The organism is Puerhibacterium sp. TATVAM-FAB25, assembly GCF_046535855.1.
GTDB classification, from domain to species: domain Bacteria; phylum Actinomycetota; class Actinomycetes; order Actinomycetales; family Cellulomonadaceae; genus Puerhibacterium; species Puerhibacterium variabilis_A.
The window spans coordinates 57,129-113,212 of sequence record NZ_JAXUAK010000012.1 but is presented as its reverse complement, the minus strand read 5'-3'; the positions used below and the strand labels follow the sequence as shown (position 1 = coordinate 113,212).

At 76.6% G+C, this 56,084-nt stretch carries 47 protein-coding genes, 1 tRNA gene and 2 pseudogenes (1 of these 50 only partly in view); 29 read left to right on the top strand and 21 right to left on the bottom strand.

The window, feature by feature from the left end; all coding sequences use genetic code 11:
- Nucleotides 1-95 precede the first annotated feature (95 nt).
- Together U5M74_RS12135 and U5M74_RS12130 are read left to right on the top strand one after the other, a co-directional pair.
- Nucleotides 96-1,052: a multidrug transporter gene (locus tag U5M74_RS12135; protein WP_410909198.1), complete on the top strand. Its 957-nt coding sequence runs from the start codon at nucleotides 96-98 to the stop codon at nucleotides 1,050-1,052.
- A 180-nt stretch (nucleotides 1,053-1,232) separates the two neighbouring features.
- Nucleotides 1,233-2,423, top strand: a complete 1,191-nt coding sequence (locus tag U5M74_RS12130; protein WP_410909197.1) for a glycosyltransferase — start codon at nucleotides 1,233-1,235, stop codon at nucleotides 2,421-2,423.
- Nucleotides 2,424-2,466: 43 nt separating this feature from the next.
- Here U5M74_RS12130 and U5M74_RS12125 read toward each other — a convergent pair whose 3' ends face one another.
- Entirely contained in the window at nucleotides 2,467-3,285 is an 819-nt protein-coding gene (locus tag U5M74_RS12125) for an RDD family protein (RefSeq protein WP_410909196.1), read from the bottom strand.
- Nucleotides 3,286-3,375: 90 nt separating this feature from the next.
- On the opposite strand from U5M74_RS12125, the gene U5M74_RS12120 reads away from it, so the two are divergent.
- Nucleotides 3,376-4,365: a stage II sporulation protein M gene (locus U5M74_RS12120; protein WP_410909195.1), complete on the top strand. Its 990-nt coding sequence runs from the start codon at nucleotides 3,376-3,378 to the stop codon at nucleotides 4,363-4,365.
- A gap of 39 nt (nucleotides 4,366-4,404) precedes the next feature.
- Here the strand turns inward: U5M74_RS12120 and U5M74_RS12115 are convergent, their stop codons facing one another.
- From U5M74_RS12115 to U5M74_RS12095, 5 genes are all read right to left on the bottom strand, one after another.
- Nucleotides 4,405-5,781, bottom strand: coding sequence for a DUF58 domain-containing protein (locus U5M74_RS12115; protein WP_410909194.1), 1,377 nt, complete (start codon nucleotides 5,779-5,781; stop codon nucleotides 4,405-4,407).
- Nucleotides 5,782-5,920: 139 nt separating this feature from the next.
- Nucleotides 5,921-6,868 carry an AAA family ATPase gene (locus tag U5M74_RS12110; RefSeq protein WP_410909205.1) on the bottom strand — a complete coding sequence of 316 codons (948 nt, stop codon included), beginning with the start codon at nucleotides 6,866-6,868 and terminating at the stop codon, nucleotides 5,921-5,923.
- A gap of 170 nt (nucleotides 6,869-7,038) precedes the next feature.
- Entirely contained in the window at nucleotides 7,039-8,400 is a 1,362-nt protein-coding gene (locus U5M74_RS12105) for a DUF4350 domain-containing protein (protein ID WP_410909193.1), read from the bottom strand.
- Nucleotides 8,397-9,110 carry a DUF4129 domain-containing protein gene (locus tag U5M74_RS12100; protein WP_410909192.1) on the bottom strand — a complete coding sequence of 238 codons (714 nt, stop codon included), beginning with the start codon at nucleotides 9,108-9,110 and terminating at the stop codon, nucleotides 8,397-8,399. The genes U5M74_RS12105 and U5M74_RS12100 overlap by 4 nt, the downstream gene beginning before the upstream one ends.
- On the bottom strand, nucleotides 9,107-10,351 hold the full coding sequence (locus tag U5M74_RS12095; RefSeq protein WP_410909191.1) for a glycerophosphoryl diester phosphodiesterase membrane domain-containing protein: 1,245 nt from the start codon (nucleotides 10,349-10,351) through the stop codon (nucleotides 9,107-9,109). The genes U5M74_RS12100 and U5M74_RS12095 overlap by 4 nt, the downstream gene beginning before the upstream one ends.
- 105 nt (nucleotides 10,352-10,456) lie before the next feature.
- On the opposite strand from U5M74_RS12095, the gene mtrA reads away from it, so the two are divergent.
- The 9 genes and pseudogenes from mtrA (at nucleotide 10,457) to U5M74_RS12050 (ending at nucleotide 22,850) form a co-directional block, all read left to right on the top strand.
- Entirely contained in the window at nucleotides 10,457-11,137 is a 681-nt protein-coding gene (mtrA, locus tag U5M74_RS12090) for an MtrAB system response regulator MtrA (protein ID WP_069984522.1), read from the top strand.
- A 104-nt stretch (nucleotides 11,138-11,241) separates the two neighbouring features.
- Complete coding sequence (mtrB, locus tag U5M74_RS12085) at nucleotides 11,242-12,972, top strand: MtrAB system histidine kinase MtrB (protein ID WP_410909204.1); 1,731 nt, start codon at nucleotides 11,242-11,244, stop codon at nucleotides 12,970-12,972.
- Nucleotides 12,969-14,690, top strand: a complete 1,722-nt coding sequence (locus U5M74_RS12080; RefSeq protein WP_410909190.1) for an LpqB family beta-propeller domain-containing protein — start codon at nucleotides 12,969-12,971, stop codon at nucleotides 14,688-14,690. Before mtrB ends, U5M74_RS12080 begins: the two co-directional genes overlap by 4 nt.
- A 99-nt stretch (nucleotides 14,691-14,789) precedes the next feature.
- Complete coding sequence (locus U5M74_RS12075) at nucleotides 14,790-15,617, top strand: ComF family protein (RefSeq protein ID WP_410909189.1); 828 nt, start codon at nucleotides 14,790-14,792, stop codon at nucleotides 15,615-15,617.
- Between the two features lie 253 nt (nucleotides 15,618-15,870).
- A complete protein-coding gene (hpf, locus tag U5M74_RS12070) occupies nucleotides 15,871-16,515 on the top strand; it encodes a ribosome hibernation-promoting factor, HPF/YfiA family (RefSeq protein ID WP_410909188.1) in 645 nt (214 codons plus the stop codon).
- A gap of 88 nt (nucleotides 16,516-16,603) precedes the next feature.
- Nucleotides 16,604-17,920 carry a winged helix-turn-helix domain-containing protein gene (locus U5M74_RS12065; protein ID WP_410909203.1) on the top strand — a complete coding sequence of 439 codons (1,317 nt, stop codon included), beginning with the start codon at nucleotides 16,604-16,606 and terminating at the stop codon, nucleotides 17,918-17,920.
- Nucleotides 17,921-18,051: 131 nt separating this feature from the next.
- Entirely contained in the window at nucleotides 18,052-19,656 is a 1,605-nt protein-coding gene (locus U5M74_RS12060) for a cation:proton antiporter (RefSeq protein WP_410909187.1), read from the top strand.
- A 113-nt stretch (nucleotides 19,657-19,769) separates the two neighbouring features.
- Nucleotides 19,770-22,265: pseudogene (secA, locus tag U5M74_RS12055) on the top strand (preprotein translocase subunit SecA); the annotation flags it as partial.
- A gap of 375 nt (nucleotides 22,266-22,640) precedes the next feature.
- On the top strand, nucleotides 22,641-22,850 hold the full coding sequence (locus U5M74_RS12050; RefSeq protein WP_410909202.1) for an SEC-C metal-binding domain-containing protein: 210 nt from the start codon (nucleotides 22,641-22,643) through the stop codon (nucleotides 22,848-22,850).
- Between the two features lie 165 nt (nucleotides 22,851-23,015).
- Here the strand turns inward: U5M74_RS12050 and U5M74_RS12045 are convergent, their stop codons facing one another.
- Both U5M74_RS12045 and U5M74_RS12040 read right to left on the bottom strand, forming a co-directional pair.
- Complete coding sequence (locus U5M74_RS12045; RefSeq protein WP_410909186.1) at nucleotides 23,016-23,456, bottom strand: Rv3235 family protein; 441 nt, start codon at nucleotides 23,454-23,456, stop codon at nucleotides 23,016-23,018.
- A 363-nt stretch (nucleotides 23,457-23,819) separates the two neighbouring features.
- A complete protein-coding gene (locus U5M74_RS12040; protein WP_410909185.1) occupies nucleotides 23,820-24,695 on the bottom strand; it encodes a LysM peptidoglycan-binding domain-containing protein in 876 nt (291 codons plus the stop codon).
- A gap of 173 nt (nucleotides 24,696-24,868) precedes the next feature.
- Between U5M74_RS12040 and U5M74_RS12035 the strand changes: the two genes are divergently transcribed.
- The gene (locus tag U5M74_RS12035; protein ID WP_410909184.1) at nucleotides 24,869-25,408 is read left to right on the top strand and encodes a hypothetical protein; all 540 of its coding nucleotides are present in this window, start codon (nucleotides 24,869-24,871) and stop codon (nucleotides 25,406-25,408) included.
- 47 nt (nucleotides 25,409-25,455) lie between these two features.
- Here U5M74_RS12035 and U5M74_RS12030 read toward each other — a convergent pair whose 3' ends face one another.
- Nucleotides 25,456-25,665: a helix-turn-helix domain-containing protein gene (locus U5M74_RS12030; protein WP_410909183.1), complete on the bottom strand. Its 210-nt coding sequence runs from the start codon at nucleotides 25,663-25,665 to the stop codon at nucleotides 25,456-25,458.
- Between the two features lie 155 nt (nucleotides 25,666-25,820).
- Here U5M74_RS12030 and U5M74_RS12025 point away from each other — a divergent pair, with 155 nt between their 5' ends.
- The 3 genes from U5M74_RS12025 to U5M74_RS12015 all read left to right on the top strand — a co-directional run bounded on the left by U5M74_RS12025 (nucleotide 25,821) and on the right by U5M74_RS12015 (nucleotide 28,690).
- Nucleotides 25,821-26,471, top strand: a complete 651-nt coding sequence (locus U5M74_RS12025; RefSeq protein WP_410909182.1) for a hypothetical protein — start codon at nucleotides 25,821-25,823, stop codon at nucleotides 26,469-26,471.
- A complete protein-coding gene (locus U5M74_RS12020) occupies nucleotides 26,471-27,811 on the top strand; it encodes a CpaE family protein (RefSeq protein WP_410909181.1) in 1,341 nt (446 codons plus the stop codon). Before U5M74_RS12025 ends, U5M74_RS12020 begins: the two co-directional genes overlap by 1 nt.
- Nucleotides 27,812-28,123: 312 nt before the next feature.
- Entirely contained in the window at nucleotides 28,124-28,690 is a 567-nt protein-coding gene (locus tag U5M74_RS12015) for a DUF6912 family protein (RefSeq protein WP_410909180.1), read from the top strand.
- A 51-nt stretch (nucleotides 28,691-28,741) separates the two neighbouring features.
- On the opposite strand, the gene hisN is transcribed toward U5M74_RS12015, so the two are convergent.
- The 4 genes from hisN to U5M74_RS11995 all read right to left on the bottom strand — a co-directional run bounded on the left by hisN (nucleotide 28,742) and on the right by U5M74_RS11995 (nucleotide 32,666).
- Nucleotides 28,742-29,536, bottom strand: coding sequence for a histidinol-phosphatase (gene hisN / locus U5M74_RS12010; RefSeq protein WP_069983237.1), 795 nt, complete (start codon nucleotides 29,534-29,536; stop codon nucleotides 28,742-28,744).
- Between the two features lie 3 nt (nucleotides 29,537-29,539).
- Entirely contained in the window at nucleotides 29,540-30,667 is a 1,128-nt protein-coding gene (locus U5M74_RS12005; RefSeq protein WP_410909179.1) for a ribosome small subunit-dependent GTPase A, read from the bottom strand.
- A complete protein-coding gene (aroA, locus tag U5M74_RS12000; protein ID WP_410909178.1) occupies nucleotides 30,667-32,031 on the bottom strand; it encodes a 3-phosphoshikimate 1-carboxyvinyltransferase in 1,365 nt (454 codons plus the stop codon). The genes U5M74_RS12005 and aroA overlap by 1 nt, the downstream gene beginning before the upstream one ends.
- A gap of 131 nt (nucleotides 32,032-32,162) precedes the next feature.
- Nucleotides 32,163-32,666, bottom strand: coding sequence for a DoxX family protein (locus tag U5M74_RS11995; protein ID WP_410909177.1), 504 nt, complete (start codon nucleotides 32,664-32,666; stop codon nucleotides 32,163-32,165).
- 126 nt (nucleotides 32,667-32,792) lie between these two features.
- Here U5M74_RS11995 and U5M74_RS11990 point away from each other — a divergent pair, with 126 nt between their 5' ends.
- Nucleotides 32,793-33,737, top strand: a complete 945-nt coding sequence (locus U5M74_RS11990) for a sigma-70 family RNA polymerase sigma factor (protein ID WP_410909176.1) — start codon at nucleotides 32,793-32,795, stop codon at nucleotides 33,735-33,737.
- Nucleotides 33,734-34,036 (top strand): mycothiol system anti-sigma-R factor, encoded by a 303-nt coding sequence (rsrA, locus tag U5M74_RS11985; RefSeq protein ID WP_253181325.1) that lies wholly within the window; start codon nucleotides 33,734-33,736, stop codon nucleotides 34,034-34,036. The genes U5M74_RS11990 and rsrA overlap by 4 nt, the downstream gene beginning before the upstream one ends.
- 98 nt (nucleotides 34,037-34,134) lie before the next feature.
- Here rsrA and U5M74_RS11980 read toward each other — a convergent pair whose 3' ends face one another.
- On the bottom strand, nucleotides 34,135-34,209 hold the full coding sequence (locus tag U5M74_RS11980; RefSeq protein WP_099052597.1) for a 50S ribosomal protein bL37: 75 nt from the start codon (nucleotides 34,207-34,209) through the stop codon (nucleotides 34,135-34,137).
- A 146-nt stretch (nucleotides 34,210-34,355) separates the two neighbouring features.
- On the opposite strand from U5M74_RS11980, the gene U5M74_RS11975 reads away from it, so the two are divergent.
- Both U5M74_RS11975 and U5M74_RS11970 read left to right on the top strand, forming a co-directional pair.
- Nucleotides 34,356-35,216 (top strand): DUF4097 family beta strand repeat-containing protein, encoded by an 861-nt coding sequence (locus tag U5M74_RS11975; RefSeq protein ID WP_410909175.1) that lies wholly within the window; start codon nucleotides 34,356-34,358, stop codon nucleotides 35,214-35,216.
- Nucleotides 35,188-35,472 (top strand): annotated as a pseudogene (locus tag U5M74_RS11970) (DinB family protein); the annotation flags it as partial. The gene U5M74_RS11975 and the pseudogene U5M74_RS11970, both read left to right, overlap by 29 nt.
- Here U5M74_RS11970 and U5M74_RS11965 read toward each other — a convergent pair.
- Both U5M74_RS11965 and U5M74_RS11960 read right to left on the bottom strand, forming a co-directional pair.
- On the bottom strand, nucleotides 35,397-35,996 hold the full coding sequence (locus U5M74_RS11965) for a GDSL-type esterase/lipase family protein (protein ID WP_410909174.1): 600 nt from the start codon (nucleotides 35,994-35,996) through the stop codon (nucleotides 35,397-35,399). The pseudogene U5M74_RS11970 and the gene U5M74_RS11965 overlap by 76 nt on opposite strands.
- Before the next feature lie 138 nt (nucleotides 35,997-36,134).
- Nucleotides 36,135-37,088, bottom strand: coding sequence for an aldose 1-epimerase family protein (locus U5M74_RS11960; RefSeq protein WP_410909173.1), 954 nt, complete (start codon nucleotides 37,086-37,088; stop codon nucleotides 36,135-36,137).
- 73 nt (nucleotides 37,089-37,161) lie between these two features.
- Between U5M74_RS11960 and U5M74_RS11955 the strand changes: the two genes are divergently transcribed.
- Complete coding sequence (locus U5M74_RS11955; protein ID WP_410909172.1) at nucleotides 37,162-38,160, top strand: aldo/keto reductase; 999 nt, start codon at nucleotides 37,162-37,164, stop codon at nucleotides 38,158-38,160.
- Between the two features lie 101 nt (nucleotides 38,161-38,261).
- On the opposite strand, the gene U5M74_RS11950 is transcribed toward U5M74_RS11955, so the two are convergent.
- The 3 genes from U5M74_RS11950 to U5M74_RS11940 all read right to left on the bottom strand — a co-directional run bounded on the left by U5M74_RS11950 (nucleotide 38,262) and on the right by U5M74_RS11940 (nucleotide 44,308).
- Nucleotides 38,262-42,104: a multifunctional oxoglutarate decarboxylase/oxoglutarate dehydrogenase thiamine pyrophosphate-binding subunit/dihydrolipoyllysine-residue succinyltransferase subunit gene (locus U5M74_RS11950; protein ID WP_410909171.1), complete on the bottom strand. Its 3,843-nt coding sequence runs from the start codon at nucleotides 42,102-42,104 to the stop codon at nucleotides 38,262-38,264.
- A 302-nt stretch (nucleotides 42,105-42,406) separates the two neighbouring features.
- On the bottom strand, nucleotides 42,407-43,546 hold the full coding sequence (locus U5M74_RS11945) for a sensor histidine kinase (RefSeq protein WP_410909170.1): 1,140 nt from the start codon (nucleotides 43,544-43,546) through the stop codon (nucleotides 42,407-42,409).
- Nucleotides 43,547-43,549: 3 nt separating this feature from the next.
- Nucleotides 43,550-44,308 carry a response regulator transcription factor gene (locus U5M74_RS11940; protein WP_410909169.1) on the bottom strand — a complete coding sequence of 253 codons (759 nt, stop codon included), beginning with the start codon at nucleotides 44,306-44,308 and terminating at the stop codon, nucleotides 43,550-43,552.
- A gap of 251 nt (nucleotides 44,309-44,559) precedes the next feature.
- Here U5M74_RS11940 and U5M74_RS11935 point away from each other — a divergent pair, with 251 nt between their 5' ends.
- From U5M74_RS11935 to U5M74_RS11925, 3 genes are all read left to right on the top strand, one after another.
- On the top strand, nucleotides 44,560-45,924 hold the full coding sequence (locus U5M74_RS11935) for a hemolysin family protein (protein WP_410909168.1): 1,365 nt from the start codon (nucleotides 44,560-44,562) through the stop codon (nucleotides 45,922-45,924).
- The gene (locus tag U5M74_RS11930) at nucleotides 45,921-46,964 is read left to right on the top strand and encodes a hemolysin family protein (protein WP_410909167.1); all 1,044 of its coding nucleotides are present in this window, start codon (nucleotides 45,921-45,923) and stop codon (nucleotides 46,962-46,964) included. Before U5M74_RS11935 ends, U5M74_RS11930 begins: the two co-directional genes overlap by 4 nt.
- 307 nt (nucleotides 46,965-47,271) lie before the next feature.
- Complete coding sequence (locus U5M74_RS11925; protein ID WP_410909166.1) at nucleotides 47,272-48,546, top strand: D-alanyl-D-alanine carboxypeptidase family protein; 1,275 nt, start codon at nucleotides 47,272-47,274, stop codon at nucleotides 48,544-48,546.
- A 79-nt stretch (nucleotides 48,547-48,625) separates the two neighbouring features.
- Here U5M74_RS11925 and U5M74_RS11920 read toward each other — a convergent pair whose 3' ends face one another.
- Nucleotides 48,626-49,264, bottom strand: a complete 639-nt coding sequence (locus U5M74_RS11920; RefSeq protein ID WP_410909165.1) for a CYTH domain-containing protein — start codon at nucleotides 49,262-49,264, stop codon at nucleotides 48,626-48,628.
- Between the two features lie 200 nt (nucleotides 49,265-49,464).
- On the opposite strand from U5M74_RS11920, the gene U5M74_RS11915 reads away from it, so the two are divergent.
- Nucleotides 49,465-51,066, top strand: coding sequence for an MFS transporter (locus U5M74_RS11915; protein ID WP_410909164.1), 1,602 nt, complete (start codon nucleotides 49,465-49,467; stop codon nucleotides 51,064-51,066).
- A 73-nt stretch (nucleotides 51,067-51,139) separates the two neighbouring features.
- Here the strand turns inward: U5M74_RS11915 and U5M74_RS11910 are convergent.
- Nucleotides 51,140-51,212: transfer RNA gene (locus tag U5M74_RS11910), tRNA-Arg, on the bottom strand.
- A gap of 183 nt (nucleotides 51,213-51,395) precedes the next feature.
- Here U5M74_RS11910 and argS point away from each other — a divergent pair.
- The 4 genes from argS to thrC form a co-directional block, all read left to right on the top strand.
- Nucleotides 51,396-53,063: an arginine--tRNA ligase gene (gene argS, locus U5M74_RS11905; RefSeq protein ID WP_410909163.1), complete on the top strand. Its 1,668-nt coding sequence runs from the start codon at nucleotides 51,396-51,398 to the stop codon at nucleotides 53,061-53,063.
- Nucleotides 53,060-54,484: a diaminopimelate decarboxylase gene (gene lysA / locus U5M74_RS11900; protein ID WP_410909162.1), complete on the top strand. Its 1,425-nt coding sequence runs from the start codon at nucleotides 53,060-53,062 to the stop codon at nucleotides 54,482-54,484. Before argS ends, lysA begins: the two co-directional genes overlap by 4 nt.
- Nucleotides 54,485-54,583: 99 nt before the next feature.
- Nucleotides 54,584-55,924, top strand: a complete 1,341-nt coding sequence (locus tag U5M74_RS11895; RefSeq protein WP_410909161.1) for a homoserine dehydrogenase — start codon at nucleotides 54,584-54,586, stop codon at nucleotides 55,922-55,924.
- A gap of 1 nt (nucleotide 55,925) precedes the next feature.
- Nucleotides 55,926-56,084, top strand: the beginning of a protein-coding gene (gene thrC / locus U5M74_RS11890; RefSeq protein ID WP_069983784.1) for a threonine synthase. The gene runs 939 nt beyond the window's last position; the window shows 159 of its 1,098 coding nt (coding positions 1-159); it begins with the start codon at nucleotides 55,926-55,928; its stop codon lies off the right edge, out of view.

Sequence of the window (56,084 nt, the reverse complement as noted above, 5' to 3'; positions counted from 1 at the left end):
CCCCCCCCCCCCCCCCCCCCCCCCCCCCCCCCCCCCCCCCCCCCCCCCCCCCCCCCCTGCCCCCCCCCCACCCGCCACCCGCGCTCGTAGCAGGCGTGACGGGTGTTCCGACGGGTGCTCTTCCGAGCTGGGTGCGCCCCCACCCCGCCGGGGCGGGGCCGGTCGCCGTCGCGCGCGCCGGCGGGGCCACCGGCGCGGCCGGCGCGCGCGCCGGCGGTGCGGGCCGCCCGGTCCTGCGTCGGGTCGCGCGGGCGGTGCGCCACCCGCGCTGGCTGCTCGGGCTCGGGCTGGCCGGCGCCGGCACCGTCGTGCACGCCGTGGCGCTGCTGCTCGCGCCGCTGCGCGTGGTGCAGCCGGTCGGCGTCCTCGCCGTGCCGGTGGCGGTGCTGCTGGCGTCGCTGCGCACCCGGCGCCGCCCGAGCGCCGGCGTGGTCGTCGGCGTGCTGCTCAGCGTGCTCGGCGTCGTCGGGTTCGTGGCGGCCTCGGCCGGCTCGACCACCAGCTCGCCCCCGCCGGGTGCCTCGACGCTCGTGGCCGGGCTCGCGGTCGGGGCCGTCGTCGCGGCGCTGGCCGTGCTCGGCGTCCGACGCTCCGGGTGGGCGGCGTGCCTGTGCCTGGCCACCGGCGCGGCCGCGGCGTTCGGCCTCGTCTCCGCCCTCGTGCGGGCCGTGTCGCAGGCCGTGGCGTCCGGTGACGTCCCGCCGACGGCGCCGCCCGTGCTCGCCGCGGGAGCCGGCGTCGTCCTCGCCCTGCTGGCCGGCGGATGGCTCGTGCAGCACGCCTACACCGCCGGGGCGCCCGAGCTCGTGGTGGCGTGCCTGACGGTGGTCGACCCGGTGGTGGCGGTGCTGCTCGGCGCCGTGCTGCTGGGCGAGGGGGCGGCGACGCCGCCCGCGCTCTGGGCGGTGCTCGGCCTCGCGGCCGCCGCGGCGGCCCTCGGCGTCGTCACGCTCGCCCGCCACCACCCCGACGCCGTCGCCGCGCGCGCCGCGGCGCACGGCGCCCCGGTCGCCGTGGTGGCGGCCCCGGCGCCCGTGCCGCGGGCGGCGTGACGCCGCGGGCGAAAGGCCCGCGCCCCCGGCGCGTCGGCCCACGGGTGCCGCCCGCGGTGCGTCACCCTCGCGCCACCCCCTGCGTCTCACCCCCTGTGCCTCACCCCTGTGCCTCACCCGAGTGCGACCCCAGCACGACCCTCCCCACCGGGAGGGCACGACCCTGGAAGAGAAGGACCCATGGAGCCCTTGAGGATCGTCGTCGGCGCCGAGACCTACCCGCCCGACGTCAACGGCGCCGCGCAGGCCGCCGCGCGCCTGGCGGCCGGGCTGGCCGGCCGCGGCCACGAGGTGCACGTCGTCGCGCCGTCGCCCACCGGCCGGGCCACGCGCGAGGTCCGCGACGGCGTCACGGTGCACGGCGTGCGCTCGCGCCGCTACGTCGGCCACGCCTCGCACCGCGTGAGCCTCCCGTGGGAGGTGTCCGCCCACGTGCGCCGCCTGGTGACCGGGCTGCGCCCCGACGTCGTGCACTCCCACGGCCACGTCCTCGTGGGCCGCGCGGTCGTCGCGGCGGCCCGGGCCACGGGCGTGCCCGTGGTGATGACCAACCACCTCGTGCCCGAGAACCTCGTCGCGTACCTTCCGGTGCCCCGGCCGTGGCACCAGGCCTTCGCCGCCGCGATGTGGCGCGACCAGGGCCGCGTCTTCGCCCGGGCCGACGTCGTCACCGCCCCCACGCCGCGCGCCGCCGAGCTGCTCATGGAGCGCACCGGCCTGACCGGGGTGCTGGCCGTGTCCAACGGCATCGACGCGGCGCGGTTCGCCGCGCGCCGGCGCCCGGCGGCCGACGTGCCGACCGTGCTGTTCGTCGGCCGCCTGGACGAGGAGAAGCGCGTCGACGAGCTGGTGCGGGCCTTCGCGCTGCTGCCCCGCGAGGTGCCGGCACGGCTGGAGATCGTGGGCGACGGCTGCCGCCGCGAGCGGTGGGCCGCCCTGGCGGCGGAGCTCGGGATCGCCGCCGACGTGCGGTTCCGCGGGCACGTCACGGACGCCGAGCTGCTCGAGGCCTACGCGTCGGCGGACGTGTTCTGCATGCCGAGCGTCGCCGAGCTGCAGAGCCTGGCCACGCTCGAGGCGATGTCCGCCGGGCTGCCGGTGGTGGCGGCCGACGCGATGGCGCTGCCGCACCTGGTGCGCCCGGGCCAGAACGGGGCGCTCTACCCGCCGGGCGACGTGGCGGCGCTCGCGGGCCACCTGCTGGCGCTGCTCGACGACCCGGCGCTGCGGGAGCGCGCCGGCGCGGCGAGCGTGCGGCTGGCGCAGCAGCACGCGTTCGCACGGACGCTGGAGGAGTTCGAGGGGATCTACGCCCGCGTGACGGCGCGCGTCCCCGCGGCCGTCCCCGCAGCCGTCCCCGCGGCCGTGTGAGCCGTCCGCCGGGCGGTGCCCGGGCCCGCCGTCGGGCCGGCCGTCAGGTGCGCGGGTCCGGCACGCCGAACGGCAGGCGGTGCAGGGACGCGGCCTGGTCGGCGGCGCGCTCGCGCTCGCGCAGCCCGCGGGCCAGCTCGCGGTCGCGGCGCTCGTGCAGCACGGCGTGCAGGAACGCCTCGGCCGGGGTGCCTGCCGGCGGCGCGGGCGCCACGTAGGGCTCCACGCGGGCGGCGATCTCGTCGGCGAGGGCCGCCCGCGACGACGGCGCGAGCCGCGGCGCCCGGTCGATCAGCTGCCGGGCCGCCAGGGCCAGCCCGTCGGGCAGGCGCCGCATGTCCGCCGTCGTGGCCCACGCCGCGAGCTCCGGCGGCATCCGCAGCGGCACGGACCAGCCCTTGCCGCCGCGCACGCGGATCGCGTAGGTGCCGGCGACCATGTCGCCGAGGCGCTTGCCCTTGGCGTTGGACAGCGAGGCGGCGATGGCGACGCCACCGGCCGTGGCCCACAGCTCGAGCACGCCCAGCAGGGCGCGGATCAGGGCGTGCCGCAGGCGCACCGGGCCGCCGTCGTCGCGCACCACCCGGGTGCCGGTCGCGAGCCGGCCCAGGGACCGGCCGCGGGTCAGCGTCTCCACCGCGGCGGGCGCGGCGACGAGGAACAGCACGACGAGGACGACCATGCTCGTGCGCAGCCACCGCTCGTCGAGGGAGTCGAGGCCCAGCCCCAGCAGCAGCAGCACGACGAACGCCACCGCGACGGTGACCGCCGCGTCGAGCAGGGCGCCGAGCGCGCGGGTGGCGAAGGACGCCGGCCGGGCGTCGAGCACCACGCCTTCGCCGATGAGGATGCCGTCGTGCACGGGGGCCTCCGGGTGGGTGGGGTCGGGCCGGGTCCCCAGGGCGCGGGGCGGCCCGGACCGGCGGGGTCGTCGTGTGGCAGGGTATCGGGCGTGGACCTCGACGCCTTCTCCGCCGTGCACAGCGCCGCCTGGGACCGCCTCGCGGTGCTGGTGAGGCGGCGCCGGCTGGACGGGGCCGAGGCGGACGAGCTGGTGCGCCTCTACCAGGAGGTCGCCACCCACCTGTCGACGGTGCGCTCGGCCGCGCCCGACCCTGTGCTGGTGACGCGGCTGTCCGACCTGCTGACCCGCGCCCGCACCCGGATCTCCGGCGCGCACGACCCGGCGTGGTCGGACGTCGTGCGGTACGCGACGGTGTCCGTGCCCGCGGCGCTGTACCGCGTGCGCTGGTGGACCCTCGGCGTGACGGTCGCGTTCCTGCTGGTCAGCGTGGTCGCCGGCTGGCACGTGGCCACGGACGCCGACGCGCTGGCGGCCATGGGCACGCCCGCGGAGCAGGAGCAGTACGTCGAGGAGGCGTTCGCCTCGTACTACGACCCCGACGTCTCGTTCGCCGCGATGGTGTGGACGAACAACGCGTGGATCTCCGCGCTCCTGGTGGCGTTCGGCGTCACCGGCGTGCTGCCGCTCTACGTGCTGTGGCAGAACGCCTTCTCGGTGGGGGCCACGGGCGGCATGATGGCCGCCCACGGCGAGCTCGACCTGTTCCTGACGCTCATCGCCCCGCACGGCCAGCTGGAGCTCACCAGCGTCTTCGTCGCCGGGGCCGCCGGCCTCAAGACCTTCTGGACGCTCGTCGACCCCGGCCCGCGCCGCCGCGGCGCCGCCCTCGCCCAGGAGGGCCGGGCGCTGGTCACCTGCGCGGTGGGGCTCGTCGGCGCGCTCGCGCTGTCCGGCGTCGTCGAGGGCTTCGTGACCGGCTCCGGCCTGCCGTGGTGGCTCAAGATCGCCATCGGCACCGTCGCGCTGGCGGCGTTCTGGACGTACGTGCTCGTGCTGGGCCGGCGCGCCGTGGCGGCGGGGGAGACCGGCGACCTCGACGTCGACCGGGCCGGCGCCGTCGTGCCGACCGCCGGCTGACCCGGTCCGGGCGCGGCGGCGGAGGCGACGCCGGGCGCCTCAGAGCCGGCCGGCCGCCTTGAGCGCCAGGTAGGCGTCCGCCACCGCGGGCGCCAGCTCGTCGGGCAGCGCCTCGAGCACCTCGGCGCCGTGCCGGCGCAGCACCCCCGCCACGGCGTCCCGCTCCAGCTCGGCGCGGGCCGCGGCGGCGGCGTCGTACACCTCGCCCGCCGTGGCGCGCCCGGCGCGCAGCGCGGCCACCTCGGCGTCGGTGACCGCGGCCACGAGCACCTGGTGCGTCGTGGTGAGCTGGTCCACCACGGTGAGCAGGCCGGTCTCCACGGCGGCCGGGTCGAGCGTGGTCAGCAGCACGACGAGCGCCCGCTGGGCCACGTGCGAGCGGACCTGGGTCACCAGGCCCGGCCAGTCGGTCTCCAGCAGCCGCGGCTCGACGCCGGCGAGGGCGTCGGCGAGGCTCGGCAGCAGCCGCGGCCCGGAGGCGCCGGCCACCCGGGCACGCAGCTGCCGGTCGAACGCCATCACCTGCACCCGGTCGCCCGCGCGGTCGGCCAGCGCCGACAGCAGCAGCGCCGCCTCGATCGAGGCCTCCAGCCGCGGCGAGCCCGTGCCGTCGGCGCCCGCACCGATGCGCGTGGCGGCGGTGCGGCCGGTGTCGAGCACCACCAGCACGCGCCGGTCACGCTCCGGACGCCACGTGCGCACGACGACGTCCCCGCGGCGCGCGGTGGCGCGCCAGTCGATCGAGCGCACGTCGTCGCCCACCACGTACTCGCGCAGCGAGTCGAACTCGGTGCCCTCGCCGCGCACCTGCACGGCCGAGCGGCCGTCCATCTCGCGCAGCCGCGCCAGGCGGCTGGGCAGGTGGCGGCGCGAGGCGAACTCCGGCAGCACGCGCAGCCGCGCCGGCACGGGGATGGTGGCCTGCCGCCCGGCGAGCCGCAACGGGCCCAGCGAGCGGATCGTCACGGGGCCCGCCGCGCGGTCGCCGCGCCGCGTGGGCCGCAGCGGCGTGGTGAGCCGCGCGCCGTCGCCCGCGGGCAGGTCGACGCGGTGCCGCGCCGAGGGCACGACGCGCGCGGACGCCGCCGCCACGCGTGACCCGGCCAGGGCGTCGACCACGGCGCCGCCGTCGTCGGCCACCGAGGGCGGCCACGCGTCGCGCACGACGGCCCGCAGGCGCCGCCCGGCGATGTTGACGACGGTCAGCTCGCTGCGCGCGGGCTCGCCCAGCCGCACCGACGTCGGCACGCGCCGCGTGAGCGCGAGCCGGCGCGGCGACGCGGCCAGCAGCGCGTCGACGACGCACGCCGCCACGACGACGAGCGCCCACACCACGACCGTGCCCGGCACCGGGAGCAGCAGCACGGGCAGGAGCCCGGCCGCGGCAAGCGCCACGGCCCGCCACGTCACCGCCACGGCGCCCCCAGCGCGGCGGGCGCGGGCGCGACGGGCGCGGGCGCGACGGGGCGGCGCCTCCGCTCGAATGATTCGGTCGCTGCGCTCCCTCGGCTCTCGCGCAGACGCCGCCCCGTCGCGCCCGCGGCGCTGTGGCCGCTCACCGGGGGACCGGCACCGTGGCGAGCACGGTGGACAGCACGCTCTCGGCGGTCACGCCCTCGAGCTCGGCCTCGGGCCGCAGCTGCACGCGGTGGCGCAGGGTCGGGTGGGCCAGCGCCTTGACGTCGTCCGGCGTCACGTACATGCGGCCGCTCAGCCACGCCCAGGCGCGGGCCGTGGCCAGCAGGGCCGTGGCCCCGCGCGGGGACACGCCGAGGGACAGCGACGGCGACTGCCGGGTCGCGCGGCACACGTCGACGGCGTAGGCGAGCACCTCGGGGGCCACCTGGACGCGGCGGACCTCGGCGCGCGCGGCGGCGAGCTCGTCGCGGCCCGCGACGGCGCGCACGCCGGCGCCGGCCAGGTCGCGCGGGTCGAAGCCCGCGGCGTGCCGGGCGAGCACCTCGATCTCCTGCTCGCGCTCCGGGACCGGCAGCAGCACCTTGAGCAGGAACCGGTCGAGCTGCGCCTCGGGCAGCGGGTAGGTGCCCTCGTACTCCACGGGGTTCTGGGTGGCGATGACGAGGAACGGGTCGGGCAGGCGGCGCGGCTCGCCGTCCACCGACACCTGCCGCTCCTCCATGGCCTCGAGCAGCGACGCCTGCGTCTTGGGCGGCGTGCGGTTGATCTCGTCGGCGAGCATCAGGTTGGTGAACACCGGACCCTCGCGGAACGAGAACTGCGCCGTGCGGGCGTCGTAGACGAGCGAGCCGGTGACGTCGCCGGGCATGAGGTCCGGGGTGAACTGCACGCGCTTGGTGTCCAGGTCCAGCGCCGCGGCCAGCGACCGCACCAGCAGCGTCTTGGCCACGCCGGGCACGCCCTCGAGCAGCACGTGGCCCGAGCACAGCAGCGCGATGAGCATGCTCGTGACGGCCGAGTCCTGGCCCACGACGGCCTTGCCGACCTCCGTGCGGACCCCCGCCAGCGCGGTGCGCAGGGCCAGGGTCGGGCGCTCCGGCGTGTGCGCCGTCGGCTGCGGGGCCGCGAAGGCCGGGGCGGGCGCGGCGGGCGGCGCGCCGTCCACCGGCCCGGCCGGCGGCTGCTGCAGCGGCTGCGGCCGGGTGGCCGCGGGCGCGGTGGCGCCGGCCGGGTGCTGGTTCTGCTCGGGGTCCGTCACGATCGGGGGTCCTCGCTTCCTGAGGTGTCGCGTGCGGGGGAGTCGTGCGTGGTGTCGTACGTGGAGTCGCGCGTGGTGTCGCGCGCCGGGGTGCGGCCCGCGGCGGTGCCGCGCCCGGTGGTGTCGCGCTCGAGCCCGTCCAGGCGGCGCGCGAGCTCGGCGAGCGCCTCGTCGTCGGGGGGCGGGGGCCCGTACAGCAGCGCGGCGACCTCCCGCGGGTCCCGGCCGCTCGCGCGCACGACGGCGTCGACGACGCCGGCGGGCTCGGCCGACCGGGGCAGTCCCAGGCGCGCCGCGACGCGGGTGGCGGTGGCCGCGCGCAGGCCCGCGGCCGCGTGGCCGCGCGCGCGGGTGCGGCGGTAGAGGCGGCCGCGGCCGCGGGCGGCCTCCGCCGCCGGGACCACGACGGGCAGCTCCTCCGCGACCAGCGGACCGAGCCGCCGGCCGCGCCAGAGCGCGAGGACGAGCACGACGAGCCCGGCCCACAGGCCCACGGCCCCGGCCCAGCGCGGCATCGACGGCCCGGCCGGGGCGCCGCCCGTGCCGTCGCCGGTGCTGAGGTCGAACGGGTCGGGCACGAGCCACACGAGCCGCTCGTGGGCGCCGAGCAGGTGCAGGGCGAGGGCGGCGTTGCCGGCCTCGAGCACGGTGTCGTTGCGCACCAGCGCCGGGTCGTCGACGGCGGTCACCGTCCGCCCGCCGTCCGCGACGGCCACCAGCGCGGCGCCACCGCTCTCGGGGTAGCACGTCACCGGCCGCTCGCCCTTGGCCGGGACGAGGGTGAGGCCGGCCGTCAGCCGCGCCTCGCCCGCGGCGCGCGCGGCCGGCAGCGGGCAGCCCGGCGGGAGGACGTCGGGGGAGGTGTCCAGCACGGCGCCGCGTCGGACGGCGCCGTCGGTGGCGGCGTCGAGCAGCACGTCGTCGGCGCCCAGCAGCACGAGGTCGGCGGGGACGGCGGCCAGCGCGTCGGCCTGCTCGAAGGCCAGCAGCGGGGACGGCGTGACGAGCAGCGTCGTGCCCTCCGTGGCGGCCTGCACGGCGTCGTCGACGGTGGTCACGTGCTCCACGTCGACCCCCTGACGTGCCAGCACCTGGGCGACCGCCCGGGCGCCGTCGGGCTGGGCGCTGTCGGGCGCGTACGGGGTGGTCGAGGTCGCGGGGCGCGTCACGGCGAGCGCGGCGACCACGAGCGCCGTGGCGGCGAGCACGACGGCCCACCACCGCACGGCGCGCCAGCGCCGCCGGGCGCGGCCGGCCGCGGTCGTGCCGTCACCGACCACCGGCACGGCGGACGGCGCCGGGCCGCCGGTCCCGGTGACCGGCGCCCCGGCCGGCGGCGGGGTCCCGAGCGCGGTCATGGGCGGTCCTCGGCCGGGGGTGCGGCGGGCTCCCCGGCGGCGCCCGCGACGCCGGCCGGCACCGCGGCCCGGGCCGCGCGGGCGCGCGCGTCGAGCTCGCGCAGGGTGGCGTCGTCCTGCGGGCCGGCGGGCAGCTCGCCGTAGACGACGTCGTCGAACAGCGACGCGCCGTGCCGCAGCGCCGCGGCGAGGTCGGACAGCCGCGCGGCGGCGGCGGACGCCGCCTCCTGCGCGGTCCGGCCCGGGCGCGGGTCGATGACGACGCGCTCCTCCAGGCCGCGCACCACGGCGCGGAACCGCTCGGCCACCGCGAACCCCCAGTCGCCGCGCTCGGCGGCGGCGTCGGCGGCCGCGCGCATCTGCGCGGCCGTGCGGTCGTCGTCGTGCGCGACGACGGCGGCCGACCGGGCGCGCCGGCGCGCCAGCCGCACCGGGCCGGCCACCCACAGCGCCACGCCGACCAGCAGGGCGAGCACGACGAGCAGGCCGATCAGCATGGGCAGGGGCGGCGCGTCGAGGGCGGGCAGCCCGTCGAACAGGCCGAGGAACCACTCCCACAGCCGCTGCAGCAGCGACGGCTGCTGGGAGTACTCGGGTCGGGCGAGCTCCTCGACGAGCCAGCGCCGGGCGGTGGCACGGTCCGGGTCCACGGGGACGTCCGCCGGCACGCCGGCCCACGCCGGCGCCGGTGCGGCCGCGGGCAGGGTCATGCCGGCCGCTCCGCGGCGGCCGCGGCGAGCGCCACGTCGAGGCCCTCGCGCCGCATCCGCACGTCGACGTAGAGCAGCGCGACGACGCCGGCCACGAAGATCGTCTGGATCGCGGTGGCGACGACGGTCGCGACCGTCGTGACCACGACGGCGCCGACGCCCGGGGCGCCGAGCTCCGTCTCCATCCACGTGGCGAGGTAGGCCAGCGGCGTGGTGACGATGTTCGCGATGACGGTGACGATGACGACGGCGAGCAGGTAGACGCCGAACAGCCGCCATAGCTGGCCGCGGGTGAGCAGCCAGGCGCGCCTGACGGTGGCGACCAGCCCGCGGCCCTCGAGGGCCACGGCGGGGGCGACGAGGCCGAGGCGCACCCCGAGCCACACGAGCGCGACGAGGTAGGCGGCCAGGACGAGCAGCGCCAGCAGCGCCGAGAGCCCCTCCGACACGCCGGCCGTCGCGGCCACCACGAGCCCGACGAGCACGACGGCGAGCACCGAGAGGACCACCACGCCCAGGGCCTGCAGCAGCGACCAGCCGACGAGCAGCCCGATCCGGGAGCGGACCCGCCGCCACACCTGCGCGACCGTGACCTTGTCGCCGACGACGGACCGGCTCACCGAGACCGTGAGGATGCCGTTGACCACGGGCGCGGCGAGCAGCGAGGTGAGGGTCGTGCCGAGCGCGGGCGCGAGCAGCTGGGCGTACAGGGCGGGGGAGATGCCGAGCCCGCTGGCCACCTCGGGCGGCACGGTGGCGAAGAACCCGCTGATCTGCGCGGTGAGCGCGGGCACGAGGAGCTGGCCGACGCCCACGCCGACCACCGTGGCGACCAGGATGACGAGGGTGGCGGCGCCGAGCATCACGGCGGGGTTGTGGCGGATCGCGCCGAACGCGCCGTCGTAGATCTCCCCGAGCGTCAGCGGGCGCAGCGGCACGATGCCCGGCCGGGCGGCCCGGGCGCCCCACGCACCGCCGGGCGGCGTGCCCGCCGGCGCGGGCGCCGGCGTCGGCTGCGGGCCGTACTGCCCGTACCGCGGCTGGCCGTAGCGGGGCACGTCGCCCCAGCCGGACGGCGCGGCCGACGGCGTGGCAGACGGCGTGGCAGGCGGTGCGGGCGGGGGTGCCGACGGCGTGGCCGGCGGTGCGGGGGGCTCGTCGGCGGGGCGGTCCGCGGGCTGCTGCGAGGTGCCGGGGACCGGCTCGTTCGGGTCCGCGCCGGGCGGCTCGGGCGTGCTCATGGTCTCCCCGGAGGACTGGGACGTCGTGTCCGGTCACGATAGCGCGCGAGGACGCGCCGGACCCCGCCTGACCCCGACATATGCACAGCCTGGCAGACTGTCCGCATGAAGTCGCGCGTGCTTGTCGTCGACGACGACACGGCCCTGGCCGAGATGATCGGCATCGTGCTGCGGACCGAGGGTTTCGAGCCCTTCTTCTGCGCGGACGGCGACGGCGCCCTCGCCGCGTTCCGCTCGGCGCAGCCGGACCTGGTGCTGCTGGACCTGATGCTCCCGGGCAAGGACGGCACGCAGGTGTGCCGCGAGATCCGGGCCGAGTCGGGCGTGCCCATCATCATGCTCACGGCCAAGTCCGACACGGTGGACGTCGTGCTCGGCCTGGAGTCCGGCGCCGACGACTACGTCTCCAAGCCGTTCAAGCCCAAGGAGCTCGTGGCGCGCATCCGCGCCCGCCTGCGCCGCACCGAGGACCCCGGTCCCGAGATGCTGCGGGTGGGCGACCTGGAGATCGACGTGACCGGCCACTCGGTGGTGCGCGAGGGCCGCAAGATCGCCCTGACCCCGCTCGAGTTCGACCTGCTGGTGGCCCTGGCGCGCAAGCCGTGGCAGGTGTTCACCCGCGAGGTGCTGCTCGAGAAGGTGTGGGGCTACCGGCACTCCGCCGACACCCGCCTGGTGAACGTGCACGTGCAGCGCCTGCGCTCCAAGGTGGAGCGCGACCCGGAGAGCCCCGAGATCGTGCTGACCGTCCGCGGCGTCGGCTACAAGGCGGGCGCGCCCCAGTGACCACCCACGCGGCCCGGGGGCGGCGCGTGCTGCGCGCCGCCGTCCGGGCACGCACCGTCGCGGTGCGGCGCGGTCGCGCCCTCGTGCACCGCTGGCGCTCCTCGATGCAGGTGCGCGTCATCACCTCCACGCTCGCGATCGGCGTCGTGGCGCTGGCCCTGCTCGGCACCTCGCTGTCGACGTCGGTGCGCGACGGGCTCTTCGAGCAGCGCGTCGACCAGGTGGACCGCGAGTCGGCCCGCACCACCGCCCAGGTGAGCGACGCGTTCGCGTCGTCCCCGGCGTCGTCGCCCTCCGACGTGCAGTCGCTGCTCATCCAGATGGTGGGCCAGCTGTCCTCGGGCGCCTCGAGCGCCCAGGGCACCTGCCTGCTGTCCGGCGGCGAGGGCCCGACGTCGGGCGTCACCGACATCTGCTCGCCGCAGCCGCTCGTCGGCATCGTCAGCACCGAGCTGCGCGGGGCGACCCTCGACGCCGACCACCAGATGCTGCAGTCGGTGGCGATCCCCGCCGCGTACGCCGAGAGCGGGCAGGTGGAGCCGGGCGTGCTCGTCGGCTCCACGGTCGAGGTGCCGACCGTCGGCACCTACGGGCTGTACCAGCTGTACTCGCTGCAGGCCGAGCAGGAGACGCTGCGGTTCGTCCAGCGCACCCTCCTGGCCGGCGGCGTGGCGGTGCTGGCCCTGCTGGGCGTGATCACCTGGATGGTCACGCGCCAGGCCGTGACGCCGGTGCGCCGGGCGGCCGACGTCGCCGCGCGGCTGGCCGACGGGCACCTCGAGGAGCGCATGCCGGGCCGCGGCCACGACGAGATGGCCACCCTCGCCCGGTCGTTCAACGAGATGGCCGCGAGCCTGCAGGACCAGATCCGGCGCATGGAGGAGCTCTCGGCCGCGCAGCGCCGCTTCGTCTCCGACGTCTCGCACGAGCTGCGCACGCCGCTGACGACCATCCGCATGGCGGCCGAGGTCATCCACGGCTCGCGCGAGGAGCTCGACCCGGCCGCGCGGCGCTCCGCGGAGCTGCTGACCACCCAGCTCGACCGGTTCGAGGAGCTGCTGGCCGACCTGCTGGAGATCTCGCGGTTCGACGCCGGCGCGGCGGTGCTCGACGTCGAGCACCGCGACGTGGGCGCGATCGTCACCGCGGTGGTCGAGGGCACGACGCCGCTCGCCGAGCGCAAGGGCGTGTTCCTGTCCGTGCACCTGACCGACGAGCCGGCCACCGCCGACGTCGACCCGCGGCGCGTCGAGCGGGTGCTGCGCAACCTCGTGGTGAACGCGCTGGAGCACGCCGAGGGCCGCCCCGTGGAGATCACCGTCGGCGCCGACCGGCACGCGGTCGCCGTGGTGGTGCGCGACCACGGCGTGGGCATGACGCCGCAGGAGGTGCAGCACGTGTTCGACCGGTTCTGGCGGGCCGACCCCGCCCGCGCGCGCACGACGGGCGGCACGGGCCTGGGCCTGGCCATCTCCCGCGAGGACGCGCGCCTGCACGCCGGCTGGCTCGAGGCGTGGGGGCGGGCCGGCCGCGGCGCGAGCTTCCGCCTCACGCTCCCGCGACGCGCGGGCATCCAGCTCGTCGGCTCGCCGCTGCCGCTGGTGCCCGAGTCGCGCGGCATCTCCTCGGTGCCCACGGGCCAGATCCCGGTGGTCAACCCGCCCACGGGGCCCACGCCGGTGGCGATCCCCGACCTGGGCGACCTGCCGGCCGTGGAGCACCACGACGACGCGGCGCGCCCTGCCGACGACGCGGTGCGCCCCGCCGAGGCGGGGCCCGAGCAGGGCGCCGGCGCAGGCGTCGCCGAGGACCACGACGCGGGGGTGCGGCGATGACCGCCCGGCGCCGGCCCCGCGCCGTCCTGGCCGCCCTGGGCGCCGTCGTCGTGGCGGCGCTCGCGGGCTGCGCGTCGATCCCCACCTCCGGCGAGGTGCAGGACGGCGGCGCCGACGTGCCGCGCACGGGCGAGATCGGGTTCATCGCCGCCGGCCCGAACGTCGACGACACCCCGGACGAGATCGTCCGCGGATTCCTCTCGGCCACGCAGGCCGGACCCACCACGGCGCAGCCGTTCAACGTGGCCCGCGAGTTCCTCACCTCGGGCGCGTCGCAGGCGTGGGAGCCGTACTCGCGCGTGCTGGTGCTCGACGGCTACCCGACGCTGTCCATGGACGACCTCGAGACGGACGCGGCCACCGCGACCGTCCGGGCGCGGGTGACGGTGGTGGCGTCCGTGGACGAGCGCGGCGTGTACACCGAGGAGCCGCGGCCCAGCCCGAGCGAGCTCACCTTCGAGCTCGGCCGGTCCGGCGGGCAGTGGCGCATCACCGGCCTCGACGACGGCCTGCTGTTCTCCACCGCCGTCTTCTCCCAGGCCTACCACCTCACGCGGCTGTACTACCCGACGCCGGACCTGCGCCAGCTCGTGCCGGACGTGCGGTGGTTCCCCCGCACGACGTGGCGCACGAACGCCGTCCAGGAGATCCTCGCGGGCCCGCCGGAGTGGCTGGCCGGCTCGGTGGTGTCGGTCGTGCCGGAGGGCACCGCGCTGGCGATCGAGGCGGTCACCGTGGCCGACGACGGCACCGTCGCGGTGAACCTCACCGAGCAGGTCGACGACGCCTCGTCCGACGACCTCGCCCTGTTCTCCGCGCAGCTCGAGGCGACCCTCGTCACCGGACAGGGCGAGGGCCGCACGGTGACGATCGCGGACCGGTCCGGCCCCCTCGCCGTCCCCGAGGCCGCCGGGCTGACGCTGCCGCGCACCGAGGGCGACGCGCTCGCCCTCGTGGACGGGCAGCTGCGCCGCGTCGAGGGCCGCGAGCTGGTCCCCGCGCAGGAGGGCCTGTCCCTCGCCGGCCTGGACCCGACGGCGCTGGCCACCGGGCCGGCCCACGAGCCGGTGGTGGTGCGCGACGGGGCCGACCGCGTGGTGCGCCTCGACCCGGACGGCACCCAGGACACCCTCCTGCAGGGCACCGACCTGCTCGCCCCGTCGGTCGACCGGTACGGCGCCGTGTGGAGCGGCGTGCGCGGCGGGTCGCTGCAGGTGGTCGTGGCGAGCGGCCAGGCGTACCCCGTGACCGCCGCGTGGCTGGAGGACGTCACCGTGACGTCCGTGCGGGTCTCGCCCGAGGGGTCGCGCGTGGCGCTCGTGACGACCGGCCCGGACGGCACGGCCGTGCGGGTGGCCGGCATCCTGCGCGACGCCGCGGGCGTGCCGACCGGGCTGTCGGACCCGGTGCCGGTCGGGGCGTCGGTACAGGGCGTGACGCTCGCGCAGTGGCAGGACGAGGCGACGCTCGCGCTGCTCGGCCAGGACCCCGGCGGCGAGCGGACGGTGTTCCTCGCCGGCGTCGGCGGCCTGGCGGGCACCGGTGGTGGGCTCTCGCGGTCCGTGCCGGGCGTCACCGCGCCGACGTGGGTGACGGCCGCCGTCGGCAGCACCAGCATGCTGGCGCTCGACGCCGAGTCGGTGCTGCACCTGCGCCAGTCCTCGGCGCTGTGGCCCGCGGTCGCGTCGGACGTCGCCCTGGTCGCGTTCCCGGGCTGACGCCGCCGCGAGGCCGTCCCCGACGGCCGGGGCGCGGGCGCCGTCCCCAGGGTGGGCGGGCCGGGCCCGCGCCGCCCGGCGGGCGGCGACGCTGGTGGCGTGCGCCCCCTCGTCGAGCTCGCCCGCCTGGTGCTCCCCGTCGCCTGTCCCGGCTGCGACGCGCCCGACGAGCGGTGGTGCGCCGGCTGCGCGGCGCTGCTCGCCGGCCCCGACGGGCCCCGCCGCGTGGAGGCGCACGTGCCCCGGCTCGACCGGCTCGACGGCGTGCCGCCGCTGCCCGTCTGGGCGGTGGCCCGGTACGAGGGGCCGGTGCGCGGCGTCGTCGTCGCCTGGAAGGACCGCGGGCGCGCCGACCTCGACGGGCTGCTCGTGCCGGTCGCGCGGGCCGCTGCTGCCGCGCTCGCCCCGGCGCTCGCCGGCGCGGCCGGCGTGCGGCGCCTGCTCGTGGTGCCGGCGCCGTCGTCGGCCGCGGCCCGGCGCGAGCGGGCGCGCGACCACCTGGGCCCGCTCGCGGCCGCGGTGGCCGCGGCGGTCGGCGGCGTGCCCGCGCCCGTGCTGCGCCGGGACCGCCGCGCCCGCGACCAGGTGGGCCTCGGCGCACGGGCTCGCGGCCGCAACGCGGTGGTGCGGGTGCACCCGCACGCCTGGCGCCGGGCGCTGCGCGCGCCGGCCGGGCCCGGCCCGCCGGTGTGCCTGCTGCTCGACGACGTCGTCACGACGGGCGCCACGCTCGCCGCCGCCGAGCGCGCCCTGGAGGCGGCCGGCGCCGACGTCCTGGGCGCGCTCGTGCTCGCCGCGACGCCCGCGCCGGGCGAGCGGCGCCCGCGGCCGGGGACGGCGCGCGACGGGGCTCGCGGCTCGGCTCGCGGCTCGGCTCGCGGCTCGGCTCGCGGCTCGGCTCGTGGAGCGGCTCGTGGAGCGGCGTGACCTGCGCGGGGACGGCCGGAGGGTGGCCGCCCGGCGCGCGCGTCGCCCCGGCTGTCGTGGCAGGCTGCGGAGGGTTAGCCTGAGAAATCCCCCGCGGGTGAGGACCACCCGTGGGGTCGTCGAGAGGTCCGGGTGCGCATGCCTGGCGCCTAGGGGGGTGGTGCCGCGACCCGGCACCCGTGAGGGGTGCCACGAGCCCAGCACGCCGGCTGCCCGCGGTGCCGCGGCAGCCCTGCAGAAGTGGAGACCCACGATGGAGATCGTCGTCGTCGGCAGGCACACGGAGGTCGCGGACCGGTTCCGCAACCACGTGCAGGACAAGCTGACCAAGGTGACGCAGCTCGCGCCCGCCGCGCAGCGCGTCGATGTCGAGGTGACGCGGGAGAGCAACCCGCGCCTGGCGGACGTCCGGGAGCGCGTCGAGCTCACCGTCCGCGCCAAGGGACCGATCATCCGGGCGGAAGCCGCCGCGGACGACCGCTTCGGCGCCCTCGACATCGCCCTGGACAAGCTGCTCGAGCGCCTGCGCCGGCACCGTGACCGCCGCAAGGACCACCGGCGCACGTACGTGGTCGCGGCGGCCGAGACGATCCCCGAGGACACCGTCCCCGAGCCGCAGCCGGAGGAGGAGCCGCCCGCACCCCTCGAGGTGGACGGCGACGCGGTCGAGCGCCAGCTCGGCGACTCGCCCGTGGTGATCCGCCAGAAGCTGCACAGCGCCGAGCCCATGACCCTCGACGACGCGATCTACCAGATGGAGCTCGTGGGCCACGACTTCTTCCTGTTCATCGACAAGGAGTCCACCCGCCCCGCGGTGGCCTACCGCCGCCAGGGCTGGACGTACGGCGTCATCGAGCTCGACGCCGAGTGCACCCGGTCGGTGAGCTCTCTCGCCTGACCCCCGGCGGCCGCCCGTCCCCGCGTGGCGGGGGCGGGCGGCCGCCGCCGCGCCTGTCGGCGGGTCGCGGCACGATGGGTCCGTGACCGTGGACATCGCGCCGGCGCCCGTTCCCCGTTCGGCCGTGCGCCGGCGCCCCGAGCGGCTCGGCGCCGCGCAGGCGCGCCGCACGGCGCTCGCGGCGCAGGGCCTGCACCGCCCGCGCCCCGCCCTCGGCGCGGACGGCCCGGGCCTCCGGCAGGTCATCGCGGCGGTGCGCCGGCTCGGGCTGCTGCAGATCGACTCCGTCAACGTGCTGGCCCGCGCCCACCTCGTGCCGCTGTACTCGCGGCTGGGGCCGTACGACGTCGGGCTCCTCGACCGGCTGCACGGCCGCGCACCGCGCCGCCTCGTCGAGGCGTGGGCGCACGAGGCCTCCTTCGTGCCCGTCGAGACCTGGCCGCTGCTGGAGTGGCGGCGCCGCGCGTACCGCGACCACGCGTGGGGGTCGATCTCCAGCGCGCCCGAGCGGCACCCCGCCGAGCTCGCGGCCGTGCGCACCATCGTCGCCGAGCGCGGGCCGGTGACCGCCGCGCAGGTGCAGGCCCTGCTCGAGGAGCAGGGCGGCCCCGCCCGCCCGGAGAAGGTGGGGTGGGGCTGGAACTGGTCGGCCGCGCGCCGCTGCCTGGAGTACCTCTTCTTCACCGGCGAGGTGGTCGCGGCCGGGCGCGACCTCGCCTTCCAGCGGCTGTACGACCTGCCGCAGCGGGTGCTGCCGCGCGCCGTCCTCGACGCGCCCGTCCCGGACGACGTCGACGCCGTGCGCGCGCTGCTGGAGGCCGGGGCCCGCGCCCACGGCGTCGCGACCGTGCGGGACATGCGCGACTACTTCCGGCTGCGGCGCGGACGGACGAACGCCCTGGTGGCGCAGGTGCTGCCGCAGCTCGTCGAGGACGGGACCCTCACGCCGGTGGAGGTCGAGGGCGCTGGCGGCGGGTGGTACCTGCACCGGGACGCTGCCCTGCCGCGCCGTGCCGACGGCGCCGCGCTGCTCAGCCCGTTCGACCCGCTGGTGTTCGAGCGCACCCGGCTGGAGCAGCTCTTCGGCACCACCTACCGCATCGAGATCTACGTGCCCGCCGCCAAGCGGGTGCACGGCTACTACGTGCTGCCGTTCCTCGAGGGGGAGCGGATCGCCGCACGGGTCGACCTCAAGGCCGACCGGCGCGCCGAGGGCGGGGGAGCGCTGCGGGTCCGGGCCGCCCACGCCGAGCCGCACCTGGCGCCCGGCCGCCGCGGCGCGACGGCGCAGGGCCTCGCCGCGGAGCTGCGCCTCCTCGCAGGCTGGCTCGGTCTCGGCGACGTGGTGGTGGAGCCGGCGGGCGACCTCGCCGCCGACCTGGCGGCGGCGGTGCGCGCGGCCTGACGGCTCCCGGCGCGGCACCGGCCCGCGCGCCGGTCGAGCGCGCCGCGGCGGTCCTACGATCGCAGCGAGGGCCGGCCGGTGCGTGCGGTCCTCGACGCCGGCCCGCCGCAGCGCCGGCCCGAGGGGGTGCCATGGCCACCGCAGCGCTCTACCTCGTCGCCGCGTTCGCCGGGGGCCTGCTCGCGGTGCTCGTGCGGCTGCCGCCGCTCGTCGGCTACCTCGCGGCCGGCTTCGTGCTCGGCGCCGCGGAGGTCGCGGAGCCCGCGTTTCTCGAGCCGGTGGCGGAGATCGGCGTGGCGCTGCTGCTGTTCGCCATCGGCCTCAAGCTCGACCTGCGCTCGCTGCTGCGCCCGGAGATCTGGCTGACCACCACCGTCCACCTGGTCCTGAGCACCGCCGTGGGCATGGGGCTCCTCGGGCTGCTCGCGGTGCTCGGCTCGGGCCTGCTCGGCGGCGACGGGGCGGCGGCGCTGGCCCTGGTCGGGTTCGCCCTCGCGTTCTCGTCCACCGTGTTCGTCGTCAAGGTGCTCGAGGACCGCTCGGACGCCACCTCGCTGTACGGGCGGATCGCCGTCGGCGTGCTGGTGATGCAGGACGTGGTGGCCGTGGTCTTCCTCAGCGCCGCGGGCGGCCGCGCCCCGAGCCCGTGGGCGCTCGCGCTCGTCGCGCTCGTGCCCGGGGCGTGGGTGGTGCACCGGGTCTGGGACCGGGCCGGCCACGGGGAGCTGCAGGCGCTGCTCGGCGTGCTCGTCGCCCTCGTGCCCGGCTACGCGCTGTTCGAGGCCGTCGGCATCGTCGGCGGCGTCGGGGCGCTGCTCATGGGGGTGCTGCTCGCGCCGCACCCCCGGGCGGGCGACCTGTCGCGGTCGCTGCTGAGCGTCAAGGACCTCATGCTCGTCGCGTTCTTCCTGCAGATCGGGCTGCACGGGGTCCCGACGCCCGCCGACGTCGGCCTGGCGCTGCTGCTCCTGGTGCTGCTGCCCGTGCAGGCCGGGCTGTACGCCGGCCTGCTGTGGCTGCTGCGCCTGCGGCGGCGCACGGCGTTCCTCGCCGGGCTCGTGCTGGCCAACTTCTCCGAGTTCGGCATCATCGTGGTCGACGTCGGCGCGGGCGCGCGGCTGCTGCCGCAGCGGTGGGTCGCCGTCGTCGCGCTGGCCGTCGCGTTCAGCTTCGTCGTCGCGGCGGTGGTCAACCGCCGCGGCGTCGAGCTCGCCAGCCGGCTCTCGCGGCTCCTGCCCGCCCGCGACGCCGAGCGGCTGCACCCGGACGACCGCCTCGTGGACGTCGGCCACGCCGACGCCCTCGTGCTGGGGCTCGGCCGCATCGGGTCGGCCACCTACGCGCGCCTGGGTGACCACGGCCTGCGCGTGCTCGGCGTCGAGCACGACGGCACGCGGGTGCAGGAGCTCGCCGGGCGCGGCTTCGACGTCGTGCGGGCCGACGCCACCGACCTCGAGTTCTGGCTGCGCGTCCGCCGGGCGGGCTCGGTGCAGGTCGCCGTCCTGGCCATGCCGTTCCACCGGGCGAACCTCATCGCGCTCGCCCGGCTGCAGGCGGCCGGCTTCGAGGGGCTGGTGGTCGCCGTGGCGCGGTACGACGACGACGTCGTCGAGCTGCGCGCCCACGGGGCGGACGCCGTCTTCCACCTCTACGGCTCGGCGGGCTCGGAGCTCGCCGACCGGGCGGTCGAGGTGCTGCGGCGGTCGGCAGGTTCGTCCGAGGGCGAACCTGCGTGAGACGCTCGGGTGGCCGCCCTAGGATGGCAAGGGTGTGACCCAGGGCCGGCGTGCGCCGGCCGAACCGAACGGCAGGACCGGCCGCCGCCGGGTGCCTCGACCCAGGAGACAGTGTGCCCGCGATCCTCGAGAAGGTCCTTCGCTTCGGCGAGGGGCGCATCGTCAAGAAGCTGCAGGGGCTGGCCCAGCAGGTCAACAGCCTCGAGCCCAGCTTCACCGAGCTCAGCGACGAGGAGCTGCGCGAGGAGACGGCCCGCTTCAAGGAGCGCCTGGCTCACGGGGAGACGCTGGACGCGCTGCTGCCGGAGGCCTTCGCCGCCGTCCGCGAGGCGGCGCGCCGCACGCTCGGCCAGCGCCACTTCGACGTGCAGCTCATGGGCGGCGCCGCCCTGCACCTGGGCAACATCGCCGAGATGAAGACCGGTGAGGGCAAGACCCTCGTGGCCACGCTCGCCGCCTACCTCAACGCCCTCGAGGGCAAGGGCGTGCACGTGATCACCACCAACGACTACCTGGCCAAGTACCAGGGCGAGCTGATGGGCCGCGTCTACCGGTTCCTGGGCATGAGCACCGGCGTCATCCTGTCGGGGCAGACCCCGGCCGAGCGGCGCAAGCAGTACGCGGCCGACATCACCTACGGCACGAACAACGAGTTCGGCTTCGACTACCTGCGCGACAACATGGCGTGGTCGACGGACGACCTGGTGCAACGGGGCCACCACTTCGCCATCGTCGACGAGGTGGACTCGATCCTCATCGACGAGGCCCGCACGCCGCTGATCATCTCCGGCCCGGCCTCCGGCGACGCCAACCGCTGGTACACCGAGTTCGCCAAGGTGGTGCGCCGGCTGGACGGGGGCAGCGACTACGAGGTCGACGAGAAGAAGCGCACCGTCGGCATCCTCGAGCCGGGCATCGAGAAGATCGAGGACTACCTCGGCATCGACAACCTGTACGAGTCGCTCAACACGCCGCTCATCGGCTTCCTCAACAACGCGATCAAGGCCAAGGAGCTGTTCAAGCGCGACAAGGACTACGTCGTGATGAACGGCGAGGTCATGATCGTGGACGAGCACACCGGGCGCATCCTCGCCGGCCGCCGCTACAACGAGGGCATGCACCAGGCCATCGAGGCCAAGGAGGGCGTGCAGATCAAGGCGGAGAACCAGACGCTCGCCACGATCACGCTGCAGAACTACTTCCGCCTGTACGACAAGCTCTCGGGCATGACCGGTACCGCCGAGACCGAGGCGGCCGAGTTCCAGGGCACGTACAAGCTCGGCGTCGTGCCGATCCCGACCAACCGGCCGATGCAGCGCATCGACCAGCCCGACCTCGTGTACAAGAACGAGGAGGGCAAGCTCACCGCCGTCGTCGCCGACATCGTCGAGCGGCACGCCAAGGGCCAGCCGGTCCTGGTCGGCACCACGAGCGTCGAGAAGTCCGAGCGCCTGTCGGCCATGCTGCGCAAGGCCGGCGTGCCGCACGCGGTGCTCAACGCCAAGGAGCACGAGCGCGAGGCGTCCGTCGTCGCCCTCGCGGGCCGCAAGGGCGCCGTCACGGTGGCCACCAACATGGCCGGCCGCGGCACCGACATCATGCTCGGCGGCAACGCCGAGTTCCTCGCCGTGCAGGAGATGGCGGAGCGGGGCTTCGACGCCGCGGAGAACCCGGACGAGTACGAGGCCGCCTGGCCGGAGGTGCTCGAGAAGGCGAAGGCCGCCGTGGCCGCCGAGCACGAGGAGGTCACCGAGCTCGGTGGCCTGTACGTGCTCGGCACCGAGCGGCACGAGTCGCGCCGCATCGACAACCAGCTGCGCGGCCGCTCCGGCCGTCAGGGTGACCCGGGCGAGTCCCGGTTCTACCTGTCGATGCAGGACGACCTGATGCGCCTGTTCAACTCGGGCCTGGCCGAGGCGATGATGAACCGTGCCGGCTTCCCGGACGACATGCCGCTCGAGTCGAAGATGGTCACGCGCGGCATCCAGAGCGCCCAGTCGCAGGTCGAGTCGCGCAACTTCGAGATCCGCAAGAACGTCCTGAAGTACGACGACGTCCTGTCCCGCCAGCGCGAGGTCGTCTACGCCGAGCGCCGCCGTGTGCTCGAGGGCGAGGACCTCGCCGATCAGGTGCAGCACTTCATCACCGACGTCGTCACCGCGTACGTCGACGGCGCCACCGCCGAGGGCACGCCCGAGCAGTGGGACCTCGAGGGCCTGTGGACGGCGCTGCGCGCCGTGTTCCCCGTGTCCATCACGGTGGACGACGTCGTCGAAGAGGCCGGCGGCATCGGCTCGCTGACCCGCGAGATGCTGCTCGAGGAGCTGCTGTCGGACGCCCGGGTGGCCTACGACCAGCGCGAGGAGCAGCTCGGCGAGGCGGCGATGCGTCAGCTCGAGCGCCGTGTGGTGCTGTCGGTGCTGGACCGCAAGTGGCGCGAGCACCTCTACGAGATGGACTACCTCAAGGAGGGCATCGGCCTGCGCGCGATGGCGCAGCGCGACCCGCTGGTGGAGTACCAGCGCGAGGGCTACCAGCTCTTCCAGGCCATGAACGAGGCCATCAAGGAGGAGTCGGTCGGGTTCCTGTTCAACCTCGAGGTGCAGGTGCAGCAGGGCCAGGCGACCGACGGGCAGCCGGTGACGATCACGGCCGCCGCCGCTGCCGCCGCGGCGCAGTCGGCCCCGGCGGTCGCCGCCCCCTCGGCCCCGGCCGCCCCCGCGGCCCCCGTCGCCTCCGGTGCCCCCGCCGCCCCGGCGAGCCCGCAGGACGGGACCCGCGCCGAGGGCCCGGTCGAGCCGCCCGCCGAGACGCCGGCCGAGGCCGTCGCCCGGACCGAGCAGCCGGCGCCGGTCGCCGCCGCCGCCGAGTCGACGCCGTCGGCGTCCCGCGCCGCGGACACCGCCGAGGCCGCGGAGGCGGCCCGGGCGCAGGAGCCGGTGCTGGTGGGCAAGGGCCTGGACGGCCCGGGCCAGCAGGTGCCGATGTCGTTCAGCGGCCCGGGCGAGGACGGCTCGACGGCGGTCTCCGGGTCGAGCCCGGAGGCGGCGCGCCGCGCCCGCCGCGCCCTGCACGGCGAGGCCTCCGCCCCCGAGAGCGACGGCCGCACCTTCCCGGGCACCCCGCGCAACGCGCCGTGCCCGTGCGGCTCCGGCAAGAAGTACAAGGTCTGCCACGGCCAGAACGAGCAGTGACGACCCGCCGGTGACGACCTGCCGGTGACGACGTGCCGGTGAGCCGGCCCCGGTGAGTGCTGCGAGGGCCGCGGTGGCGAGACGATCGCCGCCGCGGCCCTCGCACGTCTGCCCGTGCCACGCGTCCGCCCGTGCCGCGTGACCCGCCGCGGGTGCCGCCGGCGGTCACGCGATCTCGAGCACGGCGACCCGCCACTGCCCGCGCCGTGCCTCGAGCCGCACGGCGGCGGCGCGGACGCGGCCGTCGTCGTCGAGCACCACGGTGGCCTCGGCGGTGTCACCGCGTCGCTCGAGGCGGACGCGGCGCACGCGCACGGGCCGTCCGCGGAGCGTGGCGGGCAGGCGCCCGGCGGCGACCGCGTCGTGCAGGAGCCGTGCTCGCTCGGCGAGCTGGTCGAGCACCACGGGCGTGACCCAGCGCGCGAGCTGGGCCGCGCCGCGGTCGCCGCGCAGCACCTCGACGGCGGCGCGCACGACGCTGCAGCACATGGCCGTGGGGTCCGGCAGCGGCTCGGGCTCGGCGGCACCGAGCGGCCGCCCGGCGGCCACCTCGTCGAGGACCTCGTCGCGGTCGCCCCAGCCGGCCCGGTCGACGCCGATGCGCACGCGCCGCACCCGCCCCGGCGGCCGGCTGGGTCCCGCGGGCGGCCCGCCCGGCCGTGCCGGCTGAGGGAGCGCCGCGACCCGGATGCGCCGCACCCGGCCGGGCGCGGGCGGTGTCGTCGGTGCGGGCGCCGGCGCGCCGGTGCGCGGCGCTGCTGGTCCTCGTCGCGGCGCGCCGTCCCGGGGCGGGGTGGAGGCGCGTGCCGTGGCGGTGCGGGGTGCGGCGCCGCGCTGGTCGAGCGCGACGGCGGGCGTGGTCCTGGTCATCGGTCCCCTCCGATCGGTGGTGCGGCTCAGCGACGTGCAGCGGTGCGCGGGGGTGCCCGTGCGAGTTCCCCCGCGGTGCGTCAGGGCGGCGGCGCCGGCTCACGCGGGCGGGCGCAGCACCTGGCCGGGCAGGACGAGGTCGGGGTCGTCGCCCACGACCTCGCGGTTGGTCTCGTGCCATCGGACCGTCGCGGCGAGGACCTCGGCGTCCGTGGGGGAGCCGCCGAGCCACCGGGCGGCGATGCCCCACAGGGTGTCGCCGCGGTGGACGACGACGGACCCGTCGGGCGCGGGCCCGGGGTGCGCGGACTCTCGGCGGACCTCGGACGCCGTCGCGGCGCCGGGCTGCTCGGCGCCGGGCTGCTCGGGGCCGGGCTGCTCGGCGCCGGGCGGCTCGGCGCCGGGCGGCTCGGTGGCGGGCGGCTCGGTGGCGGGCGGCGCGGGCTCGGCGGTCGACGCCGGGCCGCCGGTCCCGGGTGCCGTCGGCTGCCAGCCCAGGTCCACGGCCACCGCCGGCGTGCCGGGCCCGGGGTCGGGCGCGGGCCCGGCCGCCGTCGCCGTCGTCGGCGCCAGCACGAGCCCCGCGCCGACGCCCACGCCGACGCCCACGCGGGCGAGCCGCCGCACCAGGCCGGGTGCGACGCGGCGCACGGCGGCCTCGCCCGCGCGCCAGCGGACGCCTCGCCGGGCGGCGACCACGACGGCGAGACCCAGGGTCGCGCCCAGGGCCACCCACCAGGCGGCGAGGCCGCCCGCGGTCACCGCGCCGAGCTCGACCCACGTCTCGACGCGGGCCCCGGCGCCGAGCGCCGTCGGCGCCACGGCGAGCGCGCGGGCGCCCAGCAGCGCGCCGGCGGCGCCGGCGCCGAGCGCGAGAGCGAGCAGGCCCGCGCCGCTGCCCCGCGCCGGCACCGCGTCGGGCGTCCGGCGGCCCGGTGCCGCCGGACGGCGGTCCGTGGTTCCCCTGCTGGTCATCTGCGCTCCCCTCCGCGCGAGCCGATGACGTCATCGGATGTCGTTTGACAACGTTTGGTGACTTCAGGTGTCGCCAGACAACCACACGTCTCGCTAAGGTGTCCAGAGGTGGCGCGGTCGGTGCGGACCCGCGGCACGAACCGGTGGGGGTCGGTGGCAGGGGGGATGGACGCATGGACGCGCCAGGCCGATGGGCGCTGCTGTTCAGCGACCTCGAGGCGCAGCTCGCCGCGCAGGAGGTCGCCGAGCGGGAGGACGCCGTCGCGGAGCTGACCCGCGCCGAGCACGCGACGATCCCGGTCGCGGACCGGTGGCGCGCGGCGCTCGGCGCCCCGGTCACCGTGGAGCTGGCCGACGGCGAGCCGGTGGCCGGGGTGGTGCGGCGGGTGGCCGGCACGTGGGTGCTGCTCGACGGGCGCGGTGCGTCCGGGCGGGTGGAGCACCTCGTCCCCCTGGCGGCCGTCGCCTCGGTCGTCGGGCTGGGCCGTCAGGCGGTGCCGTCCACGGCACGGACCGACGCGCTCGGGCTGGGCACGGTGCTCCGGCGGCTCCAGCGCGACCGCGGGCGCGTCGTCGTGCGCACGTCCGCCGGCCAGGCGGTGGGCCGGCTCGCGCGCGTCGGCGCCGACCACCTCGACCTCGAGGAGACCGACGGGGCGCCCCGGCTGCGGGTCGTGCCCTTCGCCGCCCTGCTGCGGGTGAGCCGGTCGTGACCGGGCGCGCGGCCGCGGGGCGGCCGACGGGGGAGGGGGCGAGGCGCTCAGACGTCGCCGGAGGCGATCCGTTCACGCGTCTTGGCGTACTGCCGCTCGATGTAGGCCTCCAGCTCGCTGGCCTCGACGCGCCACACGCCACGGCCGCCCACCTGGATCGCGGGCAGCTCGCCGCTGCGCACCAGCGCGTACGCCTGACGGGTGGAGATGCTGAGCATCTCCTCGACGTCCGCGAGCGTCAGGAAGCGTCCGGCCATGCCCTCAGGATCGCACACCCGGGCCCCTGCACGGCCCTCGGCGACGGTCGTCCACAGGTGACCACCGACGGTCGACGACGGTCCCGCATGATGGTTGCTGCCGACCCGGCTCCCTCGGCCGCGCGCCCCGTCGCGCCCGCACCGGAAGGACACCCGTGAGCACCGAGCACCTCCCGGCGCCCGTCGCGCCGCGCCTGCGCCGGCCGAGCTGGCGCGACCCCCGCCTCGTCGTCGGCGTCGTCCTCGTGGCGCTCGCCGTGGCCCTCGGCTCCTGGGCCGTGGCCTCCGCCTCGCGCACCGTCCCCGTGTGGGCGGCGGACGGCGCGCTCACCCCCGGCGAGCCGCTGAGCGCCGACGCGCTGCGCCCGGTCGAGGTGCGCCTGGGCAGCGGCGCCGAGCTCTACCTGCCGGCGGACGAGCCGCTGCCCGAGGGCCTCGTCGTCACCCGCGTCGTCGACGCCGGCGAGCTCCTGCCGCAGTCCGCGCTGGGACGCGCGGACGCCGTCGACCTGCGCTCCGTCGCCGTGCCGGTGAGCGAGGGGCTGAGCGACCGCATCCGCAAGGGTGCGCGCGTGGACCTGTGGTCCGTCCCGGAGCCGGTCGCCGGGCAGGAGCCGGAGTCGCCGACGTCGCTGGTGCAGAGCGTGCTGGTGGAGCAGGTGGACGCCGCCGACACCGGGCTCGTGGTCGGCGCCACCGCGACGCTGCACGTGCTCGTGCCCACCGACGAGCTGCCGGCGGTGCTGGGCGCGCTGCGCGAGGGCGGCAGCGTCGCCGTCGTGCCGGTGGCGGGCGAGGGCGCCTGATGGCCGCGCCGGTCACCGTCCTGTCCGCCGTGCGCGGCGCGGCGGAGACGGACGTCGTGCTCGCCCTCGGCGCGCCCGGGGCCGGCGCCGTCGTCACGCGGCGCTGCGGCGACCTCGCCGAGCTGCTGGCCGCGGCGGCGGCCGGCGCCGGGGCCGTCGCCGTGGTGTCGGGCGACCTGCCCGGCCTGGACCGCGAGGCTGTCGCGCGGCTCCACGGCGCCGGCGTGCGGGTCGTCGTGCTCGCCGACGCCGTGCCGGCCGACCGGCTGCACGCCCTCGGGGCCGACGTCGTGCTGGGCGGGCGCCTCGACGACGACGCCGTGGTGGCGGCGGTCCGGCAGGCCGCCGGCGCGGCCGCCACCGCGGGGGGAGGCCCGCCGGCGCCCGGCGCCGACCTCGCCCGCGCCGTGGCCGCCGGAGACGCCGACGCCGAGGACGACGTCCCTCCACCGGACCCGGCACCGTCCGGCCGCGTCGTGGTCGTGTGGGGTCCGGTCGGCGCCCCGGGCCGGACCACGGCGGCGCTCGAGCTCGCCCACGAGCTCGCGGGCGTGGCCGCGGCGGGCCGGGGCGGACGCCGGGCGTCCCGCCGCGCGGGGGCGCCGGAGCCGCCCGCCGACGCGCGCCCCGTCCTGCTCGTGGACGCCGACACCTACGGCTCGTCGCTGGCGGCCCGGCTCGGGCTGCTCGACGACGCGCCCGGCCTGGCCGCCGTCGCCCGCGCCGCGGGACAGGGCACGCTCGACCTGGCGACGCTGGCCCGGCACGCCCCCGTGGTGGCGCCGCGGCTGCGCGTCCTGACCGGCCTCACCCGGGCGGCGCGCTGGCCGGAGGTCCCGGGGTCGGCGCTCGAGGTGGTGCTCGAGCGCGCCCGCGAGCTCGCGGCATGGACCGTCGTGGACACCGGCGCGGTGCTCGAGGCCGACGAGCTGCTGATGTACGACACTCAGGCGCCCCAGCGCAACGCCGCGACGCTGGCCGCGCTGGCCGCCGCCGACGACGTCGTGGTGGTGGGCGCCGGCGACCCCGTGGGCGTCCAGCGCCTGGTGCGCGGGCTCGAGGACCTGCGCGAGGCGCCGGTGCCCGTCCCGCGGCCGGCGGCCGTCGTCGTCAACCGCGTGCGGGCGGCGGCGGTCGGCCCGCGGCCGGAGGCGGCGGTGCGGGCCGCGATGGAGCGCTACGCCGGGATCACCGACCTCGTCGTGGTGCCGGACGACCCGGTGGCCTGCGACGGGGCGCTGCTGGCGGGGCGCTCCCTGGCGGAGCACGCGCCCGCGTCGCCGGTGCGGCAGGCCTTCGCGGCGCTGGCCGACCGGCTCCGCCGGCCCGTGCCCGCCTGAGTCCCTGCCGCTGTTCCGCACCTCACAGCGCGGCCCCCTGGCGGGGCGCCCCGGCAGGTAGTTGAATCATGAACGGCACGGCGCCATCCCCCTCCGGTGCCGGCCCCGGCCCGCCCGTCCCCTGTCGTGGCGGGCCGCCCGCTCGACGGCACCCGTCACGCCCCCTGCGACGGGTGCCGTCGCGCGTCCGGCCGCCGTCCGGCTCGCCGCCGTGTGCCCGGCCGCCGGAGGGCCCTCGCGCGAGTGGCGCCAAGACAGCGACCCGCTCCTGCCGGTGCGGTGTCCGCGCTGGTGGCAGGGCAGACTGTGCCCATGCGCCTGTACGTGCCCGCCACGCTCGACGAGCTGGCCACCGCTGCCGTGACCGCGACCGGGGCGACGTGGACCGTGCCCCCGCGCGGCGCGCACGCCGTAACGCCCGCGCTCGCCGAGTCCCTGCCCGACGAGGACGAGGAGGGGCGCGAGTACGCCGCCTTCCTCGCCGCCGCCCACGACTCGCTGCTGCTGGTCGCGGCCCGCGGCGACGCCGTCCTGCTGCGGGTCGTCGTCACGGTGGAGGTGCCGGACGCGGTGGTGCTGCTCGCGTCCGGCGGCGGGTTCGACGGCGGGGCCGACGACGGCGCCGCCGTGCCCTCGGCCGTGCGCGTCACGCGCGAGGTGCCCGGCACGGCCGTCGTCGCCGTGCACGTCGACGAGCCCGAGGCCGCCGCCGACGTGCGCGACGTGCTGGCCGCGGCCGACGAGGAGAGCGACGCGGAGGCCGCGGGCGACGTGGCTGCGGCGTCGGAGTCCCTGCTCGACGACGCGCTGCAGCGCGTCACCGACCGGGACATGCTCTGGTACGACCCGACGGAGATCCCCACGATCCCGCGACCGTGACCTGCGGCGCGGGCGAGGCCGGCGTGAGCGACGCCGGCGCGGGCCGGCGGCTCAGCCGAGGTAGACGAGCACCTCGTCGTGCAGCAGCCCGTTGGTGGCCACCGCGTTGCCGCCCCACGGGCCCGGCTCGCCCTCGAGCGAGGTGAACCGCCCGCCGGCCTCGGTGACGATCGGCACGAGCGCCGCCATGTCGTAGAGCTCGAGCTCGGGCTCGGCGGCGATGTCCGCGGCGCCCTCGGCGACGAGCATGTACGACCAGAAGTCGCCGTAGCCGCGGGTGCGGTAGCACCGGCGGGTCAGGTCGAGGAACCCCGAGAGCTTGTCGCGCTCGTCCCAGCCGGACAGCGAGGAGTAGGAGAACGAGGCGTCCTCGAGGCGCCGCACCCCGGAGACCGACATCCGGGTGGCCGCGGCGAGCGACTTGCCGGTCCACGCGCCGGAGCCCTTGGCGGCCCACCAGCGCCGACCCAGCGCCGGGGCGGACACCAGGCCCACCACCACCTCGTCGCCGTCGGCGAGCGCGATGAGCGTGGCCCAGACCGGGACGCCGCGCACGAAGTTCTTGGTGCCGTCGATCGGGTCGACGATCCACCGTCGCGGCCCGCTGCCGGACGCGCCGTACTCCTCGCCGACGATCGCGTCACGGGTGCGGGCGCGCCGCAGCTGCCCGCGCACGAAGTCCTCGGCCGCGCGGTCGGCGTCCGAGACCGGAGTGCTGTCCGGCTTGGTCTCGACGTGCAGGTCGAGCGCGCGGAACCGCTCCATGGTCAGGGCGTCGACCTGGTCGGCGAGGACGTGGGCCAGGCGCAGGTCGTCCTCGTACGTCCGGGTGGCGGAGGGGTGCACGGCTCACACGGTAGCGGTGCGGGAGGCGAGCAGGCGGCGGAAGGACGCCAGCCGCAGGGCGCGTGTCGCGCGCGCCTCGGCGTCCTCGGTCGCCTCCACCCACTCGTCGAGGGCGCAGTCCGGCGCCTCCGCGAGGTGCGTGCACCCGCGCGGGCACTCCTCGGCGGCCGCGTCGAGGTCCTCGAACGCGTGCAGCAGGTGCGCGACCTCCACGTGCGCCAGCCCGAACGAGCGGATGCCGGGGGTGTCGATGACCCAGCCGTCGTAGTCGGCGTCCCCGTCCGGCGCCGCGGGCAGGCGCAGCGCGACGGCCGAGGTCGAGGTGTGCCGCCCGCGCCCGGTGACGTCGTTGACGTGACCCGTGGCGCGAGCCGCGCCCGGCACCAGGGCGTTGACCAGCGTGGACTTGCCGACGCCGGAGTGGCCGAGCAGCACCGAGACCCGCCCGCGCAGCCGGTCGCGGACGTCCTCGACCGACGCGGCCGCCAACGCCAGGGAGCGCGCCCCGCCGGCCGCGCCGCCGGGCGCGCCGCCGGGCGCGCCGTCGGGCGCGCTGTCGGCCGTCGGGTCCCCGCGGCGCGTCACGACGACCTCGACGCCGAGCGGCTCGTACAGCGCGCGCAGCGTGTCGGGCGCGGCGAGGTCGGCCTTGGTGAGGCACAGCAGCACGTCCATGCCGGCGTCGTAGGCGGCCACCACCGCGCGGTCGATCATGCCGGTGCGCGGCTCGGGCTGGGCCAGCGCCGTCACGACGACGAGCTGGTCGGCGTTCGCCACGACGATGCGCTCGAAGGGGTCGGTGTCGTCGGCGGTGCGGCGCAGCACCGACGTCCGCTCCGCGATCCGCACGATGCGCCCCAGGGTGTCCTTGGCGCCCGAGGTGTCGCCCACGACGTCGACCCGGTCGCCCACGACCACGCGCGTGCGCGTCAGCTCGCGGGCCTTCATCGCCAGCATGTCGCGCTCGTCGGGACCGCCCTCGTCGATCAGCAGCGTGTACCGGCCGCGGTCGACGCCGGTGACCAGGCCGACGAGGGCGTCGGCGTGCTCGGGGCGCTGCTTGGTGCGCGGCCGGCTGCCCCGCTTCGAGGGCCGCGCCCAGCGCTCGTGCTCGTCGCGGGCGCGTGCCATCAGCGGCTCTCCACCGCGGCGCCCGCCAGCATGGCCCCCCACAGCCCGGCGAACCCGGGCAGCGTCTTGGCGGTGGTCTCGACGTCCTCGACCAGCACGCCCGGCACCCGCAGCCCGATCAGCGCGCCGGACGTCGCCATCCGGTGGTCGGCGTAGGTGCGGAAGGTGGCGCCGTGCAGCGGGCGCGGGGTGATGACCAGGCCGTCGCGGGTCTCCTCGGCGCGGCCGCCGAGCCGGGTGATCTCGGCGGCGAGCGCGGCCAGGCGGTCGGTCTCGTGGCCGCGCAGGTGGCCGATGCCGCGCAGGCGGCTGGGGGAGTCCGCCAGCGCCGCGAGCGCGGCGATCGTCGGGGCGAGCTCGCCGGCGGCGCGCAGGTCGACGTCGATGCCGCGGACCTCGCCGGTGCCGGTGACGCGCAGGACGTCGCCGTCGAGCACCGCGGTGCCGCCCATGCGGGTGAGCAGGTCGGGCAGCAGCGCGCCGGGCTGGGTGGTGCGCGCGGGCCAGCCCGGCACCGCCACGGTGCCGCCGGCCACGAGGGCCGCGGCCAGGAACGGCGCGGCGTTCGACAGGTCCGGCTCGACACGCACGTCGCGCGCGGCGACCGGTCCGGGCTCGACGCGCCAGATGCCGTCCCGCGAGTCGTCGACGACGACGCCGACCTCGCGCAGCGTCTCGACGGTCATCGCGATGTGGGGCAGGCTCGGCAGCGTCGCGCCGATGTGCCGCACGGTGAGGCCCTCGTCGTACCGGGCGGCGGCGAGCAGCAGGCCGGAGACGAACTGGGACGACGCCGAGGCGTCGACGTCGACGCTGCCGCCGCGCAGGGCACCGGTGCCCACCACGGTGAACGGCAGGTGCGCGGGGAAGTCCTCGGTGCCGCGCACGGGGCGGCCGGCGCCGTCGCCCGGCCGGACGTCGACGCCGAGCGCGTGCAGCGCCGCGAGCACGGGCAGCATGGGGCGCACCCGCGCCTGCGGGTCGCCGTCGAACCGGACGGGGCCGTCGGCCAGCGCCGCCACGGGCGGCAGGAAGCGCATCACGGTGCCGGCGAGCCCGGTGAAGACGTCGACGTCGCCGGCGAGGCGGCCGGGGGTGACGTGCAGGGTCGAGGGGGCGTCGCCCTCGGTGACGTCGGCGCCGAGCGTGCGCAGCGCGGCGATCATGAGGTCGGCGTCGCGGCTGCGCAGCGCGCCGCGCAGCACGCCCGGCCCGTCGGCCAGGGCGGCGAGCACGAGCAGGCGGTTGGTGAGGGACTTGCTGCCGGGCACCTCGACGACGGCGTCGAGCGGCCCGGGCGCGACGGGCGCCTCCCACGCGGGTGCGGGTGCGGGGGAGAGGCTGCCGGGCGCGGTCGACGTCATGGCGACGAGGCTAGTTGACGCGGCGCCCGGCGGGCGGCGCCGGGGCAGCCGTGAGACGCCCCGACGCCGCGCCTGCCGGTGCCGGCGAGGGATGCCGGGAGGGGATGGCGGGGGGATGGCGGGCAGCGGCGTCAGGACGCGATGTCGCCGAGCTTCTTCTCCGCCCGGCGGGCCGAGCGGGCGGTGGCCTTGGCCGCGGCCTGGCGCGCGTGGCTGACCCGCCACGCCACGCCCGGGCGGCCCTCGGTGTCGACGCCGGCGATGAGCGCCGCGCCCACGGCTCCGAGGTTGCGCACGAACCGGGTCGTCCTCGCCTGGCGCTCGGCGCCCTTGCTGGTGAACGGCTGGTTCACCACGGCGAGCGGCACGGTGAGCGCGGCGAGCGCCAGCGCGGCGGTGCGCGGCGCCTTGCCGAGGCCCAGCAGCAGCCCGGCCAGCGCGGTGGCCGCCCCGTGCACGCGCACGCACAGCGTCAGCTGCGCGTCGCTCAGGGGCTTGACGCCGAGCCGCTCGGTGGCGAGGGCGGCGCCCTCGCGGGCGGCGGCCGTGTGCTCGGCCGGGTGGAGCGCGGCCTGCACGCCGTCGTAGACGAACGAGGTGGCCAGGAGAGGCCTGGCGAAGCGACGCAGCAGCATGCGACCCACCTTGGCAGACGACCGCCGGCTTCGCAGGATGTGCCGGCGGGCGCGTCGCGGGCCGCCCGCCGCGCCGGGGCGAGGACGGCGACGGGCGGCGGGAATGGAGCCGCGCGGGTCGGCGTTGTGCCAGTCGTGATCCCGTGCTCCCCGCAGCAGACGTCCGCCGCCCCCGTGCGGCTCTTCGGCGTCCCCGCCGAGGTCGACGGTCTGGTCAAGCAGCCCGTGCCCGCCGCGGGCCCGGCGCTCGCCGCCTGGTCCCGCAAGCCGTTCGGTGGCGGGCTAGGCTCGACGTCGATGAGCCCCGACATTCCGGCCCCCCGAGGGCGAGACGACGCCGAGGCCGTCGTCGCGCCCGCGGACGAGGCGCCCAGCCGCACCACGACGGACCCGGAGACGGACGCGACGCCGTCCGGCCCGGCGACCGCCGAGGAGATCGACCCGGAGACCACGGACCGCGCCCCGGAGGACGAGGGCTCCGCCGCGCGGGCGGCGCGCTTCGAGTCCGACGCGCTGCAGTACCTCGACCAGCTCTACTCGGCCGCGCTGCGCATGACGCGCAACCCGGCCGACGCCGAGGACCTGGTCCAGGAGACGTTCGCCAAGGCGTTCGCGGCGTTCCACCAGTACAAGCCGGGGACCAACCTCAAGGCCTGGCTGTACCGGATCCTCACGAACACCTTCATCAACAGCTACCGCAAGAAGCAGCGCGAGCCGCAGCAGTCCCAGGCCGAGGAGGTCGAGGACTGGCAGATCGCCCGCGCCGCGTCGCACACGTCGCAGGGGCTGCGTTCCGCGGAGGCCGAGGCGCTGGACCGCCTCCCCGACTCGGACGTCAAGCGTGCCCTCGCGTCACTGCCCGAGGACCGCCGCATGGTCGTGTACTACGCGGACGTCGAGGGCTTCCCCTACAAGGAGATCGCCGAGATCATGGGTACGCCGATCGGGACGGTGATGTCCCGGCTGCACCGCGGTCGTCGCCAGCTGCGCGAGCTGCTGGCCGACTACGCGGCCCAGCGTGGTCTGGTCCCGGCCGGCGTGCAGGCGCCGTCGCACGGAGGTGAGCAGTGAACGCGCAGGAGTCGTCGGCGGGCACGGAACCCGTGACCCCCATCCCGCACGAGACCGCGGGCCAGACGGAGTGCGAGCACGCGCTCGAGCACCTCTACGAGTACCTCGACTCGGAGATGACCCCGGACGACGAGCGACGCATGCGCGCCCACGTGGCGCACTGCTCGCCGTGCCTGGCGGAGCTGAGCGTCGAGGAGCTCGTCAAGCAGCTGGTCCGCCGCTCCTGCAGCGAGCGGGCGCCGGAGACGCTGCGCGCGCGCATCCACCAGCAGCTGACCGGCATGGCGGTCCGCTCCTGACGACAGGCGCCTGACGGCGGGCGCCTGACGCTCCGAGCACGACGAAGGGCCGGGACCCCGTGGGGGCCCCGGCCCTTCGTCACGTCTGCTGCCTGTGCTCAGGCGTTGGGACGCTTGCCGTGGTTCGCGGCGTTGCCCTTGCGGCTACGACGCTTGCGACCGCGCTTGCTCATGGCTGTCTCTCCATCAAAACCGGACGACATGGGTCGCCCCTATGGTCCCACACGCCCGCAGGTGCCCGTGCGCCGCCGCCCGCGGAGCCGGTTCCGTGGGACGCTGACCTCTCCCGACACCCCGAGCAGCACGGAGGCGACGCGAGATGTCCACCCCCCACGAGCCGACGACCCCCCACGCCCCCCGGCCCGACGACGGGCACCCGCACGGCACGCAGGCCTGGACGGTCGCGGCTCCGCAGACGGTCGAGGTCCCCACGGCCCGGGCGCTCGCGGTGCGCTTCACGAGCGGCACGGTCGAGGTCGTCGGGGACGCCGCGCGCGCCGACGGCGTGACGGTGGAGGTGCTCGACCCGGGCCCGCGCCCGGTGCACGTGGTGCTCGAGGACGGCGCGCTGCGCGTGGGCCGCCATCCCCGCGGCGGCCTCGGCGGCCTGCTCGAGGGCCTGCGCACGGCGCGCGAGGACGGCGCCGTCGCCGTGCGGGTCACGGTGCCGGCGGCGCTCCCGGTCGACGTCGCCGTCGTGAGCGCGCGCGTGGAGCTCACGGGCACGGCGGCCGGCACGGCGGTGAAGACCGTCGGCGGCGACGTGATCGCCCAGGGCGCGGCCGGGCCGCTCACCGTCCGCACCGTCTCCGGCGGCGTCGAGGTCACCGACCACCGCGGCGACCTCGCGGTCGACGGCGTCTCCGGGCGGCTGTCCGTCGCGGGCGCCCTGGGCCGGGTCGCCGTGCACACGGTCTCCGGCGCCGTCGAGGTGCGGGCCCAGGGCACGACGCCGCTGCTGACCGCCCGCAGCGTGTCGGGCGCCGTCGCGGTGTCGCTCGACCCTGGCACCCCGGTCAACCTGCGCGCCCGCAGCGTCTCGGGCCGGGTGGAGCTCGACGGCGCGGTGCAGCCGAGCACCTCGACGCGCGGCGTGGTCGTCGAGCTGGCGGAGGCGGGCGCCGCGGCGTACGTGTCCGCCTCCACGGTCAGCGGCACGACGAGCGTCCGGCGCGCCTGAACCCGGCCCGGTCGGCAGGGTGGGGGTCATGAGCTCCGCTGACGTGCTCCTCGCCTACCGCGACGCCGTGCACGCCGAGACGGTGCGGTTCGTGCGGTCGCTGGACGACGCCGACCTGGAGCGCGTCGTCGACGCGCGGTGGGGCCGCCGCCCGGCAGGTCGGTCGGGCCGCGGGCGGCGTCAGGCCGCGTCGTCGGGCAGGCCGAGCCAGTGGTGCCAGCCCGTGTGCAGCACGAGCCACGCCATGAGGCCGTAGCCCGCCTGGCCCGGGTAGCCGGAGCCGTTCTGGGCCAGGTCGGCCAGCCACTGCTCGTGCTGGGCCAGCGGGGTGTACGTGTCCACGTACGGCACGCGGCGGCGGGAGGCGACGTCGGCGAACGCGGCGGACAGCTCCGCCAGCCGCGGCCCGTCCTCGGGCCGCCCCGGCGGCGGGCCGACGACGAGCGCCGGGATGCGCGAGGAGTCGGCGACGTCGAGCACGTTGGCGAGGTTGAGGCGCGAGCGCGCCACGGAGTGGCCCGTGGCGACGTCGTGCCGGCCGAGCGCGACCACGAGCCGGTTGTCGCACTCCGGGTCGAACCGCGCGGCCGCCTCGGCCTCCCAGCGGGCGCCGAGGCCCGTCGTCGTCTCGCCCGGCACCGCGAGCGTGAACACCATCGCCGGGCGCTCGAACCGGGTGCGGGCCATCACCCGGCCCACCCAGCCGAGGGCGCGGGCGTCGCCCACGCCCGTGCTCAGCTCGTCGCCGACGACGCAGATGCGCACCTCGCGTTCCGCCACGGACCTCTCCTCGTCGTACCGATGCCCCGACATTGTGGACCCCGCGGGGCGGGCACGGCGGCACTCCACGCCGCCGGCCGGCGACGTCGCCGGCCCGGGCGCGGGTGAACCCGCCGCGCGCCGCCCCGCGGGCCCGGCTCAGCGGAGCGTGACGCCCCAGCGGACCGTGTGCTCGGCGCCGGGGGCGAGCCGCACGAGGCGCTCGCCGGTGTTGAAGGCGTCCGCGACGCAGCTCATCGGCTCGGCGGCCAGGCCGTAGCGCTCGTGCTCGGGGATGTGGTTCGCCGAGCAGACCTGCCAGCAGTCCAGCGACCCGTCCATCCACACGGCCGGCGTGCGCCCGTCGGGACAGCCCAGCAGGCACCACGACAGCCCGTCGGCGTCCCGGACCGGGTCGACCCACGCGTCGTCGAGGTCCAGGTCCGCCAGGGACCGGGCCTCGCGCAGGTCGTAGGCGCCCGCCACGGGCTCGGTGCCGGTCGGCAGCAGCCGGTCGTCCACCGTGACGTGGGTGGCGGCGTCGAGGCGCACGGTGCACTCGTCGAGGTCCGCGCCGCCGGTGGACAGCCACGGGTGGAAGCCGACGCCGTAGGGCGCGGTCCCGGCGCCGACGTTGCGCGTCGTGAGCGTCACCTCGAGCCCGGCGTCGGACAGCGCGTACCGCACCCGCGTGACGAGCTGGAACGGCCAGCCCTTCTGCGCCGGCAGGGCGAGCTCCAGGGTGACCGCGGCCTCCGCGACGTCGACGGCGCTCCAGCGCTCCCAGGCGGCCAGGCCGTGCAGGGCCGTGCCGCGCTCCGGCTCGCTCACGGCGAGCTGGTAGGAGCGGCCGTCGACGGCGTACCGGCCGTCGCGCAGCCGGTTGGGCCACGGCACCAGCACGGCGCTGTTGAACACCGGCGCCACCTCGTCCTCGCCGAACGGCACCAGCACGTCGCGCCCGCCCACCGTGTACTCGCGGACCATGGCGCCGACCTCGGCGACGACGGCGCGGTGCTCGCCGTGGGCGAGGACGTGCTGACCGCCCGACGGCGGTGTCGCCGCGACGTCCGTGCTGGTGGGGAAGAGACTGGTGTTCTGACTGGTGGTCACGTTCACACCGTAGTCGTGAGGCCAGCGCGCTGCGTCACACATATGTTTGACCACTGAGGATTCAGGAGGAGCGATGGAAAATCAGGTACTCGGCCGCACCGGCCGCCTGGTCTCGGTGGTCGGCCTGGGCACGTGGCAGCTCGGGACGGACTGGGGCGAGATCTCCGACGACGAGTCGCGTGCCGTGCTCGAGGCCGCCCTGGAGGCGGGTGTCACCTTCTACGACACGGCGGACGTCTACGGCGACGGCCGCAGCGAGCAGGCGATCGGGGCGTTCCTCAAGGACCACGGCGACGCCGGGATCACGGTGGCCACCAAGATGGGCCGGCGCGCCGAGCAGGTGCCGGAGAACTACGTGCTGCCGCACTTCCGGGAGTGGGCGGACCGGTCCCGGCGCAACCTCGGGGTGGACACCCTCGACCTGGTGCAGCTGCACTGCCCGCCGTCCGCCGTGTACTCCACGACGGAGGTCTACGACGCGCTGGACCAGCTCGTCTCCGAGGGTGTCATGGCCGCCTACGGCGTCAGCGTGGAGAAGGCGTCGGAGGCGCTGGAGGCCATCGCCCGGCCGAACGTCGCCACGGTGCAGATCATCCTCAACGCCTTCCGGCTCAAGCCGCTCGAGGAGGTGCTGCCCGCCGCCTCGGCGGCCGGGGTGGGCATCATCGCGCGCGTGCCTCTGGCCTCGGGCCTGCTGTCGGGCCGGTACACCAAGGACACGCGCTTCCCCGAGTCGGACCACCGGAGCTACAACCGCCAGGGCGAGGCCTTCGACGTGGGCGAGACGTTCTCCGGGGTGGACTTCGAGACGGGCGTCACCGCCGCCGCGGAGTTCTCCGAGCTCGTGCGGACCACGCTCGGCGACACGGGCCTCACGGCGGCCCAGGCGGCGATCGCGTGGGTCTGGCAGCAGCCGGGCGTCTCCACGGTCATCCCGGGGGCGCGCAGCGCCGAGCAGGCCCGCTCGAACGCCGAGGCCGGCGCGGCGCCGACCCTCGGCCCGCTGTTCAACAGCGGCGTCCGCGAGATCTACGACCAGCACTTCCGCGCCGCGGTGCACGAGCGCTGGTGACACCCGGCGCCGGGTGCCCGCCCGGCGCCGGCCGCAGGACCGACGACGACGGCCCGCCACCCGAGGGGTGGCGGGCCGTCGTCGTGCGGGCGGGCCCTCGGTCAGGCGAAGACCTGCTCGAGCAGCGTCCGCTGCTGGGCCTGGTGCAGCTTGGCCGTGCCGGCGGCGGTCGACGCCGACGCCGGGCGGGAGACGACGCGCACGCGCGGCAGGTCCTCCGGCAGCGCCAGGTGCAGGAACGACCACGCGCCCTGGTTCTCCGGCTCGTCCTGGGCCCACACGACGTCCGCCCCGGCGTACCTCGCCAGCTCGGCGCGCAGCTCCTCCAGGGGCAGCGGGTAGAGCTGCTCGAGGCGGACCAGCGCGGTGGTCGTGTCCTGGCGCTTGGTGCGCTCGGCCAGCAGGTCGTAGTAGACGCGGCCGGTGCACAGCACCACCTTGCGCACGCCCGACGGGTCGAGCGTGTCGCCGATCACCGGGCGGAACGTGCCGGAGGTGAAGTCCTCCACGCCCGAGGCCGCCGCCTTGAGCCGGAGCAGCTGCTTCGGCGTGAAGACGACGAGCGGCTTGCGGGGCCGCCGGTAGGCCTGCTGGCGCAGCAGGTGGAAGTACGACGCCGGCGTGGAGGGCTGGGCGATGACCATGTTGTCCTCGGCCGCGAGCTGCAGGAACCGCTCGATGCGGGCCGACGAGTGGTCCGGGCCCTGCCCCTCGTAGCCGTGGGGCAGCAGCATGACCAGCGACGAGGACTGGCCCCACTTCTGCTCGGCCGACGAGATGAACTCGTCGATGACCGTCTGGGCGCCGTTGACGAAGTCGCCGAACTGCGCCTCCCACATGACCAGCGCGTCGGGCCGCTCCACCGAGTAGCCGTACTCGAAGCCCAGGGCGGCGTACTCGCTCAGCGAGGAGTCGTACACCCAGAACTTCGCCTGGTCCTGCATGAGGTACTGCAGCGGCGTCCACTCGGCGCCGGTCTCGCGGTCGTGGAAGACGGCGTGGCGCTGGGTGAACGTGCCGCGGCGCGAGTCCTGGCCGGCCAGGCGGATCGGGGTGCCCTCCATCAGCAGCGAGCCGAACGCGAGGATCTCGCCGAAGCCCCAGTCGATGCCGCCCTCCTTGGCCATCAGCTGGCGGTTCTCCAGCAGCTTGACCAGCTTGGGGTGCACCGCGAAGCCCTCGGGCGGCGACACGTGCGCCTCGCCGATGCGCTCGAGCACGGTGTGCGGCACGGCCGTCTTCCAGCCGACCATCGTCCCGGCGTCCTCGCGCTGCGCCTCCGGGCGCTCCAGGCCCAGCACGTGCTCGGCCTGCGGCTCGGAGTTCACGCCCGACTTCGTCTCGGTGAAGACCCGCTCGAGCTGCTGCTGGTAGTCCTGCAGCGCCTGCTCGGCCTCCTCGACGGTGATGTCGCCGCGGGCCACGAGGTTCTCGGTGTACAGCTTGCGCACCGAGCGCTTGGCCTCGATGAGGTTGTACATCAGCGGCTGGGTCATCGACGGGTCGTCGCCCTCGTTGTGGCCGCGGCGGCGGTAGCAGACCATGTCGACGATCACGTCGCGGTCGAACTGCTCGCGGTAGGCGAAGGCCAGCTCGGCCACGCGCACGACGGCCTCGGGGTCGTCGCCGTTCACGTGGAACACCGGGATCTGGTAGCCCTTGGCCACGTCGGTCGCGTACGTCGTCGAGCGCGAGCTCGCCGGGCCGGTGGTGAAGCCGACCTGGTTGTTGACGATGACGTGGATCGTGCCGCCGGTGCGGTAGCCGCGCAGCTGCGACAGGTTGAGCACCTCGGGCACCACGCCCTGGCCCGCGAAGGCCGCGTCGCCGTGCACGAGGATCGGCAGCACGGAGAAGCCGTCGCCGCCCAGGTCGATGCGGTCCTGCTTGGCGCGCACGACGCCCTCGAGGACCGGGTCCACGGCCTCCAGGTGGGACGGGTTGGCCGCGAGGTAGACCTTCGTGGTGGCGCCGGACTCGGCCGTGAACGTGCCCTCGGTGCCGAGGTGGTACTTCACGTCGCCGGAGCCCTGGACGCTCTTCGGGTCGATCTGGCCCTCGAACTCCTTGAAGATCTGCGCGTAGCTCTTGCCCGCGATGTTGGCCAGCACGTTGAGCCGGCCGCGGTGCGCCATGCCGATGCCGACCTCGTCGAGGCCGTTCTCGGCCGCCTTCGACAGGATCGCGTCGAGCAGCGGGATGAGCGACTCGCCGCCCTCGAGCGAGAAGCGCTTCTGGCCCACGAACTTGGTCTGCAGGAAGGTCTCGAACGCCTCGGCGGAGTTGAGGCGGCGCAGGATGCGCAGCTGGTCCTCGCGCGGGGTGCGCGCGTAGCCGGACTCGAGGCGCTCCTGGAGCCAGCGGCGCTGGGCCGGGTCGGCGATGTGCATGTACTCGACGCCGATGGTGCGGCAGTACGAGTCGCGCAGCAGGCCGAGGATCTCGCGCAGCGTCGCCTTGGGCCGGCCGCCGAACCCGGCGGTGGGGAAGGTGCGGTCCAGGTCCCACAGCGTCAGGCCGTGGCTCTGGACGTCGAGGTCCGGGTGCTTGCGCTGGCGGTAGGCGATCGGGTCGGTGTCCGCCATGAGGTGGCCGCGCGAGCGGTAGGCGTGCACCAGCTCGGCGATGCGCGCCGGCTTGGCGGCCTCGACGTCGTCGTCCTTGTTGTTGTCGCGCACCCAGCGCACCGGCTCGTACGGCACGCGCAGCGAGGCGAAGACGCGGTCGTAGAAGCCGTCCAGGCCGAGCAGCTTGTCGGCGATGAGCTTGAGGAACTCGCCGGACTGCGCGCCCTGGATGATGCGGTGGTCGTAGGTCGAGGTGAGCGTCATGACCTTCGAGACGCCCATCCGCGACAGCCGCTCCTCGGACGCGCCCGCGAACTCCGCGGGGTAGTCCATGGCGCCGACGCCGACGATGGTGCCCTGGCCCTGCATGAGGCGCGGCACGGAGTGCACGGTGCCGATGCCGCCGGGGTTGGTCAGCGAGATCGTCGTGCCCTGGAAGTCGTCGACGCCGAGCTTGCCGCCGCGCGCCTTGCGCACCAGGTCCTCGTACGCGGACACGAAGCCCGCGAAGTCGAGCTCCTCGGCCGCCTTGATGCTGGGGACCAGCAGCTGGCGCGAGCCGTCGGGCTTGGCGAGGTCGATCGCGAGGCCGAAGCCCACGTGCGCGGGCTGCACCACGCCGGGCTTGCCGTCGACGAGCTGGTAGTGGGCGTTCATCACCGGGATGTCGGCCAGCGCCTCGACGAGGGCGAAGCCGATGAGGTGGGTGAACGAGACCTTGCCGCCGCGCGTGCGCGACAGGTGGTTGTTGATGACGATGCGGTTGTCCACCATGAGCTTGGCGGGCACCGCACGCACCGACGTGGCGGTGGGGACCTCGAGCGAGGACTCCATGTTCGTGACCACGCGGGCGGCGGGCCCCCGCAGCTTGGCCACCTCGTCCTGCGCCTCGACGTGCGGCTTGGGCTTGGTGCGCGCCGCCTCGGCGTAGGGGGCGGTGGTCGGCTGCGCGGTCGCCACGGGGAGGTCGCCCTCGGGCTCGGCCGGCTGCGGCGCCTCGCGCACCGGCGCGGGCCGGGCGGCGGCCGGCTGGGCCGCGGCGGGCTGGGCGGGGGCCGCGGTCTGCGCCCGGGCCGCCCTGTCCTGCGACTCGACGGCCGCGGGCGTCTGGGACGCCGGGCTGTCGGCCGGCGCGGCCGCGGCCGTGGCCGCGACCGTCCTCGCGCCCTCGTCCGCGGCGTCGGAGCCGGCCGGCTTCCCGTCACCGGGCTCCGTCTCGCCGGGCTTGTAGTCCGCGAAGAAGTCCCACCACGCGGGGTCCACCGCGTTCTTGTCCTTCAGGTACTGCTGGTACAGCTCGTCGACGAGCCAGGCATTGGCTCCGAACGAGGCACCGGCGCTGGTGCTGATCGTCTCTGACTCAGCCTTCGGGGACACGCGTGGATCGCCCACTTTCACACCTGTAGCACGGTCGGGTCGGCCTGCTGGGGGCCGTGATCGTGGCGGCCCACCGGCGGGTGCTGCCAGCCTATGCCTTGGGACACACACCCGCGGCGGGTGCCTCGCCGGGCCGCCGGGCCGGGTCGGCGCCGGGGTCGCGTGAGGCAAAACCCGGGGCAACGGTCCGTCACCGATCGGCGAGCCCACGTCAACCACGGGCCAGGTCGGCGGGTGGCGCCATGACCTCTGTGACCGATGTCACCCCGAGGCTCGGCGGACGCCGTCGCGGGGCGGGCGGGTCAGTCGCCGGGGGTCGACATCGTGACGCCCGGCGCGGGCCGGGCCGTGGCCGGCAGCCGCAGGCGCAGGGTCGCGCCCTGGCCGGCGGGGGAGTCGGCGACGCCGACGGTGCCGCCGTGCAGGTCCACCGCCCAGCGCACGATGGCCAGGCCGATGCCGGTGCCGCCGCTCGTCGTCGGCACGCCGAGGCCCGGCTGGGCGTGCGACGCGGTCGAGCCGCGCGCGAACCGCTCGAAGATCCGCTCGCGGTCCTCCGGGGCGATGCCCGGGCCCTGGTCGGACACCTCGATGACGACGTCGTCGCCGTCGGGGTAGGCGTCCAGGCGCACCTCGCCGCCGTGCGGCGAGTGCCGGATGGCGTTCTGCAGCAGGTTGGTGACGATCTGCCGCAGGCGCTCGGCGTCGGCCTCGAGCGCGAGGTCGGGCGGCGTGACGTCGACGACGTAGCGCAGGTTCTTCGCGGCGTCGACCATGGACAGCGCCTCGGCGGTGTCCTCGAGGAAGTCGCCCACCGGGACGCGGCTGATCGTCAGCGCGGACGCGCCGGCCTCCACCCGGGACAGGTCCAGCAGGTAGGTGACCAGGCGCGTGAGGCGCTCGGTCTGGTCGAGCGCGAGCTCGAGCGTCGCGGGCGTGGGCTCGGCCACGCCGTCGACGAGGTTCTCCAGCTGCGCCTGCAGCGCCGCCACGGGTGTGCGCAGCTCGTGCGAGACGTTCGCGATGAGGTCCCGCCGCGTGCGGTCCGACGACGCGAGGTCCTCGGCCATCTGGTTGAACGTCGCGGCGAGCTGGCCCACCTCGTCGCGGCTGGTGGCGCGCACGCGCTGGGAGTAGTCCCCGGCGGCCATGGCCTGGGCGGCCGCCGTCATCTCGCGCAGCGGCGACGTCATGCCGCGCGCGAGCACCTGGGTCAGCACGAGCGACAGCACGATGACGAGCGGGAAGGTCCGGCTCGGGCCGAGCTGGACCCGCAGGCCCAGCCAGGTCATCGCGGCGGCGAAGGTGACGGCGGCGACCACGAGCACGCCGAGCTTGATCTTGATCGAGCGCAGCGGGTCGAGCGGGCGCACGTCGGGGATGCGGCGGTGGTGCTTGCGCTCCGCGGGGTGGCGGGCGGGCGGGGGAGCGGGGTCGGTCACGCCTCAGGCCTGCGGGGGCTCGAACGCGTAGCCGACGCCGTGCACGGTGCGGATCAGGTCCGGGCCGAGCTTGCGGCGCAGCGCCTTGATGTGCGAGTCGACGGTGCGGGTGCCGCTCGCGTCGGCCCAGTCCCACACCTCGGCCAGCAGCCGCTCGCGGGTCAGCACCGTCTTGGGGGAGCTGGCGAGCATCACCAGCAGCTCGAACTCCGTGGGCGTCAGGTGCACCTCCTCGCCCGCCCGGTGCACCCGGCGCTGCGCCTTGTCGATGGTGACGTCGCCCATGGCGATCGGCGGGTCCGACGGCGTGGTCGCCGCGGCCTGCTGCGCCCGCTCGACGCGCCGCAGCAGCGCCTTGGCGCGGGCGACCAGCTCGCGCATCGAGAACGGCTTGGTCATGTAGTCGTCGGCGCCGACGCCGAGGCCCACCAGCATGTCCGTCTCGTCGTCGCGCGCGGTGAGCATGAGGATCGGCACGGGCTGCTCGGCCTGGATGCGGCGGGTGACCTCGAGGCCGTCGATGCCCGGGAGCATGACGTCGAGCACGATGAGGTCGGGGCGCAGCCGGGCGGCGGCGTCGACGGCGGCGAGGCCGTCGCGCGCCACCTCCACGCGCCAGCCCTCGGCGGACAGGCGCTGGGCGACGGCCGTGGCGATCGCCATCTCGTCCTCGACGACCAGCACGGTCGCGCTCTGCGAGGGGACTGCGGCGGTGGAGCCGGCGCCGGCCGCGCCGGGGCTCGGGAAGGACGCAGGTGCCATGGCACCAATGTGTCACAGGACGCTGGACGTGCCCTGGACGCCGGGCGTGTCCCGCGCAGGTCGTGCACGCCGTCCCCCGCGACGCGACCGCCTCCTGCGCGAGGTCTCCGTGTCGTCGCTACGATCGTTGCCACGATGGACGAGAGCCGACATCCCGCGCCCCGCGGTGCCGAGGCAGCACGCCCCGGCGCCGACAGCCCCGGCCCCCGCGGCCTCGAGCCGGGCGGTGGCGCGTGCTAGGCGACTGGCTGATGGTCGCGGTCGGCGTCCTGCTCACCGCCGGCACGGCCGTCTTCGTCGCGAGCGAGTTCTCGCTCGTGACCCTCGACCCCGCCGTCCTGGGGGACGGCGACGACGCGGAGGGCGACAGTCCTCGCACCGGCTGGCGGGCGCGCTCCGTCCGGGCCGGGCTCAAGCACCTGTCGACCGAGCTGAGCTCGGCCCAGGTGGGCATCACCCTGACCACCATCCTGCTGGGCTACACGGCCCAGCCCGCGCTGCTGAGCCTGTTCTCCGCCGGGCTGCAGCCCACCCCGCTCGCCCAGGGCGTGGCCACCGTGCTGGCCGGGATCCTGGCGCTGGTGGTCGTCAACGTCTTCTCCATGGTCTTCGGGGAGCTGATCCCGAAGAACTTCGCGCTCAGCGCGCCGGTCGGCACGGCCACCCTCGTCGTGCCGCTGCAGCGCGGGTTCACGAAGGTCTTCCGGCCGCTCGTGGTGCTGCTCAACGGGTCCGCCAACGCGCTGCTGCGCCGCGTCGGCGTCGAGCCCCGGGAGGAGCTGTCCGGCGGGCGGTCGGCGCAGGAGCTGCTGAGCCTCGTCAAGCGCTCCGCCGAGGAGGGCACGCTCGAGCAGTCCGTGGCCACGCTGCTGACCAACTCCATCGAGCTCGACGAGCTGTCCGCGCGCGACGTCATGACCGACCGCCTGCGGATGGCCGTGGCCGGGCGCGACGAGACCGCCGAGGACGTCATCGCCCTGTCGCGCCGCACCGGGCACTCGCGGTTCCCCGTGATCGGCGAGGACCGTGACGACGTCGTCGGCATCGTGCACCTGCGCCGCGCCGTCGGCGTGCCGCACGAGCGGCGGGGCGAGGTGCCCGTCGCCGCGCTGATGGTCGACGCCCCGCGCGTGCCGGAGACCGTCCGGCTCGGGCCGCTGCTGGTCGAGCTGCGCTCGTTCGGCCTGCAGATGGCCGTGGTCGTCGACGAGTACGGCGGCACCTCCGGCATCGTCACGCTCGAGGACGTCGTCGAGGAGCTCGTCGGGGACGTCGCCGACGAGCACGACCCGCGCCGGGCCGGCGCCGTGCGCGCCGCCGACGGCTCGTGGGTGGTGCCGGGCGTCATGCGCCCGGACGAGCTCGAGGAGACCACGCGGATCGTCGTGCCGGAGGACCCGGCGTACGAGACGCTCGGCGGGCTCGTCATGGCCCGCCTGGGCCGCCTGCCCCAGGCGGGCGACGAGGTCGAGGTGTCGCGGCCCGGCCATCGCGTGCTGCTGCGCGTCGAGGCCATGGTGGGCCGCCGCGCCGAGCGCGTGCGGGTGCGCGCGCTCCCGGCGGTCCTCGACGGCGCCGCCGCGGGCGAGACGGTCCGTGGGGAGGGGCGCCGATGAGCACCGTCACCGCCATCTGGGTCGCCGTCCTCCTGCTCGTCGGCAACGCCTTCTTCGTCGGCGCGGAGTTCGCCGTCCTCTCGGCGCGCCGCTCGTCCATCGAGCCGCGCGCGGAGGCAGGCGACCGCCGCGCCCGCACCGTGCTGTGGGCGATGGAGCACGTGTCGCTCATGCTCGCGTGCGCCCAGCTCGGCGTCACCGTGTGCTCCACGGGCCTGGGCATCGTGGCCGAGCCGGCCGTCGCCCATCTGCTGGAGGGGCCGTTCCACACGCTCGGGGTGCCCGAGGAGCTCGTGCACCCGGCCGCCTTCCTCGTCGCGCTGCTCGTGGTGGTCTACCTCCACGTGGTGCTCGGCGAGATGGTGCCGAAGAACCTCGCCGTGGCCGGGCCGGACACCGCGGTGATGTGGTTCGGGCCGCCGCTCGTGCTGCTGGGGCGCGTCCTGCGTCCGGTGATCGTGGCGCTCAACTGGGTCGCCAACCACGCGGTGCGCCTGGCGGGCATCGAGCCCAAGGACGAGGTCGCCTCGGCGTTCACCGCCGAGGAGGTGCAGTCGATCGTCGAGCACTCCCAGGCCGAGGGCCTGCTGCGCGACGAGCAGGGGTTGCTCGGCTCGGCCATCGAGTTCTCTGCCCGCACGGCCGGCGACGTCATGGTGCCCGTGGACGGGCTCGTCACGGTGGCGGACGGCGTGACGCCGGACGCCGTCGAGCACCTCGTGTCGCGCACCGGGTACTCGCGGTTCCCGGTGACGTCCGACGGCGTGATGGTGGGCTACCTGCACCTCAAGGACGTGCTCTACGCGACGGACGGCGACCGGCACGAGCCCGTGCCCGCCTGGCGCGTGCGGGCGCTCGCGTCCGTGCGCCCCGGGGACGAGGTCGAGGAGGCGCTGCGCGCCATGCAGCGCTCCGGCGCGCACCTCGCGCGGGTCGAGGGGCCCGAGGGCCTGGCCGGCGTCGTCTTCCTCGAGGACATCCTCGAGGAGCTGGTGGGCGAGGTCCGCGACGCCATGCAGCGGCGGACGCCGCGCGCCTGAGGTCCCGACCCTCGCGGTGCGCCACGGGTGTGACCTCCGTCACGAACCGGCGGGTGGCGGGGCGACATGCCGGGGCGCCGCGCCGGGCCGTCACACTCCGTTCACACGGGGGCTTGGCGGGGGGCAGGCGCGCCGATATGGTTCCCGGGACGAACGGTCGCCCCAGGCGATACGGACGTTCTGCACGACCCGGACCGGGCGCCGTCTCACGACGAGACCGCCCGCCGCGGTCCTCGTGCGAACCGTAGGTACAAGCCCTTCGGGCGGGTGCGCGCGCGCCTCCGTCCGGCCGCTACTCGGAGGTGTCGTGGAAGCAGCGCCCCAGACGACGCCGCGACCTCCCCTCATGACCCGGCGCGAGCGCCGGGAGGCCGAGGCCCGGGCCGCCGCCGCGGCGGCGCAGGCGACCCCCTCGACCTACCGGCCGGCCTCGGCCCTCGGGACCATCTCGGCACCGGTCGCCGTCACTCGCCAGCCGGACGCCTTCGGCGCGGTGCGCGGGCGGCACGCCGACCCCGTCGACTCGCCGGACACCGTGACGGTCGGCGGCATCACGTTCTCCGGGCCCGCCCCGCTCAGCCCCGTCCTCGGCACCCCGGCCGTGCCCTACGCCCTGCCGAAGGCCGCGCCCGCCGCGCCGCGCCTGGCGGAGCAGGACGGCGCCCCGCACGCGGCCGACGCCGCCCCGGCGCAGCGGCCCACGACGTCCCCGGCCGCCGCCCAGGACGAGCCGGCCGACCAGCCCGCGCCGTCGCGCCCCGCCGGCGCGCCGCTGCCCTCGCGCCGCGAGCTGCGCGAGCGCACCGACAAGCCCGCCCGCACGGCCCGGCGCCGCGACGGCGACGCGGCGACGACGACGACGGTGCACCGGCGACCCGCCCGCTGGATCCCGCGCGCCGCGGTGCTCGGCACCCTGGCCGCGGCGACCATCGCCGCCCCGTTCGCCACCGGCCACGCGTCGCAGGGGACGGGGACGCCCGCGCAGGGCGACGCCATGGCCAGCGGCCCGTCGACGCTCGAGATCGTGCGCCAGAACGTCGCGCCGCCCGCCACGTCGGAGGGCATCGCGGCGGCCCCGCAGGTCGCCGCCCGCGCGGACGGCGCGGCCTCCCGCTCGCAGGAGCGCGAGCCGCTGCCCGACTGCGACACGAGCGTGACGGTGACGAGCGAGAACGGGAACCTGTCCGGCGGGGAGCTGTGCGACCTGTGGCAGGCCGGCGAGCAGCTCCAGCCGCGGGCCGCCGACGCGCTCACCGCGCTCAACCAGGCGTTCCGCGCCGAGTTCGGCCGCGACATCCTGCTGATCGACACCTACCGCTCGCTGGACCGGCAGTACTCCGTCAAGGCGTCGCGCGGCTCCTTCGCCGCCCAGCCCGGCACGTCGATGCACGGCTGGGGCCTGGCGATCGACCTCAGCTCCCAGGTCACCGGCAACAGCGAGTACTACCGCTGGCTGGTCGAGAACGGCCCGGCCTACGGCTGGGAGAACCCGCCGTGGGCGCAGCGCGGCGGCGCCGGCTCCTACGAGCCGTGGCACTTCGAGTACCGCCCGGGCGTCGAGGAGATCTCCACCTGGCACTGAGGGCACTGACGGCACCGCCGTCGGGCCGCCGGCGGCCCCGTGCCGGCGGCCCGACGGCGGGCGCCGGCCCGGACCGGGCTCAGCCGGACGGGATCGTGGTGTTCGGCCCGAAGTCCTGCCGGAAGCGCGGGCCCGTCCGCGCGAGCTCCTGCGCGAACGCCGCGGACCAGCCGCTGTAGGGGTCGAGCGCGAGCGACTCGTTGGAGAACCGCCGGTCGTCGGTCAGCTCGGTCACGCAGAAGTCCGGGATCTGCAGCTCGACCACCGGCCCGGACCGCTCGCACTCGGCGACGACCAGCGGGCTGTTGGCACCGCCGAACACGTCCACCGACCAGCCGTCGGCGCCCAGCCACGCGGCGTAGCGGGTCTTGAGGACCTGCGCCCCGCCGCGGCGGACCAGCTCCACGCCCACGCGCGGGTCGATCTCCCGCTCAGCCTCGTACCGGGTGCCGCCCGCCGAGGGCCCCTTGACCGTCACGGCCGCGAAGTCGACGGCGCCCGCGTGCCGGCGCAGCACGTCCTGCGCGTCCGACTCGGGGCCGAGGCCGGCGTCGACGCCCGACGCCTGGCACCGGACCCGCAGGGCGTAGCCGCCGTCGGACAGGTAGTAGCTCTGCACGATCAGCGCCGGGGTGTCCCGCAGCGCGTCGGGCAGCGAGCGCACGAGGAAGCGACGCTCGAACTCGAAGTCCGCGTAGCCGGCCGTCTCGTCGGTCATGGGGTCCTCAGCGTCCTTCGCAGCGGGGGCGCGGCGCCGGTCGGCGCGCGGCCCGCCCAGCCTAGCGACCGCCCCTGCACGGCACCTCCGTCGGCCGCCGTGCCCCGTACCCATTCCTCGGTCCCATCCCTCGGTGACCGCCGTCGGCTCGCCGGCGCCCCCGGCACGGCCGAGGATGAGAGGCGGTGAGGGGAGGGCGCATGGCGACCACGACGGCGCGGGCGCCCGGGCGCCGCAGCGCGTGGGCCCCGCTCCGGCGCCCGGTCTTCCGGATGCTGTTCGCGGCGCAGGTGGTGTCGAACATCGGCACGTGGATGCAGACCGTGGGCGCGCAGTGGTTCCTCGTCGAGACCTCGGGCAGCCCGGCGTTCGTCGCCTGGATCCAGACGGCGAGCCAGCTGCCGGTGCTCCTGCTCTCCCTGGTCGCGGGGGTGACCGCGGACCTCGTCGACCGCCGCCGCCTGCTGCTGGTGACGTCGCTCGCCTCCTGCGTCGTGGCCGGTGCCCTCACCGCCGTGACGGTCGCCGGCGCGCTCACGCCCTGGGGGCTGCTGGGCCTGACGTTCGTGCTGGGATGCTCGGCGGCGATGACGGGACCGGCCTGGCAGGCCGTCCAGCCGCAGCTCGTGCCGCGGGACGAGCTGCCGGAGGCGTCGGCGCTGGGCTCGATCGCCGTCAACGCGGCGCGGGCCGTCGGCCCGGCCGTGGCCGGGGTGGTCGTGTCGGCCGCCGGCCCGGCGGTGGTGTTCGCGCTGAACACGCTGTCCTTCCTCGCCGTCACGGTGGCGCTGCTCGCCTGGCGCGAGGAGGCGCTGCCCGTGCGCACCGTCCGCGAGCGCGCGTGGCCGGGCCTGCTCGCCGGGCTGCGGTACGTGCGCTCGGCGCCGAGCGTGCGGCGCATCCTCGCGCGGTGCGCGCTGTTCGCGCTGCCCGGCAGCGCCCTGTGGGCGCTGCTGCCGTCGGCCGCCCGCGACCTCATGGGCGCCGACGCCGCGGGCTACTCGCTGCTGCTCGCCCTGCTCGGTGCCGGTGCCATCGCGGGGGCGGTGGCCATGCCGCGGCTGCGGGCGCGCCTGTCGCGGTCCTGGCTGCTGGCCGGGGGAGCGCTGCTGTTCGCCGCCGGCACCGCGGCCGCGGCATGGCTGCCGCTGGCGGCGTCCGCGGCCGCCGCCCTGGTCGCCGGCGTCGGGTGGCTGACCTGCCTGACGACGCTCAACGCCACCATGCAGCTCGCCCTGGCGGGCTGGGTGCGTGCCCGGGGACTGGCCACCTACATGCTCGTCTTCATGGGGTCGCAGGCGCTGGGGTCGTTCGCCTGGGGCGCCGTGGCCGACGCCGTCGGCGTGCGGACCGCTCTCACCGCGGCCGCCGCCGCCCTGGTGCTGGTCGCCGCGTCGGTGCCGCTGCTGCCGCTCCTGGCGCACAGCGGCACGATGGACCGCTCGGTGGTGCCGCTGTCGTCGAGCATGCCGACCCTGGAGCTCGAGGCGCCGCCGGCCACCCCCACGGCGATCGTGCTGACCTACCGCGTCCGCCCGCAGCACGTGGCGGCGTTCCTCGACGCGATGCACGACGTGCGGCTGGCCCGCGAGCGGTCCGGCGGCACGGGCTGGCAGCTGCTGCGCCGGGCGGAGGACCCCGAGGAGATGGTCGAGGTGTTCGTGGCGCCGTCGTGGGAGGAGCACCAGCTGCAGCACACGGTGCGCTGGACGGGGTACGACGCGCAGGTGCTCGCACGGGCCGTGGCGCTCGCCGAGGACGAGCCGACGGCCGCGCACTACCTCGTGCAGGGGGTGCGGTAGCCGCGGGCGGCGCGCGGTCGCGCCGGAGGACGACGAAGGCCCCCGCCGCGGGTGCGGCGGGGGCCTTGCGAGGTGCGCCCGAAGGGATTCGAACCCCCGACCTTCTGCTCCGGAGGCAGACGCTCTATCCACTGAGCTACGGGCGCGTGGTCCACGGCGTCGTACGCCGGAGGGCCGCGTACGAGACTACCAGCAGTCGGGCGCTGCCCGGGCACGCGCCGACGGGCGGGCGGAGCGGGCGGGCGGAGCGGGCGGGCGGAGCGGGCGACGGAGAGGGCGGCGTGGGACGCCTGCCCCCCCGGGCGCCCGCCGCTCGATAGAATCGCCCGGTGACCCCCGACCAGCTCTCCGGAGCCCTCAGCGCTGCCCTTGCCTCGGCCGTGGCCGACGGCGCCCTCGCCCTGCCCGCCGACGCCGTCCCGGCCTCGGTGCACGTGGAGCGACCCCGGCAGCGCGAGCACGGCGACTGGGCCACCAACGTGGCGCTGCAGCTGGCCAAGAAGGCCGGCACCACGCCGCGCGCCCTCGCCGAGGAGCTCGCGCGGCGCCTCGAGGCCGCCGACGGCGTGAAGTCGGTCGAGGTCGCCGGGCCCGGTTTCCTCAACATCACGCTCGACGCGGGCGCCGCCGGCGAGCTCGCGCGCACCGTCGTCACGGCGGGCGCGGCCTACGGCCGCGGCGACGCCCTGGCCGGCCAGGTGCACAACCTCGAGTTCATCTCGGCCAACCCGACCGGTCCGCTGCACATCGGGCACACCCGCTGGGCGGCGCTCGGCGACGCCCTGGCGCGCATCATGCGCGCGGCCGGCGCGGACGTCACCGCCGAGTACTACATCAACGACGCGGGCGCGCAGATGGACCGCTTCGGCGGCTCCGTCCTGGCCCGGGCGCGCGGCACCGAGGTGCCCGAGGGCGGCTACCGCGGCGAGTACGTCAAGGAGCTCGCCGCGCAGGTGCTCGAGGCCCGCCCCGACCTGCTCGACCTGCCCGAGGAGGAGGCGCTCGTCGTCGCCCGCGAGGAGGGCTACCGCCTGCAGCTCGCGGAGATCCGCGCGGTGCTCGAGGGCTTCGGCGTGCACTTCGACGTGTGGTTCTCCGAGCGCGCGCTGCACGAGTCCGGCGCCGTCGAGCAGGCCGTCGAGCGCCTGCGCGAGCAGGGGCACGTCTTCGACGCCGAGGGTGCCGTGTGGCTGCGCACCACGGACTTCACGGACGACAAGGACCGCGTGATGATCCGCGCCAACGGCGAGCCCACGTACTTCGCCGCGGACGCCGCGTACTACCTGTCGAAGAAGGACCGCGGCTTCCCCGGCAAGATCTACCTGCTCGGCGCCGACCACCACGGCTACATCAACCGCCTCAAGGCGATCGCGGCCTGCGCGGGCGACGACCCGGAGACGAACATCGAGGTGCTGATCGGGCAGCTCGTCAACGTCGGCGGGGCGCGCCTGTCCAAGCGCGCCGGCAACATCATCGAGCTGCGCGACCTGGTCGAGTGGATCGGCAGGGACGCGGTGCGCTACTCGCTCGCGCGCTACCCGGCGGACACGCCGCTGGAGCTGCAGGGCGAGGACATGCTCAAGCAGACCAACGACAACCCGGTCTTCTACGTGCAGTACGCGCACTCGCGCACGTGCGCCGTGGACCGCAACGCCGCCGACCGCGGCGTGGTGCGCACGCGCCCGGACGGCACCGAGGCGTTCGACCCCTCGCTGCTGACCCACGAGACCGAGTCGGTGCTGCTGGGCCGGCTCACCGAGTTCCCGCGCATCGTCGGCCAGGCCGCCGAGCTGCGCGAGCCGCACCGCGTGGCGCGCTACCTGGAGGCCCTGGCCGGGGAGTACCACAAGTGGTACGCCGAGTGCCGTGTGCTGCCGTACCCGGACGAGGAGGTCACCGACCTGCACGGCACGCGCCTGTGGCTCAACGACGCGGTGCGCCAGGTGCTGGCCAACGGGCTCGACCTGCTCGGTGTCAGCGCCCCGGAGCGGATGTGAGCGCCTACCTCGCCGAGCAGCTCGGCGACGGCGTCGCCGCCCCGCAGGCCGCGGCGACCCTCGGCGAGCCGTGGCCCGTGACGGCCCGCCGGCGCGACGACGGCGAGCTGGAGGTCGGCGGGGTCGGCGTGCGCGACCTCGCCGCCCAGCACGGCACGCCCGCGTACGTGCTGGACGAGGTCGACTTCCGGGCGCGGGCCCGGGCGTACCGCACGGCGTTCACCGAGGCGTTCGCGGAGGTCGGCACCGGCACCGACGTCTACTACGCGGGCAAGGCGCTGCTCACCGTGGCGGTGGCCCGCTGGGCCGCGGAGGAGGGGCTGGGCGTCGACACCGCGTCCGGCGGCGAGCTGGCCGTCGCGCTGCGCGCCGGCGTCCCGGCCGCCGAGGTCGGCCTGCACGGCAACAACAAGTCCCCGGCGGAGATCGCCACGGCGCTGGAGGCCGGCGTCGGGCGGATCATCGTCGACTCGCTGGCCGAGGTCGAGAAGGTGGCCGACGCCGCCGCCGCGCGCGGCGTCGTCGCGCCCGTCATGGTGCGGGTGACCACCGGCGTGCACGCCGGGGGCCACGAGTACATCTCCACCGCCCACGAGGACCAGAAGTTCGGGCTCTCGGTGAACGCGGTCGACGGCGGCGACGCGCCGGCGATGCGCGCCCTGCTCGCCGTCGTCGCGCGGCCGTCGCTGCGGCTGCTCGGCATCCACTCGCACATCGGGTCGCAGATCCTCGACCCCGCGGGCTTCGAGGTCGCGGCGCGCGCGGTGCTCGCGCTGCGGGCCGAGCTCGCCCGGCGCACCGGGGTGCTGGTCGAGGAGGTCGACCTCGGCGGCGGGTACGGCATCGCCTACCTGCCCGGGGAGGCGGCGCTCGACCCGCGCACCGTCGCCCGCGACGTCGCCCGCGCCGTCGCCGACGTGTGCGCCGAGCTCGGCACGCCGCTGCCGCGCATCTCCATCGAGCCGGGCCGCTCGATCGTCGGGCCCGCCGGCATCACCCTGTACGAGGTCGGCACGGTCAAGCCCGTGGCGGTCACCGCGCAGGACGGGTCGACTTTCACCCGCCTGTACGTGTCCGTGGACGGCGGCATGAGCGACAACATCCGCCCCGCGCTCTACGGCGCGCAGTACCACGCCGAGGTCGTGGGCCGGGCGTCCGACGCCGAGCCGGTGCTCGCCCGCGTCGTGGGCAAGCACTGCGAGAGCGGCGACATCGTCGTGCACGAGGTGCGGCTGCCCGGCGACGTGCGCGCCGGCGACCTGCTCGCGGTCGCGGCCACGGGCGCCTACGGCCGGTCCATGGCGTCCAACTACAACCTGCTCACGCGCCCGCCCGTCGTCGCCGCGAGCGAGGGGACGTCGCGCGTGCTCGTGCGTCGCGAGACGGTCGACGACCTGCTCGCGCTCGACGCCCAGGCCTGACGCCGGCCCGGGCCCGGCGCCCGTCGTGGACACCTCGTCGGGGGCCGGGGCCGAGCCCCTATCCTGACCCCGACCCCGCCCCGCCCGGAAGGTGTACCCGTGCCCGGAACTGCGAGCCCGACCCCCCTGCGTGTCGCCCTCCTCGGCTGCGGCGTCGTCGGCACGGAGGTGGCCCGCGGGCTGCTGACCGGCGCCGACGACCTCGCCGCGCGCGTGGGCGCCCCGCTCGAGCTGGTCGGGGTGGCGGTGCGCGACCTCGCGACCGAGCGCGACCCGGCGGTGCCGCGCGAGCTGCTGACCACCGACGCCGAGCGGCTCGTCGACGGCGCCGACATCGTCGTCGAGGTGATGGGCGGCATCGAGCCCGCCCGCACGCTGCTGCTGCGGGCCGTCAAGGGCGGCGCGTCGGTGGTGACCGCCAACAAGGCGCTGCTCGCCGAGCGCTGGCCGGAGCTCTTCGAGGCGGCCGACGCCGCGGGCGTCGACCTGTCCTTCGAGGCCGCCGTCGCCGGTGCCGTCCCGATCGTGCGCCCGGTGCGCGAGTCGCTCGCCGGCGACCACGTGCGCCGCGTGCTGGGCATCGTCAACGGCACCACCAACTTCGTGCTGGACCGCATGACCACCGAGGGCCTGGAGCTCGAGGCGGCGGTGCGCGAGGCGCAGGCGCTGGGCTACGCGGAGGCCGACCCGACCGCCGACGTCGACGGGTTCGACGCCGCCGCCAAGGCCGCCATCCTCGCGTCGCTCGCGTTCCACACCCGCGTGTCGATCGACGACGTCGCGCGCGAGGGCATCCGCGCCGTCACCGCGGACGACGTGGCGGCCGCGGCGGCGACGGGCCACACCGTCAAGCTGCTCGCCATCGCCGAGCGGACCGCCGAGGGCGTGTCGGTGCGCGTGCACCCGGCGCTCGTGCCGGTCGAGCACCCGCTGGCGGCCGTCCGGGGCGCCTTCAACGCCGTCTTCGTCGAGGCCGACGGCGCCGGGCCGCTGATGTTCTACGGGCAGGGCGCGGGCGGCCGGCCGACGGCGTCCGCCGTCCTGGGCGACGTCGTGTCCGCCGCGCGCCACCGCGTGCTGGGCGGCAAGGGTCCCGAGGAGTCGGCGTACGCCTCGCTGCCCCTGCTGCCCGCCGACGCGGCCGTCACGCGCTACCAGGTGCGGCTCGTCGTCGACGACCGCCCGGGCGTGCTGGCGCAGGTCGCGGGCGTGCTGGCCGAGCACGGCGTGTCCATCGAGACCGTGCGGCAGTCCGCCCTCGACCCCGACGGCGGCGCCGAGACCGCCGAGCCCGGCGCGGAGCCGGCGGGCGCGGCCGCGAACCTGCTGCTGACCACCCACCGGGCGCGCGAGGCCTCCCTCGCGGCCACGGTGGCCGCGGTCGCCGGCCTCGAGCCGGTCCGCGAGATCACCTCCGTCCTGCGAGTCGAGGGAGCCTGACATGCCCGGACCGGTGCGCCAGTGGCGCGGGGTCGTCACCGAGTACGCCGACCGCCTGCCGGAGCACGTGCGCCGCACCGTGGTGACGCTGGGGGAGGGCGGCACGCCGCTCGTCCCGGCGCCCGCGCTGTCGGACCGCACCGGCGCGGAGGTGTACGTC

What these genes read in the sequence shown, in the direction of transcription:
- U5M74_RS12130 (WP_410909197.1), top strand. Translation starts at nt 1,233, where the DNA reads ATGGAGCCCTTGAGGATCGTCGTCGGCGCCGAGACCTACCCGCCCGAC.
- U5M74_RS12100 (WP_410909192.1), bottom strand. Translation starts at nt 9,110, where the DNA reads ATGACCCTGCCCGCGGCCGCACCGGCGCCGGCGTGGGCCGGCGTGCCG.
- U5M74_RS11930 (WP_410909167.1), top strand. Translation starts at nt 45,921, where the DNA reads ATGAGCACCGTCACCGCCATCTGGGTCGCCGTCCTCCTGCTCGTCGGC.
- U5M74_RS11975 (WP_410909175.1), top strand. Translation starts at nt 34,356, where the DNA reads ATGTCCACCCCCCACGAGCCGACGACCCCCCACGCCCCCCGGCCCGAC.
- U5M74_RS11915 (WP_410909164.1), top strand. Translation starts at nt 49,465, where the DNA reads ATGGCGACCACGACGGCGCGGGCGCCCGGGCGCCGCAGCGCGTGGGCC.
- U5M74_RS12030 (WP_410909183.1), bottom strand. Translation starts at nt 25,665, where the DNA reads ATGGCCGGACGCTTCCTGACGCTCGCGGACGTCGAGGAGATGCTCAGC.
- U5M74_RS12035 (WP_410909184.1), top strand. Translation starts at nt 24,869, where the DNA reads ATGGACGCGCCAGGCCGATGGGCGCTGCTGTTCAGCGACCTCGAGGCG.
- U5M74_RS12050 (WP_410909202.1), top strand. Translation starts at nt 22,641, where the DNA reads ATGTCGTTCAGCGGCCCGGGCGAGGACGGCTCGACGGCGGTCTCCGGG.
- U5M74_RS12005 (WP_410909179.1), bottom strand. Translation starts at nt 30,667, where the DNA reads ATGGCACGCGCCCGCGACGAGCACGAGCGCTGGGCGCGGCCCTCGAAG.
- aroA (WP_410909178.1), bottom strand. Translation starts at nt 32,031, where the DNA reads ATGACGTCGACCGCGCCCGGCAGCCTCTCCCCCGCACCCGCACCCGCG.
- U5M74_RS11955 (WP_410909172.1), top strand. Translation starts at nt 37,162, where the DNA reads ATGGAAAATCAGGTACTCGGCCGCACCGGCCGCCTGGTCTCGGTGGTC.
- U5M74_RS12015 (WP_410909180.1), top strand. Translation starts at nt 28,124, where the DNA reads ATGCGCCTGTACGTGCCCGCCACGCTCGACGAGCTGGCCACCGCTGCC.
- U5M74_RS12020 (WP_410909181.1), top strand. Translation starts at nt 26,471, where the DNA reads ATGGCCGCGCCGGTCACCGTCCTGTCCGCCGTGCGCGGCGCGGCGGAG.
- U5M74_RS11935 (WP_410909168.1), top strand. Translation starts at nt 44,560, where the DNA reads ATGGTCGCGGTCGGCGTCCTGCTCACCGCCGGCACGGCCGTCTTCGTC.
- U5M74_RS11940 (WP_410909169.1), bottom strand. Translation starts at nt 44,308, where the DNA reads ATGGCACCTGCGTCCTTCCCGAGCCCCGGCGCGGCCGGCGCCGGCTCC.
- U5M74_RS11995 (WP_410909177.1), bottom strand. Translation starts at nt 32,666, where the DNA reads ATGCTGCTGCGTCGCTTCGCCAGGCCTCTCCTGGCCACCTCGTTCGTC.
- U5M74_RS12105 (WP_410909193.1), bottom strand. Translation starts at nt 8,400, where the DNA reads ATGACCGCGCTCGGGACCCCGCCGCCGGCCGGGGCGCCGGTCACCGGG.
- mtrA (WP_069984522.1), top strand. Translation starts at nt 10,457, where the DNA reads ATGAAGTCGCGCGTGCTTGTCGTCGACGACGACACGGCCCTGGCCGAG.
- hpf (WP_410909188.1), top strand. Translation starts at nt 15,871, where the DNA reads ATGGAGATCGTCGTCGTCGGCAGGCACACGGAGGTCGCGGACCGGTTC.
- U5M74_RS12040 (WP_410909185.1), bottom strand. Translation starts at nt 24,695, where the DNA reads ATGACCAGCAGGGGAACCACGGACCGCCGTCCGGCGGCACCGGGCCGC.
- mtrB (WP_410909204.1), top strand. Translation starts at nt 11,242, where the DNA reads ATGCAGGTGCGCGTCATCACCTCCACGCTCGCGATCGGCGTCGTGGCG.
- U5M74_RS11920 (WP_410909165.1), bottom strand. Translation starts at nt 49,264, where the DNA reads ATGACCGACGAGACGGCCGGCTACGCGGACTTCGAGTTCGAGCGTCGC.
- U5M74_RS12060 (WP_410909187.1), top strand. Translation starts at nt 18,052, where the DNA reads ATGGCCACCGCAGCGCTCTACCTCGTCGCCGCGTTCGCCGGGGGCCTG.
- U5M74_RS12080 (WP_410909190.1), top strand. Translation starts at nt 12,969, where the DNA reads ATGACCGCCCGGCGCCGGCCCCGCGCCGTCCTGGCCGCCCTGGGCGCC.
- U5M74_RS12095 (WP_410909191.1), bottom strand. Translation starts at nt 10,351, where the DNA reads ATGAGCACGCCCGAGCCGCCCGGCGCGGACCCGAACGAGCCGGTCCCC.